Genomic DNA, 43,194 nt, shown 5'->3' with positions numbered 1-43,194 from the left:
ACCGCTGACCTCTTGCATGCCATGCAAGCGCTCTCCCAGCTGAGCTATACCCCCCTGTTGCAAGTTTCCTTGCAATCGTCGAGCCTTGAATTATAGCCCGAAAATCAGAGCCTTTTCAAGTGGACAAGACGCGCGATCACGTTTTCCCTGTCCATCAATGACAAAAAGGCATCGAGCGACGGTGTCTGCTGGCGCCCGGCGACCAATACCCGCACCGGCATGGCCAGCTGCGGCATCTTCAGGCCCTTGTCCAGCAGCACCTGCTTGATGGCGGCCGCGATCGCCGGCTTGCTCCACTCGCAGCTGGCCAGCAACTCCGCGAGCTGGTACACGGCCGGCGCCACATCGGCCGGCACATGGGACTGGATGTCTTCAGCACTGACCGGCTCATGGCTGACCAGCACACCCATCCAGTCGGCCAGTTCCACCAGCGTGCTGCAACGGTCTTTCAGCAAAGCGCAGGCGGCCACGCGCCGTCCTGCATCGAGGCCGGCCAGCGCACGCTCATTGAGGAAAGGCAACACCAGTTCGGCGAGCCTGTCGTCGGCCATGGCCTTGATGTGCTGGGCGTTGACCCAGCGCAGCTTGGCTTCGTCGAACTGCGCCGCGCTTTTGCCGAGGTGGTCGAGGTCGAACCACTGCAGGAACTGCTCGCGAGTGAAAATTTCATCGTCGCCATGGCTCCAGCCCAAACGCGCCAGGTAGTTGACCATGGCATCGGGCAGGTAACCTTCTTCGGCGTACTGCGTGACCGCCTTGGCGCCGTGGCGCTTGCTCATTTTTTCGCCCTGCTCGTTGAGCACGGTCGGCAGGTGGGCGTAGACCGGCACGTCCTTGCCGAGGGCACGGAAGATGTTGATCTGGCGCGGCGTGTTGTTGATGTGGTCGTCGCCGCGGATCACATGTGTGATCGCCATGTCGAGATCGTCAACGACCACGCAGAAGTTGTAGGTCGGCGTGCCGTCGGGCCGCGCGATCACGAGGTCGTCGAGCTCGTCGTTGCTGATCTCGATGCGGCCCTTGACCTTGTCGTCCCAGACCACCGCCCCGTCCTGCGGATTTTTGAAACGCAGCACGGGCAACACACCTGCGGGAACCGGTGGCAAGGTCTTGCCGGGCTCGGGCCGCCAGGTGCCGTCGTAACGCGGTTTCTGTTTTTCGGCCATCTGCTTTTCGCGCAGGGCATCGAGTTCGGCCATGCTCATGTAGCAGGGGTAGACATGGCCTGCGGCCTGCAGCTCGGCCAGCACCGCCTTGTAGCGGTCCATGCGCTGCATCTGGTAATAAGGGCCTTCGTCGTAGTTCAGGCCCAGCCAGCGCATGCTTTCGATGATCACGTCCACCGCGGCCTGCGAGGAGCGCTCGACATCCGTGTCTTCGATGCGCAGGATGAAGTCGCCGCCGGTGGCGCGTGCAAACGCCCAGGGGTAGAGCGCCGAGCGGATGTTGCCGAGGTGGATGAAGCCTGTCGGCGAAGGCGCAAACCGCGTTCTTGTTTTTGGTGTCATGTCAGGGTGCCCAGGCCGCGCAGCAGGTCGGCCTTGATGTCTTCAATATGCTCCAGGCCCACCGCCACGCGGATCAGACCCTGGCCGATGCCGGCAGCCTGCCGCTGTGCTTCGGTCAGGCGCCCGTGCGAGGTGGTGCCGGGATGGGTGATGATGGTCTTGGTGTCGCCCAGGTTGGTGGCGATGCTCAGCACACGTGTGCTGTTGATGACATGAAAGGCATTGGCGCGCGCGGTGTCGGGGTCGTTACCCACGACGTCGAAGGACACCACCGCACCGCCCTGCCCCGACTGCTGGCGCATGGCCAGTTCGTGCTGCGGATGGGAGGCCAGACCCGGATAGTAGACCCGCGACACGCCCGGCTGCGCTTCCAGCCAGCGCGCCACGGCCAGCGCATTGGCGCACTGTGCCTGCATGCGGATGCCCAGCGTTTCGAGTCCCTTGAGCACGACCCAGGCATTGAAGGGCGACAGCGTCATGCCGGCGGTGCGCACGACCGGGCCAAACACATCGACGATCAGCTTGGCCGGGCCGCAGATTGCCCCGGCCATCACGCGGCCCTGGCCATCGAGGTACTTGGTGCCGGAGTGGATCACCAGGTCGGCGCCCAGTTCAGCCGGCCGCTGCAGGGCCGGCGTGCAGAAACAGTTGTCCACCGCCAGCAGCGCGCCGGCACCGTGCGCGAGATCGGCCAGGGCGGCAATGTCGCAGACGTCGGTCAGCGGGTTGGTTGGCGTTTCGGCGAACAGCAGTTTGGTGTTGGGCTTGATCGCCGCTTTCCACTCTGCCACATCGGTCTGCGAGACAAAGGTGGTCTCGACGCCGAACTTTCCGAATTCCCGGCCTATGAGTGTCAGCGTCGAGCCGAACATCGAGCGCGAACAGACGACGTGGTCGCCGGCCTTGAGCAGACCCATGCACATCATGAGGATCGCGCCCATGCCGGTGGAGGCGCCTATGGCGGCTTCCGTGCCTTCCAGCGCGGCCAGCCGGCGCTCGAAGCTGCTGACGGTGGGGTTGGACGTGCGGCCGTAGGTGTAGCCGTCCTCCGTGCCGGCAAAACGCCGGGCCGCGGTTTCGGCGTCGGGCTGCACAAAACCGCTGGTCAGGTAGAGCGCTTCGGAGTGTTCACCGTATTGGCTGGACTCCAGCGCCACGCGCACGGCCAGCGTGTCGCGGTGCAGGTTGTCGGGCAGTTTTTTGTCGGCCATGTTCAGGCTTCCTGCGGGTTGGGCAGCGCCAGGCGCGAGACATCGACATCACCCTCTTCGCTGCTGTCGACCCGTTGCTCGTTCATTTTGGCAATGCTCTCAGGCGTGATGTCGCCGGTGATGTAAACGCCATCGAAACACGAGGCATCAAAGCCGTCGAGCTTGCCATTGAGCGAACCGATGGCGCGTTTCATGCCTTCGACGTCCTGGTAGATCAGCGCATCGCAGCCGATGGCAACGCGGATTTCCTCGACCGTGCGGTCATGCGCCACCAGCTCGGCCGCGGTCGGCATGTCGATGCCGTAGACGTTGGGATAACGCACCGGCGGCGCGGCGCTCGCCAGGTAGACCTTTTTGGCGCCGGCGTCACGCGCCATCTGCACGATCTCTCTGGAGGTGGTGCCGCGCACGATGGAGTCATCGACCAGCAGCACGTTGCGGCCCTTGAACTCGCTGGCGATCACATTGAGTTTTTGCCGCACGGATTTCTTGCGCACGCCCTGGCCCGGCATGATGAAGGTGCGGCCCACATAACGGTTCTTCACAAAACCTTCGCGGTAGGGAATGCCCAGCAGGTGTGCGAGCTGCGTCGCGCTTGGGCGGCTGGACTCGGGGATCGGAATGATCACGTCGATTTCGTTGGGCGGCACGGTGGACACCACGCGTTTGGCCAGCGTCTCGCCCAGGTTCAGACGCGCCTGGTAGACCGAGATGCCGTCGAGCACCGAGTCGGGCCGCGCCAGGTAAACGAATTCGAAAATGCAGGGCATGAGCTGCGGATGGGCCGCGCACTGCTCGGCGTGGACGGTGCCTTCCATGTCCACAAACACCGCCTCGCCCGGCGCAATGTCGCGCTCGAACTGGTGGGCCGTTCCTTCCAGGGCCACCGACTCGCTGGCCACCATGACGGTGTTGCCGCTGTCGTTCTGGCCGCGGCCCATGCACAGCGGGCGAATGCCGAAGGGGTCGCGAAAAGCCAGCAGGCCGTGGCCGGCAATCAGCGCCACCACGGCGTAGGAGCCCTTGATGCGTTTGTGCACGCCGCGCACGGCCGCAAACACGTCGGCGGGCGTGAGCGGCAGGCCGCGCGTGGTTTTCTCGAGCTCGTGCGCCAGCACGTTGAGCAGCACTTCGGAATCGCTGTCGGTGTTGATGTGGCGGTGGTCGGTGTTGAACAGTTCCGCCTTGAGTTCGGCGGCATTGGTCAGGTTGCCGTTATGCGACAGCACCAGCCCAAACGGCGCGTTGACGTAAAACGGCTGCGCCTCGTCCTCGCTGAAGGCGTTGCCGGCCGTCGGGTAACGCACCTGACCCAGGCCCACGTTGCCCGGCAGCGCGCGCATGTTGCGCGTGCGAAAGACGTCGCGCACCATGCCCTTGGCCTTGTGCATGAAGAACTTGCGTCCTTGCTGCGTGACAATCCCGGCCGCATCCTGACCGCGGTGCTGCAGCAGGAGCAGCCCGTCGTAAATCAGCTGGTTCACCGGGGCGTTACTGACAACGCCAACTATTCCGCACATAGATTTCCGTTCATCAATTCGCCAATCATTAGAGGTACTTTGCAAACTGTTCGGGCAGCGCCGGCTTCAGGCCCCGGACCGCCGCCGTCAACACCTCGGCGCCAACGGACTCCTGCCACCAGGCGCTGGCCTTGAAAGCGGTCATGTTGACGACCACCGTCACCGCCAGCAGCAGGATCACCCCGCGCACCAGGCCAAAAGCCGCCCCCAGGGTCCGGTCCACCGGCCGCAGGCCGATGGCCTCCACCAGCTTCTTGAACAGCACCGCCAGCAGGCCCGCCAGAAACACGGACACAATAAAAATCAGGACAAAGGCCGCGGCATAACGCACCGGATCGGACGCACTCTGCAGCGGCAGCACGGCAGCCACCGCCGGCGCAAACCATTGCGCGATGTAAAACGACAGCGCCCAGCCGAGGACGGACAGGATTTCGTACACCAGCCCCCGCCACGCGCCGATGATCAGCGACACCACCAACACCCCCAGAAACGCCCAGTCAGCAACAGCCAGCACTCGACACGAACCTACAAGGTCAGGACGGCAGCCGGCAAATCAAGGCTTTTGATCTTGCTGGCGGCCTTGTCGGCATCGGCCTTGCTGGCAAACGGCCCGACCCGTACGCGGATGCGCTTGCCGTCCTTGGTGTCGGCCACCTGGGTGTAGGTCTTGAGCCCCGCCTTTTCCAGTTTCTGGCGCACTTCCCGGGCCTTGTCGGCATCGGCGAAAGCGCCAACCTGCACCACCAGCCGGCCTTCCGCCTCGGCCGGCGCGGCCTTGGCGGCGGGCGCCGCGGCAAGCACCTTGCCGTCGAGCAGGGCCTTGGCACGGGCGCCCTCATCGCCGGCAGGCGCCGTTGCGGGCGTTTTGGCCGCGACCTTGGGCTCTGGTTTGGGTTCTGGCTTCGGTTCCGGTTTTGGCTCGAGCTTTGCTTCTTTTTTGATAGCAGGCTGCGCAGGTTCAGCGGGCGCCTCGGCCTTCTTTTCCGTGATGATTTCTTCGCGGGGCGAGAGGCTGGACGGCGTGGCGACCTTCTCGCTGCCCGCCGGCGCCGCACTGGCTGCAACGGCCGGGGCGGTGGCCGGCGCCGGCATCACCAGCGGCTTGACGCCGCTCTTGGCAGGGATCTCGATCGGAATATCGACAGCGACCGGCCGCGGCTGGGTGTCGAACAACAAGGGAAAACCGATCACCCCGGCCAGCACCAGCACCACCGCACCGATCAGGCGGTGCTTGGCGCGTTTGCGCATCACTTCCACGCTCTCGGTCTGGGCGGCAGACCCGGCAGCAGCAGAGGGTTGGCCCCGGCGAAAGTTGAAAAACGGCATGGCGGTGACGGTATCCGTTAGGTATCGGTTGATGAAGCGTGGCGCTCAGGCGCAGCGTGCGGAGCGAAAAGACGCGGCAGGCCGTCCTTCAAAACACCTCCCACCGTATAGAACGATCCGAACACCACAATTCTATCAGTGGGGTCTGCGGCGGCGACGGCGGCCTGCAGGGCCTGCACCGGGTCGGCATACACGCCGGCACGGGCATCCTGGCGGGTGTTCAGCGCCTGCCACCGGGCCAGCAAATCGTCGGCCCTGGCGGCGCGGGGCGTCGGCAGATCGGTGAAATACCAGCGGTCGACCAGCGGCCCCACCCGCGTGAGCATCTGCGCCAGGTCCTTGTCGGCCATGGCGCCAAACACGCCGTGGGTGCAGGGGTAAAAACCCATGGCGTCGAGGTTCTCGGTGAGCGCCGCCACGGCGTGCGGGTTGTGCGCCACGTCCAGCACCAGCGTCGGCTGGCCGGAAATGATCTGGAAGCGGCCCGGCAGTTCCACCATGCCCAGCCCGTTGCGCACCGCCTGCGCGGTCACCGGCAGGCGGTCGCGCAGGGCCGTCAGCGCGGCCAGCACGCCCGAGGCGTTGACCAGCTGGTTGGCACCGCGCAGCGCCGGGTAGGCCAGCCCGGCGTACCTCCGACCCCGGCCGGCCCAGGCCCACTGCTGCTTGTCGCCGGAGAAGTTGAAGTCATGGCCCAGGCGCCACAGGTCAGCGCCCACTTCGGCGGCGCGGGCTATCACGCTTTGCGGCGGCACCGGGTCGCCCACGACGGCGGGCTTGCCGGCGCGCATGATGCCGGCTTTCTCGCGGCCTATGCTTTCACGGTCCTTGCCCAGCAGTTCGGTGTGGTCGATGTCGATGCTGGTGATCAATGCGCAGTCGGCATCAATGATGTTGACCGAGTCGAGCCGCCCGCCGACCCCGACTTCGAGGATGACCACGTCCAGCCCGGCCTCGGCCATCAGGCTGAAGATGGCGAGCATGGTGAACTCGAAATACGTCAGGGAAGTGTCACCGCGCAGCGCCTCGACCCGCTCGAAGTGCGGCAGCAGCTGGTCGGCGCTGGCCATCTCGCCGCGGATGCGGCAGCGTTCTTCAAAATGCACCAGGTGCGGCGAGGTGTAGACGCCGGTGCGATAGCCGGCCTGTCCCAGGATGGCTTCGAGCATGGCGCAGCTCGAACCTTTGCCGTTGGTGCCGGCGACGGTGATGACCGGGCAGTCAAAACGCAGTGCCATGCGTTCGGCGACGCTGCGGACACGCTCCAGTCCGAGGTCAATGGCGTTGGGGTGCAGGCGCTCGCAGTGTGCGAGCCAGTCGGCTAGGGTGGTGGGCTTGTCCATGGAAGCGGTATTGTCGCCGCTGCCGCGCCACGCACCTTGTTGGTGCTGGCCCGACCGCATGCCGGATGGGGTTGTGCAGCTATCAAATCAATAGCTGCCTGCGCCCGTCCCGCAAGGGGCCAGGGCCAATTTGATGCCAAACCATGCGAAAATGTGCGCATGATCACTGTTTACGGCATTCCCAACTGCGACACCGTCAAAAAAGCCCGCGCCTGGCTGGCCGCGCACGATGTTGCCCACACTTTTCATGACTTCAAAAAACAGGGCGTGCCGGCAGACCGGCTCACCGCCTGGGAGCGCGCGGTGGGCTGGGAAAAACTCGTCAACCGCCAGGGCACGACCTGGCGCAAGCTGGACCCGCAGCTGCAAACCGCCACCGTGGACGCGGCCAGCGCCCAGGCCCTGATGCTGGCGCAGCCCAGCGTCATCAAGCGCCCGGTGGTGGACTGGGGTACGCAGATCACGGTCGGTTTTGACGAAAAAAGCTGGTCTGAACGGCTTTGAAACGGCCGGGCCCCGGCCCAGCTTTACAGGGCTTTACTGAACTTGTGTGCACCAAATCCACTCTGAATCATTAAACTGGTAGACGTCATTTTGGCCTCCCCGGCCGGGGCTCTTCCAGCAGGCTAAAAAGGGATTTGAACCATGAAAAATACACTTGTTTTATCCGCTGTTGCCGCAGCCTCCGGGCTGTTTGCCGTCAACGCATCGGCGATGGACATCCTGGCGCGCGTGATCTCCAGCACCCCGGTGGTCCAGCAGGTCAGCGTGCCGCGCCAGGTCTGCTCCGTCCAGCCCATGGTCACTGAAGCCCCGCCCTCGGGTGCCGGCGCCGTGATGGGCGCGCTGGCCGGCGGCGCAATGGGCAATGCCATTGGCGACGGCGGCGGGCGCGCCCTGGCGACCATGATCGGCCTGGTCGGTGGCGCCATGGTCGGCAACAACATCGAAGGCAACCGCAGCCAGGTGCAGAACGTGCAGCAGTGCGGCACCCAGATGTCCTACGAAAACCGCACTTCGCATTACAACGTGGTGTACGAATACGCCGACAAGCAGCACACCGTGCAGATGCCCAGTGACCCCGGCCTGTATGTACGGCTGCAGGTCACGCCGGTGGGCGCGATGCCCGCGCCGCAGGCCAGTCAGCAAGCTTATGTCCAGCCAGCCCAGCCGGTGTATTCGCAGCCTGTTTATTCGCAACCTGTCTACTCACAGCCCGTCTATGCCCAGCCGGTGTATTCGCAGCCGGTCTATGTGCAGCCTGCGGTGGTCGCCTACCCCGGTTATTACCCGCGGCCTTACTACCCGCCGGTGGGCGTGTCGCTCAACTTCGGTTACAGCCGCGGCGGCTACGGCGGGCACCGCCACTGGCGTTAAGCCAGCAAAACAAAAAAGGGGCTTGTTAGCCCCTTTTTTGTTGCCGGCCGCCCCACGCAATCAATGGGGTCTCCGGGCTTTCTGCTTTCATGGACGTGATGGCCCTGCATTCGTCATTCGGGATACGCCTGAACCAGGCGAACGGATTCAGGTGCCCTTGCCCCGTCAAGACCATCCCGCCACGCGCCGGAAGTCCGGGTGACCTAAAATCAGGGGCTTTGCATCGCCAGCCCGGCAGCCGGATGTTTTCCCCGCCCACTTTCACACCACCATGACTACAGAAAAAATCGACAACATCAGCGTCACCACCCAGGCCAATGTCTATTTCGACGGCAAGTGCGTGAGCCACGGCATCACCTTTCCCGATGGCACCAAAAAATCCGTCGGTGTGGTGTTGCCCTCGACACTGACCTTCAAGACCGGCGCGCCCGAAATCATGGAATGTGTGGCCGGCGCCTGCGAGTACAAACTCGCCGGCACCGACGCCTGGCTCACCTCCGCACCGGGTGAAAAATTCAGCATACCGGGCAACTCGAGCTTCGACATCCGTGTCGCCGAGGCCTATCACTACATCTGCCACTTCGGTTGATCCGCAGGCGATTTACTCTTAATTTCATAGCAGCCTGCGCTTATTCCACAAGGGCTAGAGGCCAATTTCATGTCTAACACCATCCTGCAAAACATCCCCGCCGGCCAAAAGGTCGGCATCGCCTTCTCCGGGGGCCTCGACACCAGCGCCGCGCTCTTGTGGATGAAACAGAAGGGCGCCCTGCCCTATGCCTACACCGCCAACCTGGGTCAGCCCGACGAGGCCGACTACGACGAGATTCCGCGCAAGGCCATGGAATACGGCGCCATCAAGGCCCGCCTGATTGATTGCCGCCCGCAACTGGCTGCTGAAGGCCTGGCCGCGCTGCAGGCCGGCGCCTTCCACATCACCACCGCGGGCTCCACCTACTTCAACACCACGCCGCTGGGCCGCGCCGTGACCGGCACCATGCTGGTCAGCGCCATGAAGGAAGACGACGTCAACATCTGGGGCGACGGCAGCACCTTCAAGGGCAATGACATTGAGCGCTTCTACCGCTACGGCCTGCTCACCAACCCCGCGCTGAAGATTTACAAGCCCTGGCTGGACCAGCAGTTCATCGACGAGCTGGGCGGCCGCTCTGAGATGAGCGCGTTCATGACGGCCAATGGCTTTGGCTACAAGATGAGCGCCGAGAAGGCCTACAGCACCGACAGCAACATGCTGGGTGCGACGCATGAAGCCAAGGACCTGGAGAACCTCAACAGCGGCATCAAGATCGTCAACCCCATCATGGGCGTGCCGTTCTGGAAAGACGACTGCGTCGTCAAGGCCGAAGAAGTGAGCGTGACCTTTGAAGAAGGCCGCCCCGTGGCCCTGAACGGCATCCACTACCCCGACCTGGTGAGCCTGATCCTCAAGGCCAACGAAATCGGCGGCCGCCACGGCCTGGGCATGAGCGACCAGATCGAAAACCGCATCATCGAAGCCAAGAGCCGCGGCATCTACGAAGCCCCGGGCCTGGCGCTGCTGTTCATCGCCTACGAGCGCCTGGTCACCGGCATCCACAACGAAGACACCATCGAGCAATACCGCGACAACGGCCGCAAACTGGGCCGCTTGCTCTACCAAGGCCGCTGGTTCGACAGCCAGGCCATCATGCTGCGCGAAACCGCCCAACGCTGGATCGCCAGCGCCATCACCGGCACCGTGACGCTGGAACTGCGCCGCGGCAACGACTACTCGCTGCTGAACACCGAATCGCCCAACCTGACCTATGCGCCTGAGCGTTTGAGCATGGAAAAGGTGGAAGACGCGCCGTTCAGCCCGCTGGACCGCATTGGGCAATTGACGATGCGCAACCTGGACATCACGGATACACGCGCCAAGCTGGGGATTTATTCCAACGCCGGCATGCTGGAGTTGGGCAAGGGGGATGACTTTTTGAAGCTGGGCAAGTAAGCCTGCGCAACTCCAAACAAAAAGCCCGCCAAGTGAAAACTTGGCGGGCTTTTTGTTTGTATTCAATGTCTAGCGGGCTTAAGGCAGCAGCTTCAAACCCAGTTCTTTCAAAAAGCCGTTGTGCTTATCTTTGGCTACCGCAATAGCCTTCTCAATGTCCACGAGTTCGCGGTGCGTGGCGTCCAGGTCAATCTCTGCCTCGCCCACCGCTGTGCTGATATAGCGTGAGATGTTCAGGTTGAACTCATTCTTCTCAATCTCGGCCATCCCCACCCGGCGGGAGTAGCGCGCCTCCTCCTCACGGTATTGGTAGGTCTTGATGATTTTGGCAATGTTCTCGTCCGTCAGCTGGTTCTGGCGTTTGCCTTTGACAAAGTGCTCGGCGGCGTTGATGAACAGCACGTCATCCGGCTTCTTGCACTTCTTCAGCACCAAGATGCACACCGGAATGCCCGTGGAATAAAACAGGTTGGACGGCAGGCCAATCACCGTGTCAATGTGCCCATCTTTCAGCAGCTTGGTGCGGATGCGCTCTTCCGCCCCACCCCGGAACAGCACACCATGAGGCAGGATGATAGCCATCACCCCCTCATCTTTCAGGAAGTGGAAGCCGTGGAGCAGAAAGGCAAAGTCCGCAGCGGACTTTGGCGCCAGGCCGTGGTTTTTGAAGCGCACGTCATCAGCCAAAGCATCGGTAGGCTCCCAGCGGTAACTGAACGGCGGGTTAGCCACGATGGCGTCAAAGGCAGGCTTCTTGGCCGGATTCAGCTCGCGCAGGATGTCCCAGTCGTTGGTGAGTGTGTCGCCGTGGAAAATTTCAAACTCGGTGTCCTTCACCCCATGCAGCAGCATGTTCATGCGCGCCAGGTTGTAGGTGGTGATGTTCTTTTCTTGGCCGTAAATCCTGCCGATAGTGCCGCCAGCTTCCTTGGTCTTTTTGCGGACGTTCAGCAGCAGGGAACCTGAGCCACACGCAAAGTCCATCACGCTTTCCAGCCGCTGCTTTGCTCCCGTCTTGGGCTCCTGGCTATCCAGCGTCACGATGGTGGAAAGAATGTCCGAGATTTGCTGCGGCGTATAAAACTCGCCCGCCTTTTTACCCGAGCCAGCTGCAAACTGACCAATCAGGTACTCGTAAGCGTCACCCAGGGTGTCCAACTTGTCAGAGAACTCGGCCAGCCCATCAGCGATTTTTTTGATGATGACGCACAGCTTGGCGTTGCGCTCTGGGTAGCCTTTGCCCAGCTTGGACGAACCCAGGTCAATTTCAGAAAACAAGCCCTGAAACGTGCTCTCAAAAGATTCGGTCTCGATGTACTTGAAGCCCGCTTGCAGCGTGTTGAGTAGCTCATCACTTTGTGTGCGGGCCATATTGGCAATGCTGCTCCACAAGTGTTGTGGCTGGACGACGTAGTCCCCAGCTCCTTCTTCGCCGCCGTCTCGTAGTTGTCAGACAGGTAGCGCAAGAACAGGAAGGACGACATGTAGTCACGGAAATCGTCCGCATCCATGGCCCCGCGCAGTTGGTCGGCAATCGCCCAGAGGGTGTTGCCCAGTTGTTTTTGGTTTTGTTCGGTCATGTTGATGTTGGTATGTGAAGCGGGTCAGTGCAGCTGCGACGGCGCGCCACAGCACTTCTTGAACTTCTTGCCACTGCCGCAGGGGCAAGGCTCGTTGCGGCCCACTTTGTTGCTCATGCGCTGCGCCCGTTGGCGCTCATTGACAGCCTCGCGCATCGGCAACCAAAAAGCATGGATGTAGGGCAAATTGTTGCCAATCGCTGCCGCCAGCACATGGCGCTGCGCAGGAGTCGTGGTCAGCTCCATTTGATCTGCTGAATAGTCATCCCCGCCCAACAAGCCAATGGGGCGATACCAGCGCTCACCTTCGGAGTCATCCAGCAATGCCTGCCATGCAGGTTGGCTGAGCTTGACACCTTCGCAGAAGCCATAAGCCCAGCCCTCTGCGTCATCAAACTCTTGCTCCTCAAAAGTGTGGGTGGCCCACAACGGCAAAAACTCTGGCGGCTGCATGGAAAAGCCCGACACGATGCCGTTGTAGTGGCGCATGATCAATTGCAAGACCCGATTGAACACCTCCACACTCGGCATGGGCGGCGTCTCATCGTCCTCTGTGCCCCACACCTTGGGCAGCCATTCGTGCGGGTGTATGAACACCGGCCCGATGACGATGGCATGCAAAAAGCCATCCAAGATGTCCAGCGTCATACCCTCTTCGGTGTCCAGCTCATACAGCAAAAAATGCTCCAGCTCGTCCAGCTCTTCTTCCGTCAGTGGCTCGAACAGCTCATTGCCGTTGGCCGGCACCTCTTGCCTTGGCTTGCCTGCATCGGTCAAAAAACTGTGGGCACCCTCGGTCTCGATGGCCAAAAACGCTGCTTCCAGCGCCGCCCTGTCTGTTTTAAACGGGTCGTCCCACACGGTTGACGTGCCCCCTTCGTCCACTACCTCCAAAATCCATAGGCTGTCTGCACTGCGGTAAATCTCGATGCGCAGCGTGTGCCCCCCAGCGCTGTAGGTCTGCGCCAGTGGGGAATGGATGATTTCAATATCGTCAGTCATGTCTTGGGCCGATTCTTTATCGTGCTCTCCAGCGCCTTCAAATCAGCCTCCTCCTGCGCATCAGCGGCACGGGCTTCTTCGGTCTTGCGGCGTTGGTCAAAGTCCAGATACAGCGGCTCCAGCTTTTGCTCCATGCGGGCGTGGCTAACCGAACCGGCACCGCTGAGCAGTGGAAAGCCGTTGGAAACAACGATCTGCCCCACGTTCTCTTGCCAGAAACTCATGCTGGTGATGGTTTGCCGCTTGGCGCGCAGCTCTGCCGTCTCCAGGAAGATGACCACCAGCCGGTTCAGGGTGTCGACCTCGTCCTCGGTCAAGTAGTTTTTGGCCACCACAATGTCCTGCTTGCGCACCTGGGTGCCCTTCCAGCTAAGCAGACCGAAGTGTGGGTCCGCAGGATTGGCGCGGCTGACGATGAGTTCTGCTGCCGTCTTTTGCGTCACCGCGTAGAGCAACAGGTTTTGCACCGTGGCAAAAAAGGTCTGTGTAGTCTCATCCGACTTGTCGTAGTCCGCTGCCAGCGCAAACAGGTCGCGCACCTTTTGGTAAAAGCGCTTTTCCGAGGCCCGTATGTCCCGGATGCGCGCCAGCATCTCGTCAAAGTAGTCCGGGCGGCCGTCCGGGTTCTTCAGCCGCTCGTCGTCCATCACAAAGCCCTTGACCAGGTACTCTTTGAGCACCGTGGACGCCCAGCGGCGGAACTGCACGCCCCGCGGTGAGCGCACGCGGTAGCCCACGGCCAGGATGGCGTCCAGGTTGTAGAGCGTGATGGGCCGTTGTACCTTGCGCGTGCCCTCGGTTTGAACTGTCAAGGATTCCTTGACAGTTGCCGTTGCATCCAATTCACCGTCCTCAAAGAGGTTCTTGAGGTGCAGCGAGATGTTCTGTTTGGTGGCGTCAAACAACTCCGCCATCTCCAACTGGGTCAGCCACACCGTTCCCAGGTCAGTCCGCAGCTGAATTTGACTCTTGCCGTCTTCGGTGGAGTACAGAATCAGGTTGCTCATGCCTCCGCCGCCTCGGCTGATGGGAAAAGCTGCTGCATCAGCCCTTTCTTGTGGGTCTTGAGGGTGTCGAGTTCTTGGGTGGCGGTGGTGATGAGATCGTCGAGAGAATCAACACAGTCGGCAATACGCCTTTGCTCTTTAACTTCGGGCAAAGTGATGAGGAATTTAGCAACATCAGAGCCAGTGATATTCGGATCTTTGCGGCTACTGCTAGCGATTCTTTTCCAATCTTCGACCTTGGCGTTTAGCCACGCTAAAACATAAACGGGTAAGGCGATTTTTTGGTCTAACAGCAAAACCGAAATTGCTTGATTTGTAGCGGCAGGAACACTCAAACAGCCAGTTCTACCGATCTGATTAAAGCCGCCATACATTGCGACTAAAACCGAACCTACGGGATTGATCCGGGCCTTCGCTTTTGCAGTTATCTTTTCTTCAGTCGTGGCGATGAACGAATTGTTTAAGTCTGTTGTTTTAACCCAAGGAATAGAACCGCCAACAAAAAATTCGTCGTTTGCTCTCAATGGAGTGGAGCCTGACTTGATGGTTGCAATTTCTTCTAGTGTCTTCTGTTTCCATTCCCCCGCAACTCGAAACTCAGGAAACCGTAGACGCGGTTGGGTTTCGCCTTCGCGGGGGAAGAGCTGCTGCATCAGTCCTTTTTTATGGGTCTTGAGCGCGTCCACTTTGCGGGCTTGCGCGGTGATCAGCTCGTCCAAGGAACTCAGGCAGTCGGCGATTTTTTGTTGCTCGGAAGAAGGCGGATGACAAACCGGCAAAGCCTTGATGATGTCGGCATTTAGATTCTGAACGCCACTGCCAGCAGCATTATTCAAAAAGTATCTTTGGCTGTGCGGTTCAGAAATCAGATAGTAGAGAAAGTCCCGTGTGACCTCATCACCTATATGCGTTACAGCGATCCAGCCGTCATGAATACAGGTTTTTATCTGGAGAATGTATGGACGACCGAAACTCATCGAGTTTGAAAGAATCAGGTCTCCAGGATTCACTACTCGGGTCTTACTGAGCGCTTCTGGTCTGACTTTCTCTGCGGTATGAGTAACGTATTTCGCTTCCTTATCAACGTCGCCAATCTTCAGCCAGTGAAGACCATCGACAGCAGTGGTCAGAAAACCCTCAATCGGGCGCGGCGATCCACCACGGACGACTTCAGACAGTTCGCCCAAAACTGTCGTATCCCACTCCCTAGCCGTTCGAAACTCCGGAAACCGCAGTTTAGGCACCAATTTTTTCCGCTCATTCATTTCAACAAGGCCTTTCCTTGTTCCGTCAGGCGGTATTGCTGCAGGCGACTGTTGGGTTTGTCGGGCAGGGTGTACTCGATCAGGCCACTGCTCTGCAAGCGGCGAATTTGCTTATTTAGCTCGCCAGACACGCCTTGGTGCCCCAGCCCTTGCGCCAGTGCAAGCTTGCCCAGCGCAGTTGCATCAAGCATCAGCATGACCTTGGCCGCCAACTTGGACTCTAGCCGTGACTCTAGCCGTGACTCTAGCCGTGACTCTGGCCGTGACTCTGGCTCTTGGATGACTTGCCCTGTGACTGGGTCGACGACTGGGTCGGTCGTATGTTCGCCAGATCCCTCCTGCTCGGTCTTGGGCCGCTGCACCCTGGCTGTGAACTGGTTGCCGCTGACCTCACTGATCAGTTCAATTTGGGGCCACTCGCCCAGCGCCCGGGGTATGCCGCTGCCCATGCCACGGTAGGGCAGCAGCCGGAAGGCGTGCTCGCTCAGCGTGGGATTGCGGCGGTTGGTTTTGCCGTGGCGTATGTCGTCAATGCTCAGACTGTCCGGCAGGTGGCCGGGGCTGATGATTTCAATGCGGTCGCGAAACACCAGTATGCGGATGGAGGCGCTGGTGAAGTAGTCGCGATGGACGAGCGCATTGACCAGCAGCTCTTGCAGGGCCACTTCTGGAACTTCCAAGATGCCCGGTGAGTTGAAGCCCTGGTCGCCCTGCACGCGACGCAGGTTACGTTTGATAAAGGCCAACGCCTCGGCGTATTGGGTAGGCAGGGTGCCGCTGAAGTCCTGGCTGTCTTGGTAGTGGCTGTCGGCAATGCTGGTGCCGAAGAAGGCCACGGCTTTGATGGAGAACGCAGGCCGCCAGCGTTGCTGGTTGCGGCCAAAAAGCATGAGGCCAGACAGGGTAAGTTCGCGGCCATCACCCAGGCCCAGGTTTTGCAACACGGCATCCAGCGGCAGCCCGGCTTGGGCGGTATCTGCGCTGTAGTGCTGGGCCAGGTAACGGCGAAAGCTGGGTTCATCCAGATCTGCACTGGTGGTGCCCGCTACGGGCACCACATCCGCATAGACCAGGCCGCCACTCTGAAACATGCGCTGCATTTCTTCGCGCGCGGTCACATGGCGTTTGTCGGCCCCCTGTTTGACCCAGATGCGGCCCTGGTGGTCAAGGTAGGGTTTGGCTAGGCCGTTGGGTACGGTCACCACCATCACCAACCCGGCCTGGGTTTTCACGTTTTCGGTGAGGGGATGAACGGGCGGGCGCACATGCTGGCTGCTGGCATTGCTCAGCATCTGGTTGAGGTGGCGTATGTCAGCCGCGCTGAGCCCGGTAATGGTGCCGTCGTCATCCACACCAATGAGCAGGGTGCCACCGCCGCTGTTGGCAAACGCCGCCAGTTCGGTGGCCAAGGCGTCGGGGTTGTTGAACGTGCGCTTGAATTGCTGGCGGGTGTGTTCACCCAGGGCAATGCGCTCCAGTAGTGTGGTTTCGGTTAACGGTTGCTCATTCATACGCACTCAGCCCTGAAATTCCCCGCCCCTGTGCGCGCTTTTGCAACAGCGGCACCAGCTCTTTCATCAGCGCCAGTTCGGCTTGGGCACGGGCCTTCCAGCCCAAGTCCAGCGGAGCCATCAGATCACTCAAGGCTTCGCCATCAAAAATCATGCGCTGCAAAATGCCATCGACAAAGGTTTGCAGCGCGACTGGTGCCAGTTGGTGGCGGGTGGCGATGGCCGCCAACTCCGTGCTGTCTTTTTCTTTCTTAAACCGGGTATAGCCCTCGCGGATGGCGGCTTCGCTCAGGCCCTCGCCCGCTTTCAGGGTGTTGATGTAGGCGGCAATGTCATCGCGCTCGTTCATGAACTTGGCATCGGCCAGGATCAAGCCGATCAGCTCGTCCTTGGTCATCTTCTGTTTACCGGTGCCCTGCATTCCTTGTTGAGAAAAGCGCGCCATGAGGCCCATGATGTAGTCGTAGTCGATCACTGCGCTGGCGAAGAGCACAAACTCAAAGTCGAGCTGGTCCACATCGGCCGCGTCATCGCCTTTCGCATCGCCGCCTTTGTCCTGCTGGACTTGCTGCTGCTTGAGGCGCTGGGCGGTTTCCAGGTACGCGCCGCGAAAGCCTTGCAGGTCTTCCGCGGGCAGGATGTGCTCTATGGCAACGGCGTTGTCCTCGGTCAAGTCTGTGTACTGATCGAGCTGGGTTTTGAGGCGCTGCACTTCTTTGAAGTTTTTGATGAAGGCAGCGCGTGCATCGTCCCCCTTGAGACTGTGCACGGCGTCGGGCGTGCAGGCCAAGCCTTGGCTTTGCATGAAGTCGGCCAGCACGGTGACGGCCACGTCTAGCTTTTGGATGACGACAGGGGCCTTGTCCACCAGCCAGATGGTGCGGGCCTCTTCGCCCGACTTCTCGCCCGAGAACAGGGCAATGGCGGCATCCACATTGGCCTGCTGCTGGCGAAAGTCCAGAATGTTGCCGTAGGGCTTGGTGCCGTTGAGCACGCGGTTGGTGCGCGAGAAGGCCTGTATCAAGCCGTGGTACTTGAGGTTCTTGTCTACGTACAGGGTATTGAGGTACTTGCTGTCAAAGCCAGTGAGCAGCATGTCCACCACGATGGTGATGTCGATTTTCTTGGCGGCGGGGTAGTCGGCATTGGGCCACTGCTGGTCTTTGATGCGCTTTTGCACGTCCTGGTAGTACAGGTCGAACTCATTGATGCTGTGGTTGGTGCCGTAGCGCTGGTTGTAGCTGGCCAGGATGGCTTTGAGCGCGTTCTTCTTTTCCTCGGGGTCTTTTTCGTTATCCAGTTTTTCCTGCGGCAGGTCTTCCTGGATTTGCTTCACATCTGGGTTGCCATCGGCAGGGGGCGAGAACACGCAGGCGATGTTCAGCGGCACAAACTCAGGAGTCGCCTCGCGCTTGCGGTTTTGCATGTCCTCAAAAAGGCTGTGGTATTCGATGGCGTCATTGATGCTGGCGGTAGCCAGCACCGCGTTGAAGCGGCGGCTGGCAGTGGCTGTGTCGTGCTTGGCGAGGATGGCTTCTACAACCGCCCGTTTGGCCAGCGCCTCGCCCGCCTTAGGTGGGTTTTTTCCCTCTGGCTTGAAGTAGTCCACATGGAAGCGCAGCACATTGGTGTCTTCAATGGCGTGGGTGATGGTGTAGGCGTGCAGCTGCTTCTGGAAGATGTCCTCCGTGGTGCGCAACTGGCCTTCTTCGCCCTCGAACTGTTTGACCGTGGCGTTCTTCTCAAAAATCGGCGTACCGGTGAAGCCGAAGAGCTGGGCCTTGGGGAAAAAGTTCTTGATGGCGTCGTGGTTATCGCCAAATTGGGAGCGGTGGCATTCGTCAAAAATGAAGACGATGCGCTTGTCGCTCAGCGGCGTCAGCTGCTCTTTGTAGGTGGCCTTGCCGTCCTTCTTTTGTTGTTTGTTGCGCTTGCTGTTTTCGTCCAGCGCCAAGCCCAGCTTCTGGATGGTGGTGACAATCACCTTGTCAGCGTAGTCGTCAGACAGCAGGCGGCGTACCAGCGTGGCGGTGTTGGTGTTTTCCTCTACACAGCCTTCCTGAAAGCGGTTGAATTCTTCACGGGTCTGGCGGTCAAGGTCTTTGCGGTCCACCACAAAGAGGCATTTTTCAATGTCAGGGTTGTCCTTCAGCAGGGTGGATGCTTTGAAGGATGTGAGCGTCTTGCCGCTGCCGGTGGTGTGCCAGATGTAGCCGTTGCCGCAGTTTTGGTGAATGCAGTCCACGATTTGCTTGACCGCATAAACCTGGTAAGGCCGCATCATGAGCAGCTTTTGTTCGCTGGCCACCAGCACCATGTAACGGCTGATGGTTTGCCCCAGGGTGCACTTCACCAGGAACTTGTCAGCAAACTCGTCGAGCTGGGTGATCTTGTTGTTGGCCTCGTCCGCAAACTGGTAGATGGGCAAGAAGCGCTCATCTGCATTGAATGCAAAGTGGCGTGCGTTGTTGTTGGCGAAATAGTAGGTGTTGGTGCGGTTGCTGACGATGAAGAGCTGCAAAAAGCTCAGCAGCGTCTTGGTGTAGCCGTTGCCGGGATCGTTTTTGTAGTCAACGATCTGCTCCATGGCACGGCGCGGGTTGATGCCCAGCGTCTTCAGCTCGATCTGCACACAAGGCACGCCGTTGATGAGGATGAGCACGTCATACCGGTGGTGGCTGTAGTCCGTGTTGACGCGCAGCTGGTTGACGACCTCAAAGGTGTTTTTGCACCAATCCTTGATGTTGACCAAGGTGTAGTTGAGCGGCGTGCCGTCTTCGCGCGTGAACGAGTTGATGGTGCGCAGGGTTTTTGCGGCGGTGAACACGTCGGGGGTGATGATTTCATCGAGTAGGCGGGCGAATTCGCCATCGGACAGCTTGACGCGGTTTAACGCCTCGAACTTTTCACGGAAGTTGCGCTCCAGAGCGGCGCGGTCGCGAATGTCGGCACGGTACTCGTATTTAAGGCCCTGCAGCTTGCCGATGAAGCCGTATTCGATCTCACCCTCTTTGACGCTGTGGCGGACCGAGTTGGCGGATTGGTCGTAGATGGACGTGGATGAGGGCATGGCTACAGGATCGCGCTTTTCGACTGAACGGGGTGAAACCGGTTGGGTTCGGGAGTAACGGGACAGTGATCTTTAACCTTAAGAGCATATCCCCTCTCGCGTTGGAAAAGGGTTGCACTTTCTGGTACGAGTGACTGCTGTAAATCCTGCAGCAATGCCAGGCGCCTGGACTTGTCGTCCGCCGATTTGATCAGCATGCTCCCCTCCCCTCGAATTTCTTAATCAGCCAGCAGTGCAATGTAAGCCGTATAGCTGTAGCTGCGGTTTTTCTTTTGCCCGGTCAGCTCGGTGACGATGCCCAGATCTTCCAGCACCTTGACCGCCGCGGTGGCGGTGGGGAAGCTGGTGGCCAGCTTCTGGCGCACCTGGTCGATGGTGAAGCGCGGCATCATGGGCAGCATTTCAAACAAACGGTAGCTGCTGGGCCCGGCTTTGGGCGCAGCCAGCAAGCTGCGGCGGTCGGTAGCCAGCAATGTGGCGATGGCCACGATGTTGCGCTCGGCATCCTGCGCGGCCACGGCCACGCCTTCCAAAAAGAACGCAACCCAGCCTTCCCAGTCGCCTTCGGTGCGCACATTGGAAAGTCGCCGGTAATACTCGGCCCGGTGTTGCTTCAGGTAGCCGCTGAGGTACATCAGCGGCTCGGGCAGCAAGCCCCAATGCTCCAGCAGCGCGGCAATCAACAGGCGCCCAATACGGCCATTGCCATCCAGGAACGGGTGGATCGTCTCAAACTGCAGATGGACCAGTGCCGTTTTCACCAGCGGGGGCAAGGGCTGCAAACCATGGTCTGTGTTGTGTATGAAACGCTCCAGGTCTGCCAGCAACTCTGGCACCCGCTCAGGCGGTGGCGGCACAAACACCGCATTGCCCGGCCGCGTGCCACCAATCCAGTTTTGCGAGCGGCGCAACTCGCCAGGCTGCTTGCCGTTGCCCCGCGCGCCATCCAGCAACAGCCGGTGCGCATCACACAGCAAACGCACGCTCAAGGGCAAGCCAGCCGGGTCACGCAGTTGCGACTGCACCAGGCGGAAGGCTCGTAGATAGTTGGTGACCTCTTCCACGTCGTCGGTGTTGCTGACCTTAAAACCCGCTTCTTCGTCAAACAAATCTGCCAGCGTGGCCTGGGTGCCTTCAATCTGCGAGGTCAGCAGCGCCTCTTTGCGGATGGCGCTGTAGAGCAGCCAGTCCACCGACGGCACCAGCCCGGCAACGCCCGACAACCGGGCCAGCGCCAGCTCGGCCGCACGGTTGGCCTCCACAAAGGACTCGGGCGCCAGCGCTGGCTTGGCGGGCGGCAGGGCGTGCGGTACAAACTCCTGCACGGACTCGCCCAGGGTGGTGGAGGTGGCGTAGATACCGGTGCTGCGCATGGTGCAAAAGAGTTCTTTAATTTGATGAAATCACATTAAACCAATCTTTAATACTAAGCGCAAGTATGAAAGTAGGCTTGAACAGAGCGCAGATGCCCGGAAAAAAATTCAGCTTCCCCACCCCACGTGCAACGCCGGCCCAGCCGCTTTGGCTTGACCGGGCATAAAACGGCCAAAAAGCCGTTCTGGAGGCGCCGAAACCCTTATTTCAGGTCAAAAGTGCTCGAAGCCCCCGTCCAACGGGCGCAAGCAGCTATGAATATAGTAGCAAGTGCAGGCCAGCAAACCCGCTACACCACCACCGGCTCCGGCTCCAGCAAAATGCCGAAGCGCTCATAAACGCTGGTCTGGATGGCCTTGGCCAGGGTCATGACCTCGCCGCCGGTCACCGGGTCGGTGCTGCCGCCGCGGTTGACCAGCACCAGCGCCTGGCGGTCGTACACGCCGGCGTTGCCTATGCTCTTGCCTTTCCAGCCGCAAGCGTCGATCAGCCAGCCGGCGGCGAGTTTGACCGAGCCGTCGTCCAGGTGGTAGTGGACGATCTTGGGCTCGCGCTGGATGATGTCGGCGCACTGCTCGGGCGTCACAGTCGGGTTCTTGAAGAAGCTGCCGGCGTTGCCAATCACCTTGGGGTCGGGCAGCTTCGCCTTGCGGATCTCGCAGATCCACTCATAAATCTGTAGCGCATCGGGCTGGGTGATGGCGGACTGCGCCATCTTTTTCTCGATGTCGGTATACCCCAACACGGGCTTCCAGGCCTTGGGCAGGGCAAAACGCACCCGCGTGATCAGGGCCTTGCCGGCCAGGCCCAGGCCGGGGCGCCCGTTCGGGCCGGTGCTGCTGTGTTTGAAGACCGAATCGCGGTAGCCAAAAGCGCATTGCGCCGCGTCCAGCGTGAAACTTTTTCCGGTGGTCAGATCAATCGCGTCGAGTGAATCGAAGCGGTCCTGCAACTCCACGCCGTAGGCACCGATGTTCTGCACCGGCGAGCCGCCCACGGTGCCGGGGATCATGGCGAGGTTTTCCAGGCCCGGGTAACCGCTGTGCAGGGTCCAGCCCACCACCTCGTGCCAGTTTTCGCCGGCGCCGGCCTCGACGATCCAGGCTCTGGCGGTTTCGTCCACCAGCTTCCTGCCCTTGATCTCCACCTTGAGCACGAGGGATTTGACGTCGCCGGTGATGACGATGTTGCTGCCACCGCCCAGCACGAACTTGGGTGCGGCCTGCAGCGCCGCATCGGCCAGCACGGCGGTCACGTCCTCTTCACTGGCAATACGCACCAGCGTGAGGGCCTTGGCCATGATGCCAAAGGTATTGGAAAACTGGAGGGGAACGTTTTTCTCGACTAACATCACGGGATTGTCGCACCCTGACAACCCCGCAACGCAACCCCGGAAGCCGGAAAACCATGCCCTCTTTTGACACCGTTCTCGAAGCCGATCTGGTCAAGGTCAAAAACTCGGTTGAAAACACCGCCAAGGAAATCGGCACACGTTTTGACTTCAAGGGCACGGCGGCAGCCATCGAGCTCAAGGACAAGGAAATCACGCTGATCGGCGACAGCGACTTCCAGATCGACCAGATCACCGACATCCTGCGCAACAAGGCCACCAAAAGCGGCGTCGATGTGCGTTTTTTCGACGCCGGCAAGGTCGAGAAAATCGGCGGCGACAAGGTCAAGCAGGTCATCAAGGTGCGCAACGGCATCGAGACCGAACAGGCCAAGAAAATCTCGCAGTTGATCAAGGGCAGCAAGGTCAAGGTGCAGGCCTCCATCCAGGGCGACGCCGTGCGGGTGACCGGAAAAAACCGCGATGACCTGCAGGAGGCGATGGCCATGATCAAGGCGGACCTGCCCGACATGCCGCTGAGCTTCAACAACTTCCGCGACTGAACATATGGCCCCCACGCTCCCCACTGCGTGTGGTTCGCTGCCCCCCAGGGGGGCGCTGCGCCTGCGGCCCGGCAAAGCCGGTTCCGCGGCCCCGGCTGGCATGGGATGGAGACCTCACGCTCGCTACTCCGCGTGCTTGGCGCGGCCCCGCGCGGCGGCTGTTCGTGTACAGCTCGCCCTCTGGTTCATCGTTCTGGCGGGCCTTCTGGCTCCGGCGGCACACGCGCAAAGCGTTGCGCTGGCCGGCATGCTGGGCAGCAAGGCGCTGTTGGTCGTCAATGGTGGCGCCCCGAAATCGGTGGCACCCGGGGAGTCCCACCAGGGGGTGAAGGTGGTCTCCACCGCCGGCGACCAGGCCGTGCTGGAACTCTCGGGCAAGCGCCACACCGTGCGTGTCGGAGATGCACCGGTCAGCGTGGGTGCGGGCGGGGGCACGGGCGGGGGCGCCGGCAAGGGCAACCGCATCGTACTCACTGCCGGCACCGGCGGTCATTTCTTCACCCCGGGACAGATCAACGGCCGGGCAGTGCAGTTCGTGGTGGACACGGGTGCGACCAGTATCGCCATGAGCGCCGCCGATGCCGAGCGCGCTGGCGTCAATTACAAGGGCGGGCAACCGGTGCAAATGAGCACCGCCAACGGCGTGACCCAGGGCTTTCGCGTCAAGCTCGGTTCCGTGCGGGTCGGCGATGTCGAGGTGTACGACGTGGACGCCGTCGTCATGCCGCAGGGCATGGCCCACATGCTGCTGGGCAACAGCTTCCTGACACGTTTCCAGATGATCCGCGAAAACGACCAGATGACGCTGGTCAAACGATTTTAGACAAAAAACAGGCTGCAGCCCGCTCCACACAAGCGCAAGCAGCTATCTGATTGATAGCAAATGCCGCTTCGGATCAGCCTTTCTTCTTCGCGCCCAGCTTCGATTCTGTGCCCTTGAGCAGCTTGTTGATGTTGTCCCGGTGCCGGAAAATCAGGAAGGCGCTCATGGCGACAATGGCCAGCGCGATCATCTTGTCGACATACCAGAACGAGCGGTCGCCGACCAGGTAATACCAGGGCGCAAAAATGGCGCAGGCAATGGCCGCCAGCGACGAATAACGCGAAAAGAAAGCCACGATGACCCAGGTGGCCAGTGTCGCCAGGCCCAGTACCCAGTGCACGCCAAACAACACGCCGGCAGCCGTCGCCACCCCCTTGCCGCCCTGGAAACCGAAAAACACCGGGTAGAGATGGCCGACGAAGGCCGCGAGGCCGACCGCGGCCAGCGTGCCGTCCCGCATCCCGTAGTCCTTGCCGAACCACATGACCAGCGCCATCGGCAACCAGCCCTTGAGGCCGTCGAGCAGCAGCGTGAGCGCGGCCGCCGCCTTGTTGCCCGAGCGCAGCACATTGGTGGCGCCGGGGTTTTTGCTGCCGTAGCTGCGCGGGTCGTTCAGGCCCATCAGCCGGCTGACGATGACCGCGAACGACAGTGAACCGATCAGGTAGGCCGCCAGCACGGCCAGGGCGGAATAAGCGTAGTCCATGGTGTTCTCTCCAGTGTTGTTGTTGTTGTTTTGTCTTCAGTCAGCCAGCGCGCAGTGAACCGATTTTGCACCCAGCAGGTCCACACACACCTGCGGCGCGATGCCGACGAGGTATCCGCGCCGGCCGCCGTTGATGGCGATTTTAGGCAAGGCCAGGATGCTTTCCTCGATATACACCGGCATCACCTTGCGCGTGCCGAACGGCGAGGTGCCGCCCACCAGGTAGCCGCTGTGGCGACTCGCCTCCTCGGGCTTGCAGGGTTCGACCGACTTGGCGCCAATCTGGCGCGCCAGGTTTTTGGTCGACACCTTGCGGTTGCCATGCATCAGCACCAGCAGTGGTTTGGCGTCCTGGTCCTGCATGACCAGGGTTTTGACCACCGTGAACGGATCGAACCCGAGCACCTCGGCGCTGTGCTGCGCGCCGCCGTGCTCGAGGTACTCGTAAGGGTGCTCGGTGAAAGCCACCTTGTTCGCCTTGAGCATTTGCGTCGCAGGCGTCTCCGAAACATGGTCCTTTTTGCTCACTGCGGTGCTTCCGTTCAAGTGCCAGCGCGGAACCGGCTTTGCCGGGCCGCAGGTGGCGCCCCCTGGGGGGAGGCGCCGAAGGCGCTTCGGGGGGAAACCATATCTAAAGCGCCGGGTCGCGCAGCTCCCAGCGGATCGCGTCGATGACGGCCAGCAATTCGGGCGAAAGTTGCGTGCCCCAGGCGTCCAGGTCTTCGTCGAGCTGCGCCACCGAGGTCACCCCGATGATGGTGCTGGCCACCTGCCACTTGGTGTAGCAAAACGCCAGTGCAAGCTGCGTCGGCGTGAGGCCGTGTTCGCGGGCCAGCGCGTTGTAGCGGCGCGCGGCGGCCAGCGCTTCGGGCCGGCCCCAGCGCTGCTTGCGCACCGACTCGTAGCGGGCAATGCGGGCGTCTCCGGGCGCGCCGGCGCCGGAGGTACCGCCGGCATCGTACTTGCCGGTCAACAGGCCAAAACCCAGCGGCGAATAGGCCAGCAGCGACACACCGAGCCGGTGCATGGTTTCGTCGAGCCCGTTTTCCACCGTGCGGTTGATCAGGCAGAACGGGTTCTGCACGGTCGCCACCTTGGGCAGGCCGTGCTGCTCCGCCAGCCGCACAAACTCATGCACGCCATACGGGGTCTCGTTGGACAGGCCGATGGCACGCACCTTGCCGGCCTTGACCAGACCGGCCAGCGCTTCGAGTTGCTGATGAATGGAAGAAACCCCCTTGTCCTTGGCCGGGTCGAAATACACCATGCCGAAGGCCGGTACATTGCGCGCCGGCCAGTGGATCTGATAGAGATCGATGACATCGGTTTGCAGGCGCCTCAAGCTGTCTTCGCAGGCCTGCACGATGTCCTGCGGCGTCAGGTCGGGGCTGCCCTTGCGTATCCAGGGCATGCCGCGCGCCGGGCCGGCCACCTTGGTGGCCACCACCAGTTTGTCCCTGGCCCCCGGGCGCCGGGCCAGCCAGTTGCCGATGATGGTTTCGGTGGCGCCGAAGGTTTCGGCCCGGGCCGGCACCGAATACATTTCCGCCGCGTCGAGAAAATTGACGCCGCGCTCCAGGGAACGGTCAAGAATCGAATGGGCCGTGGCTTCGTCGACCTGCTCGCCGAAAGTCATGGTGCCCAGGCAAACCGGGGTGACTTGCAGGTCGCTGCTGCCTAGCTGTACTTTTTGCATTGAAATGGAAGGTGAGGTGGGTTGGAAGGAGGCCGCACTAGTTTAAGGGGAAGGGGTCACCAGCATCGCCGCCGGCGGGCAGGATTTCGGGCAATTCGCTTACAAATACATACCAGAAGACCTCCTACCATTCACACACAAAAGTTTTAATCCCTTTGACAATAACTTCCCAGGAGCCTTCCATGAAACTCGTACTTACTTCCCTCACCTGCGCCGCCCTCTTTCTGAGCGGTTGCGCCAACATGAGCGAAACCCAGCAGGGCACGGCCAAAGGTGCGGGCATTGGCGCTGTTGCCGGCGCTGTGCTGGGCGCAGCCACCGGCGGCTCCAAAGGCGCTGCTACCGGCGCTGTGCTGGGCGGCGCTGTCGGCGCTGGCGGCGGTTATCTGTGGTCGCAGCGCATGCAGCAACAAAAGGCTGCCATGGAACAAGCCACGGCCGGCACCGGCGTGGCTGTGAGCCAGACCGCCGACAACCGCCTCAAGCTCGACATCCCCTCGGACATCTCGTTTGCAACCGGCCGCTCGGATGTCAGCACGACCTTCGCACCCATCCTGAACCAGTTTGCCACCAGCCTGAACCAGAACCCGGTGACAACGGTGACCATCATCGGCCACACCGACAGCACCGGCAGCGATGCCATCAACAACCCGCTGTCCATCGACCGCGCCAACGCAACGCGCAATTACCTGGTGGCCCGTGGCGTCGCCGGCAACCGCGTCGCCACCGACGGCCGCGGTTCGCGCGAACCGATCGCCGACAACAACACCAACGAAGGCCGCGCCAAAAACCGCCGCGTCGAGATTTATGTGGCCGAGCCCGTGCAGGCCGTGGCCCGCTAAGCGCCCATCCCGGCTGTAAAAAACCCTCCGGAACATCGGAGGGTTTTTTTCATTCCAGGGTGCGTCAGCACACAGACAAGCTGCCGGAAGCATCCGTGATTGCCGGAAAATCGTTCCACCACCAGAGAGGCACCATCATGCGACTTTCCACCTTTCTCCGATCGAACGCGGAAGAAATCCTCATCGAGTGGGACGAATTCGCCGCCACGGTGGTGCATGACGGAACCAGGCTGGACCAGAAAGCCTTGCGCGATCACGCGGGCGAAATCCTCGCGGCGATTGCCAATGATCTGGAGCAACCCCAAACCGCTGCCGCACAGGAAGCAAAATCCCGGGGCGAAGGCAAGCAGCCCCAGGGAGATCTCGAGACAGCGGCCGAGACCCACGCCGACACCCGCATGGTCTCGGGCTTCGCCATCGACGCCATGATCACCGAGTACCGCGCCCTGCGGGCCAGCGTCATCCGGCTTTGGACCCTCGCAGGCGGCGGACAGGATCACCGAAACGACATGCGCGACCTCATCCGGTTCAATGAAGCAATGGACCAGGCGATTGCCGAATCCGTGGCGCGCTACACCGACCAGACCAAAAAATCGACCGAACTGTTTATCGGCATCCTCGGCCATGACATCCGCAATCCGCTGGGCACGATTTCCATGTCGGCGCAATACCTGGTGCGCTCCGGCAAGCTGCCGGCCAGCGCGGCGGAAACCATCATCAACAGCGTGGTCCGCATCAACAGCGTGATCGAGCATGTGGTTGATTTCACGCGTGTGCAGTCCGAGGGCATGATGCCGATCAGGCCGGTGCCCGGCGATCTGGTCACCCAGTTCGTCAAGGTGCTGGCGGAGACCCGTGTGCGTTATCCGCGCAGCCTGCTGAGCCTGGAAAGCGTCGGTGACTTCACCGGCTCCTGGGACGAAGGCCGCATGGGACAACTGCTGTCCAACCTGCTCGCCAACGCCCTGACCCATGGCGCGCCGGACCAGCCGGTGACGGTTCGCCTGTGGGAAAGCGCAGAGGACGTGGCTTTTTCAGTGCACAACCTGGGCACACCGATTCCGCTGAAGGAACAGCAACTGATCTTCAAGCCGCTGGTGCGCGGTATGGTCTCCGGCAAGGGCGAGCGCCGCGAATCCACCGGGCTGGGCCTGGGGCTGTTTATCTGTCAGGAAATCGTTCGTGCGCACGGCGGAAGCATCGCCCTGACATCGGATGCCGCCAGCGGCACGTCGTTTACCGTCACCCTGCCCCGCACGCCTCCGGCCTAAATTGGGCTCACCCCTGTTGGCGCTCACTGCGTGTAGCGCCCTCTCCCCTTCCAGGGGACGGCGCCTGCAGGCCGGCAGAGCCGGACCTGCGGCCCCTGCTGGTCAAGATAAACGCACCTTTCCGGGTGCATTTTTGTTCGTGGTGCGCGTGGAAACTGCCAGTGGGGGCCATGGATCCGGCTTTGCCGGTCCATAGGCGCCCGCCCCCTTGAGAGGGGAGGCACTCACGACGTGAGGGCCACGGAGGTGTTTCTATATCGGTCCTCTTCCTGCAGCCTGAGCACACGCCGCTGCACCTTGCCGGTGGTGGTCATCGGCAGCGCATCGATGAACTCGATCTCCTTGGGGTATTCGTAGGGCGCCAGCAGGCCCTTGACGTGGGCCTGCAACTCGGCCGTCAGTTTGAGGTCAAATTGCCCCTCAGCCCCCGCCTGAGCTGCGCGAGCAGCTACAAAATCAGGAGCAAGCACGATGAACGCCTTGACCACGGCGCCGCGTTCGCGGTCCGGCTTGGGCACCACCGCGGCATTGGCCACCGCCGGGTGTTTGACCAGGCAGTTCTCGATCTCGCCAGGGCCGATGCGGTAACCGGCGGCCTTGAACACGTCGTCGGCCCGGCCTTCGTACCAGAGGTAGCCGTCCTCATCACGGGTAGCCAGGTCGCCGGTGCGGCACCAGTCGCCGCTGAACTTGGCCTGGGTGGCGGCTTCCTTTTTCCAGTAACCAAGGAAGAAGATCGGGTCCGGATCGCCGTGGACGTCGAAACGGTTGACCGACACGTCGCCGGGCACGCCGACAGCGCACTCCCTGCCCTCGTCGTTTATCACCGCCACGCGGTGGCCCGGGTAGCCTTTGCCCATGCTGCCCGGCTTGGCCGGCCACAGGGCCGAGCAGTTGCCGACCACGTAATTGATCTCGGTCTGCCCGAACATCTCGTTGACCAGCACACCGAGCTCGTCGCGGCAGTACGCAAACACCGCGTCGCCGACCGCTTCGCCCGCGCTCATCATGGCCTGCAGCTTGAGCTTGAAGTGGCGCCGCGGCTGCGGGTAGGCCTTCATCATGGCTTTGAGCGCGGTCGGAAACAGAAAGGTATGCGTGACGCCCTGCTGCGTCATCAGCGTGAAGGCCAGCTCCGGGCTGAAGCGGCCGTTGAAGGCGACGATGGGCCGGCCGAAATACAGCGTGGGCAGCAAGGCGTCCATCAGCCCGCCGGTCCAGGCCCAGTCCGCCGGTGACCAGAAAACAGCTCTGCTGTCCTCCCTCACCCCTGCCCTCTCCCTCGGGGAGAGGGAGGAATCAGCCCCCTCTCCCGCTTGCGGGAGAGGGTTGGGGTGAGGGTCAAACCCAAACCAGTTCTGGCTGCAGACAAAGCCCGGCAGATTGCCGATCAGCGCGCGGTGCGCCAGCAGCGCGCCCTTGGGCGGGCCCGTCGTGCCGCTGGTGTAGATCAGGATGGCCGCGTCGTCGGCTTTGGTTTTCACCGCGGTGAAGGCGCGCTGCTGTGCCGCCAGGGCGGGTTCGTAGTCCACGTCCCCCTGGCCGGCCGCCGCACCGGCCGCGATGACCGTGCGCAGGGCTGGGCAGCGGCTGCGGATGGTGTTGACGCTGGTGATGGAGTTTTCATCACAGATGGCCAGCACCGCGTCGCTGTCCTGCAGGCGGTACTCGAGTGCCTCGGGGCCGAACAGCATGGACAGCGGCATGGCCACGGCGCCCATCTGGAACACCGCCATGTAGGCCACGGCGGTCTCGAAACGCTGCGGCATCACAATCGCCACCCGGTCGCCGCGCTGCACGCCCAGTTGCACCAGCACATGGCTCAGCGCGTCGGCGGCCTGCTGCAGCTGGACATAGGTATAAAAAGTGGTCGCAGCCCCCGTCTGGTGGGCGCGGACAGCTACTCTTTCAGGAGCGTTTTTGCCAGGGCCGGCCGCCCAGCGCCGGCAGCAGACGTCGGCGATGTTGAAGTAGTCGTCCACCTGCCAGCGAAAGCCCTGGTGCAGGGCGGCGTAATGGTCGGGCTGCCGCGCGGCGGCCATGTCCCTGTCTTGACTGCGCTTCAAATCGGGTCTCCTTATGATGGGCCTCAATGTACAAAGAAAAACGCCTTTCCCGCAGCGAGTATGTCCCTATACGCGGCATCAACTACCACGTGCTTCACTGGGGCGAAGCCGAAAGCAGCCTGCCGCCCCTGGTGCTGGTGCATGGCTGGATGGACGTGGCCGCGTCCTGGCAGTTTGTCGTCGATGCCCTGTCCCCCGCTTTTGCGCAGGGCCGGACCATCCTGGCGCCCGACTGGCGCGGCTACGGCAAGACCGGCACACTGGGTGCCGACAATTTCTGGTTCCCTGACTACCTGGCCGACCTCGATTTCCTGCTCGACCATTACGCTCCAGACCAGCCGGTGGACCTGGTCGGCCACAGCATGGGCGGCAACGTGGCCATGCTCTACGCCGGTGTGCGGCCCGAACGCATCCGCAAACTGGTCAACCTCGAAGGCTTCGGCATGCCCGCGACCAAGCCCAGCCAGGCGCCCGGCCGTTTTGCCAAATGGATGGACGAGCTCAAAAGCCTGCACAAGGGCGAAATGGCGCTCAAGCCCTACAACGACGTGGACGGCGTGGCCCGCCGCCTGATGCGGACCAACCCCCGGCTGAGCCAGGACAAGGCCGACTGGCTGGCCCGCCACTGGGCCGCGCCCGACGCCCACGGCCAGTGGCGCATCCTGGGCGACGCGGCCCACAAGGTCACCAACGCCCAGCTCTACCGGGTCGACGAGGTGCTGGAGATTTACCAGCGCATCAGCGCGCCCACGCTGGCGGTCGAAGCCTCCGACGACTCGCTGGGCAAATGGTGGGAAGGCAAATACACCCTGGCCCAGTACCACGAGCGCCTGCAGTCCGTGCCGCAAGTGCGCACCGCCGTCATTGTGGACGCCGGCCACATGTTGCACCATGACCAGCCGGAGCCACTGGCCCGCCTGTTCGAGGACTTCCTGAGCTAGTGCCTGCTGCACGGGCGCCTGAAAAGGTTCGAAGTAAGGCTTAAGTTCGCTAACGCACACAAGGAAAACCCGCTTTGTAGGACAATCAAGGCTTTATTGCGCTTGGCGCGTGGAAGAGATTCATGACCGCACCCAGCGCCATCCACCAGGAAAACTTTCGCCGCATCCTGACACGCAACATCAGCCTGCCGCTGGGCGTGGGCGCTTTCAGTGCCGCCGTTTTTGTCGGCCTGATCTTTTATCTCCTGTCCGCCCTGGGCGGGGTCGAGCAGGCCGAGCGGGCCATCAGCAGCGCCAACCAGATTGCCAAGCTGGGCGCCGACATGGAAGCCAGCATGTCCGGCTATCTGGTCACCGGTGAAGAACCCCTGCTCCAGCCCTTTGAAATCGGCAAGCCGCGCATCGCGGCCGAAACAGCCACGCTAGCCGGCCTGGTGCGCGACAACCAGGACCAGGTCAGCCGGCTCAGGCGCATCGCCGCACTGCAGGCGCAGTGGAACGAGTTTGCGCAAGCGATTGTCGACCTGCGGCGCAAGGACCTCGACTACCAGGCACCGGTCCGCTCCGCCGGCGGGAAAAGCCTGACGGACGAGATCCGGCGCGAATTCGCGGAATTCATCAGCATTGAAGAGCGCCTGCTGCAGGAGCGCAATGCGCAGGCCCGCAGCAACACGGCCTGGGGCATGGCAGCCTATCTGCTCTTCAGCCTCGGGCTGAGTGGCCTGCTGGCGCTGCTCGGGCGTCGTGAACTGCAGCACCTGTCGGACACTTACGGCGACGCGGAGAACAAGCAAAAAGCCACGGCACTGCTGCTGGATCAGCAGCTCTGGCTACGCACCGGACAAAGGCAGCTGGCCGAACACACCCTGGGCCAGCACGCCATCGCGTCACTGAGCCGCAGCGTGCTGGAGTTTCTGGCGCGTTATCTCGATGTGGCGGTGGCGGCCCTGTACATCCGCCAGGAAGACGGCCGGCTGCAGCGTGTGGCCGCCTACGGACTGGCCCCTGAGAGCGGCGAGGCCGGGCAGTCGCTGGACAGCGACCAGGGCCTGGTCGGCCAGGCCGCCCTCGAAAACCGGGTGCTTCAGCTCAATGACCTGCCGGCCAGCTACCTCCGGGTCAGCTCCGGCCTGGGCCAGGGGTCGGCGCGCCATGTGCTGGTGGTTCCCGTGCACAACGACGGGGTGGTCAACGGCGTGGTCGAACTCGGTTTCCTGCGGGCCCTGGCTCCGCGCGATCTGGAATTCGTCACCCTGATTGCCAGCAACATCGGCAACTCCCTCCACGCGGCGCTCTACCGCCGGCGCCTGGAAGACGTGCTCGGCCAGGCCCAGGAGCTCAATGAAGAGCTGCAGGTCCAGCAGGAAGAGCTGCGCACCACCAACGAGGAACTCGAAGAGCAGTCCCGCGTGCTCAAGGAGTACCAGGTCACGCTGGAAAACCAGCAGGCCGAACTCGAGCAGACCAACGAACAGCTCTCGGAAGTGGCCCTGTCGCTGGACCACAAGAATGCGGCACTCAACCAGGCCCAGACCCTGCTGGAGGAGCGCGCCACCGAATTGAGCCGGGCCAGCCGCTACAAGTCGGAATTCCTCGCCAACATGTCGCACGAGCTGCGCACACCGCTCAACAGCTCGCTGATTCTTGCCAAGCTGCTGGCCGACAACCCCAAGGGCAACCTCAGCCAGGAAGAAGTCCGCTTTGCACAGTCGATTTATTCGGCAGGCAACGACCTGCTCAGCCTGATCAACGACATCCTCGACATTTCCAAGGTCGAAGCCGGCAAGCTGGAGCTTTCTCCCGAAGACATGGTGGTGGGCACGCTGGTGGATTCGCTGAAAAGCACGTTCGAGCCGCTGGCCGGGCAGAAAAACCTGGCCCTCAGCATCCGCATCGAATCGGGCACCCCGGCAACGCTGAAAACCGATCGCCAGCGTGTCGAGCAGATCCTGAAAAACCTGCTCTCCAACGCCATCAAGTTCACCGATGCCGGAGAGGTCAGCCTGCGCGTCTCGCTGCAGCCGCAAGGCAGCATTGCCTTTTCCGTGCGCGACTCGGGCATCGGCATACGCCCCGATCAGCAGCAACTGATTTTTGACGCCTTCCGCCAGGCCGACGGCACCACCAGCCGGCGTTATGGCGGCACCGGGCTGGGCCTGTCGATTTCGCGCGACCTGACCACCCTGCTGGGCGGCTCCCTCTCGGTGGAAAGCAGCGAGGGCGGGGGCAGCACCTTCACCCTGCTGCTGCCCTGCGAATGGAGCCCGGCACCGGCGCCCCAGCCAGACACAAAACCGGTCCGGCTCCGCAACCCGGCGCCGGTGATGGCACCCGCGCCCCTGCCGGTGCCCGTTCCCGTTCCCGCCGCGGCTTTTACCGACGACAGGCATTTGCCGCCCAACAACCGCCTGGTGCTGGTGATCGAGGATGACATCATTTTTGCGCAGATCCTCTACGACCTGGCGCGTGAGATGAACTACAACTGCATCGTGGCCCACCGCGCCGAAGACGGTTTTGCACTGGCCATGCAGTTTCTGCCCCATGCCATCCTGCTCGACATGGGCCTGCCGGACCGCCCGGGCCTGTCGGTGTTGCAGCGGCTCAAGGAAAATCCAAAGACACGGCACATTCCCGTGCATGTGGTGTCGGGCGACGACCTCAGCGAGGAAGCCCTGCAGATGGGCGCCATTGGTTACGCGCTCAAGCCGACCACGCGCGAGCAGCTCAAGGACGTGTTCCAGAAGCTCGGCGACAAGCTGGCCCAGAAAATCAAGCGCGTGCTGCTGGTCGAAGGCGACGCGCTGCAGCGCGCCAGTGTCGTGCAGCTGATCGGCGACGGCGACGTCGAGATCACCGCGGTGGAGACCGGCGGTGAAGCGCTAGCCCTGCTCACCAGCACCGTTTTTGACTGCATGATCATGGACCTGAAGTTTCCCGACATGCAGGGCCACGAGCTGCTCGAGCGCATGTCCACCGAGGGGATCTCATCCTTCCCCCCGGTCATCGTCTACACCGGACGCGAGATGACCCGCCAGGAAGAAGCCGAACTGCTGAAGTATTCGCGCGCCATCATCATGAAGGGCGCGCGCTCGCCCGAGCGGCTGCTCGATGAAGTCACCCTCTTCCTGCACAAGGTCGAGTCGGAGCTGTCGGCGGATCGTCAGATCATGCTCATGAACCTGCGCAGCCGGGACACCGCCTTTGAAGGCCGCAAGGTCCTGGTGGTGGACGACGACGCGCGCAACATCTTTGCCCTGACCAGCGCCCTGGAGCAAAAGGGCATGCGGGTCGAGATCGGCCGCAACGGCTTCGAGGCGATCAGCAAGCTCGACGAGATCGCAGGCATCGACCTGGTGCTGATGGACATCATGATGCCGGGCATGGACGGGCTGGAGGCCACGCGCCGCATCCGCAAGGATGCACGCTTCAAGAAGCTGCCCATCATTGCCGTCACCGCCAAGGCCATGAAAGACGACCAGGAGCAATGCCTCAAGGCCGGCACCAGCGACTACCTGGCCAAGCCGATTGACCTGGACCGCCTGTTTTCCCTGCTTCGCGTGTGGATGCCAGCCACGGATCGCAGCTGAATGCCCAAAAAACCTGACACCCACTCGCCCGCCTCCGGGGGCGCCCCCGGCAGTGATGCCGCGGATGACCACCAGGAAGCCGACCTGCACCTTCTGGTGCAGGCCATCTACAGCCAGTACAGCTACGATTTCCGCGATTACGCGGGTGCGTCGCAGAAAAGGCGGGTGCTCAAGGCGCTCACGCAGCTCGGCTACCCGACGATCCCGGCCCTGCAGGCGGCCATGGCGCAGGACCCCGCCGTCTTCATGCAGCTGCTGCAGTACCTGACCATTCCCGTCAGCGAGATGTTTCGCGACCCCTCGTTTTTCCTGGCCCTGCGCCAGCAGGTCATGCCCGTGCTGCGCACCTATCCCTCGCTGAAAATCTGGGTCGCGGGCTGCAGCACCGGCGAGGAGGTGTATTCACTGGCCATCCTGCTCAAGGAGGAAGGCCTGCTCGACCGCTCCCTGATTTATGCGACCGACATCAACCCCAAGTCGCTGGCCAAGGCGCGCCAGGGCATTTTTTCGCTGGCCAGCATCCAGGGCCACACTGCCAACTACCAGGCCGCCGGCGGCCGGCAGGCGTTTTCCGACTACTACACGGCCGCTTACGATGCGGCGGTTTTCGACAAGTCCCTGCGCGACAACATCACCTTCGCCGACCACAGCCTGGCCACGGACAGCGTGTTTTCGGAAACCCAGCTGGTGCTCTGCCGCAACGTGCTGATTTATTTCAACAAGAAGCTGCAGGACCGCGCGCTGGGCCTGTTTCACGAATCGCTGAGCCACCGCGGCTTCATGGGTCTGGGCAGCAAGGAAAGCATCGACTTCTCGACTTATGCCCAGCGTTTTGAGCCGCTGGACCGGCCCGAGCGGATTTTCCGCAAGCTGGAGGCTTGAGCCCTCTCATGGATATCCAGCAGGTCGCAGCAAGGCATGCCGTCGAGGCGGTGGTGATTGGCGCCTCGGCCGGCGGGGTGCACGCCTTGCTGACCCTGCTGTCAGGGCTGCCGCAGCGTTTTTTTCTGCCCATCATCGCGGTGCTGCATCTCCCGAAAGAGCGTGACAGCCGGCTGGCAGACGTCTTCCAGCAAAGGCTGGGCATGACCGTGCGGGAGGCCGCCGACAAGGAAACCATCGCCCCGTCCACCCTGTATTTCGCCGGGTCCGGCTACCACCTGTCCATCGAGACGGACCGGACTTTTTCGCTCAGCTGCGAAGAACCCGTCAACTATTCACGGCCGTCGATCGACGTGCTGATGGAGTCCGCCGCCGACGCCTATGGCGCCAGCCTGGCGGGCATCCTTCTCACCGGCGCCAATTTTGATGGCGCCGCGGGCCTGGCCCGCATCAAGCAGCGCGGCGGCCTCACCGCGGTGCAGGACCCGGCGGAAGCCCAGGTCGCCACCATGCCGCAAGCGGCGATCCGCAAGCTCAAACCGAACCTGATTCTCACGCTGGACGGTATCCGGCAACTGCTCATCCAACTTGACCAAAACCATGCGAACACCTGACGCTGCGAAAGTCCTGATCGTCGACGACCTGCCCGGCAACCTGCTGGCGCTCAATGCGCTGATTCGCCGGGACGGCCGGGAAATCTTCCAGGCCAGCTCCGGCGAGGAAGCGCTGGACCTGCTGCTCGAACACGAGTTTGCGCTGGCCATCCTGGACGTGCAGATGCCGGGCATGAGCGGCTTCGAGCTGGCCGAGCTGATGCGCGGCACCGGGAAAACCCGGCAGATTCCCATCATTTTTGTCACCGCCGCCGGCAAGGAACAGAACTACGCTTTCACCGGCTACGAAACCGGCGCGGTGGACTTTCTCTACAAGCCGCTGGACGTGGATGCCGTCCGCAGCAAGGTCAACGTCTTTGTGGACCTGTACAGCCAGCGCATGGAAACCCGCCGGCAGGTCGAGGCGCTGGAGAAAAGCCGCAAGGAGCAGGAGCTGCTGATGCAGCAATTGACGGCCACGCAGGGCGAGCTGCAGGCCGCCGTCCGCACGCGCGACGACTTCATCTCCATGGCCACCCACGAACTGCGCACGCCGCTCAACACGCTGTACCTGGAGTCGCAATTGCGCAAGATGCAGCTGGACCGGGGCCGAGCGGATATCTTCGACCTGCCCTACCTGCACGCCATGGTGGCGCGTGACCGGCGCCAGATCGAGGCCATGATGCGCCTGATCGACGACATGATGGACGCCTCGCGCATCAACAGCAAGCAGCTGTCCATCCGGCGCGTGCCCATGGAACTGTCGGCCCTGCTGGCCCGTGTGGTGGAAAACCTTACCAACCAGGCCGCGGCCGCCGGTAGCCCCATCACCCTCGATGCCGGCCAGCCGGTCACGGCCCTGTGGGACGAATTCAGGATCGAGCAGGTGGTGATCAACCTGCTGACCAACGCGCTGCGTTATGGCGAGGGCAAACCGGTGGAGGTCAGCCTGCGCCTGCTGCCCCAGGGGGCGTGCATTTCCGTGCGCGACCAGGGCCGGGGCATTTCCGCGCCGGACCAGCAGCGCATTTTCGAGCAGTTCTCGCGCGTCGCCAGCGACGACGGTACCGGCGGGCTGGGCCTGGGCCTGTTCATCACCCGCCAGCTCGTGGAAGCCCACGGCGGCAGCATCAGCGTGGAAAGCCGCCAGGGCGAGGGCTCCGTGTTCACCGTCACCCTGCCCCTGACGCCCCCGGCAGCCCCCATTCCCTGAGCCCGCCTGCAAGGGCCAATCCGGCCGGCAAGCCCTTCTGGCGGGCCTGCGCGCCGGAGCATGAGAAAATGCCGGATTGAACCCCAGATACCAGGACAGGACTTTCCCATGGACGCAGAACACATCAATATCATCGGCAACCAGCTCGCAGACCTGAGCAACCGGGTCAACGAGCTTCGGGGGTATCTTTGACTACCCTGCCAAAGAACGTAAATTAAGCGAAGTCAACGCCGCGCTGGAAGACCCGAAAGTCTGGGACAACCCCAAGCGCGCCCAGGAACTCGGCCGGGAAAAAAAGTCGCTCGAGGACGTGGTCCATGTGATCGACCGCCTGAGCTCCGAGCTGGCCGACAACACCGAACTCTTCGAGATGTCCAAGGCCGAAAGCGACGACGCCGGCATGCTGGCCATTGAAGAAGACGCCGTCAAGGTCGCGGTGGAAGTCGAGAAAATGGAATTTCGCCGGATGTTCAACAACCCGGCCGACCCGCTCAACGCCTTCCTGGACATCCAGGCCGGCGCTGGCGGCACCGAAGCCTGCGACTGGGCCAGCATGCTGCTGCGCCAGTACCTCAAGTACGCCGAGCGCAAGGGCTTCAAGACCCAGATCGAGGACGAGACCGCGGGCGACACCGCCGGCATCAAGGGCGCCACCATCAGGATCGAGGGCGAATACGCCTTTGGCCTGCTGCGCACCGAAACCGGCGTGCACCGCCTGGTGCGCAAGTCGCCGTTCGACTCGTCGGGCGGGCGCCACACCTCGTTTGCCTCGGTGTTTGTCTACCCCGAGATCGACGACTCAATCGAGATCGAGATCAACCCTTCCGATGTGCGCACCGACACCTACCGCGCGTCGGGCGCCGGCGGCCAGCACATCAACAAGACCGACTCGGCCGTGCGCCTGACCCACCTGCCAACGGGTATCGTGGTGCAGTGCCAGGACGGCCGTTCGCAGCACGGCAACCGCGACGTGGCCTGGAAACGCCTGCGCTCCAAGCTCTACGATTTCGAGCTGCGCAAACAGCAGGAAGCCCAGCAAAAGCTCGAGGACAACAAGACCGACGTGGGCTGGGGCCACCAGATCCGCAGCTACGTGCTGGACCAGAGCCGCATCAAGGACTTGCGCACCAACTACGAAACCTCGGCCACCCAGAAGGTGCTCGACGGCGACCTCGACCCGTTCATTGAAGCTTCGCTCAAGCAGGGCGTTTGATATGGCCCCCACGCTCGTCACTTCGTGTACTTCTCTGCCCCCCGGGGGGGCCGCAGTCGCCTTGGGGCGGCCCGGCGGCGACTCAGCCCATTACCCCCACTTTTCAGGAACCCACCATGCTGCGTGAAGGACAAGCCACGGCCATCCACCGTGCAGACTACGTTGCCCCCGCCTACTGGATCGACACCGTCGACCTGTGTTTTGACCTGGACCCGGCCAAGACGCGTGTGCTCAACAAGATGACGCTGCGGCGCAATGCCGACGTGCCGGCCCAGCCCCTGAAACTCGACGGTGAAGAACTCAACCTGGCGCGCGTGCTGGTCAACGGCCAGGGCACCTCGTTCAAGATGGACGGCGAGAAACTGGTGCTGGAAAACCTGCCGCTGGGCCCCGAGCCCTTCGAGCTGGAAATTTTCACCACCTGCGCCCCGGCCAAAAACACCAAGCTGATGGGCCTGTACGTCAGCAACGACTCCTTCTTCACCCAGTGCGAGGCCGAAGGCTTTCGCCGCGTCACCTACTTCCTGGACCGCCCCGACGTGATGGCCAGCTACACCGTGACGCTGCGCGCCGACAAGGCCAGGTACCCGGTGCTGCTGTCCAACGGCAACCTGGTCGAGCAGGGCGAACTCGAAGGCGGGCGCCACTTTGCGAAGTGGGTGGACCCGCACAAAAAACCCGCCTACCTGTTTGCGCTGGTGGCCGGCCAGCTGGTGGCGCGCGAGCAGCGCATCACCTCGCGTGCCGGGGTGGACCACCTGCTGCAGGTCTATGTGCGCCCCGGCGACCTGGACAAGACCGAACACGCGATGAACTCGCTGATGCATTCGGTGGCGTGGGACGAAGCGCGCTTCGGCCTCAGCCTGGACCTGGAGCGTTTCATGATTGTCGCGACCAGCGACTTCAACATGGGCGCCATGGAAAACAAGGGCCTGAACATCTTCAACACCAAGTACGTGCTGGCGAACCAGGCCACCGCGACCGACACCGATTATTCGAACATCGAAAGTGTGGTCGGCCACGAGTACTTCCACAACTGGACCGGCAACCGCATCACCTGCCGCGACTGGTTCCAGCTGAGCCTCAAGGAAGGCCTGACGGTGTTCCGCGATCAGGAATTCAGCCAAGACCTCTGTGGTGAACCCTCGGCCCGCGCCGTCAAACGCATCGAGGACGTGCGGGTGCTGCGCACCGCGCAGTTCCCCGAAGACGCCGGCCCGATGTCGCACCCGGTGCGGCCCGACAGCTACATCGAGATCAGCAACTTCTACACCGTCACCATTTACGAAAAAGGCGCCGAAGTCGTGCGCATGATGCAGACCCTTGTTGGCAGGGACGGTTTTGCCCGGGGCATGAAACTCTACTTCGAGCGCCACGACGGCCAGGCCGTGACCTGCGACGACTTTGCGCAGGCGATTGCCGACGCCAACCCGGCCTCCGATCTGGCGCGCCTGCTGCCGCAGTTCAAGCGCTGGTACAGCCAGGCCGGCACGCCGCGCGTGCATGCCGAAGGCGTGTACGACGCCGCCGCGCGCAGCTACACCTTGAGCCTGGCGCAAAGCTGCGCCCCCACGCCCGGCCAGTCGGCCAAGGAGCCCTTTGTGATTCCCGTGGGCCTGGGCCTGCTCGGCGCCGACAGTGCCGACCTGCCGCTGCAACTCGAAGGCGAGCTTGAGGCCGTGGCCGGCCCGCGCACCTTTGTGCTGACCGGGGCCAGCGAGACCCTGCGTTTTGTCAACGTGGACGTCGAGCCCGTACCGTCCATCCTGCGCGGTTTCAGCGCGCCGGTGGTGCTGGAGTTCGACTACAGCGACGCGCAGCTGCTGCACCTGCTGGCCCACGACAGCGACCCCTTCAACCGCTGGGAGGCCGGGCAACGCCTGGCGGTTCGAAGCGCTATTAAATCAATAGCGGCCTCCGCTTATCCGGTGGGCGCCCAGCCCCTGAATGACGCTTATATCGACGCCATGCGCAGCGTGCTGCGCGACCCGGCGCTGGACGCCGCCTTCAAGGACCTGGTGCTGACCCTGCCGTCGGAAACCTACATGGCCGAGCAGCTCGACGTGGTGGACCCGCAGCGCATCCATGCGGTGCGCGAAGCCATGCGCCTGCAGCTCGCAACAGCACTGCAGGCCAACTGGGAAGCCACGTACGAGGCCAACCACGACACCGGCGCCTACACGCCCGACCCGCTGTCCTCGGGCCGCCGCGCCCTGGCCGGCATGGCGCTGACGCAGCTGTGCCTGGCCGCCGTCGCCAGCGGTGATGCGGTCTGGCCCGGCAAGACCTACCAGCGTTTCAAGGACGCCGGCAACATGACCGACCGTTTCAATGCGCTGGCCGCCCTGGTGTCCAGCGGCCACCCGCTGGCCGCCGAGGCGCTGCAGCGCTTCCATGCCATGTTCAAGGACGAGGCGCTGGTCATCGACAAATGGTTCAGCCTGCAGACCAGCGCGCCGGACCGTGGTGGCAACATCCTGCCGGCCGTGAAACAGCTGATGAAACATGCCGACTTCAGCCTGCGCAACCCGAACCGCGCGCGCAGCGTCGTCAGCACCTACTGCCAGGGCAACCCGGCCGCGTTCCACCGCACGGACGCGGCGGGCTATGTGTTCTGGAGCGAACGCGTGATCGAGCTCGACGCCATCAACCCGCAGGTGGCGGCACGCCTGGCGCGCGCGCTGGACCGCTGGAGCAAGCTGGCCGAGCCCTACCGCAGCGCCGCCCGCGAAGCCATTGCCCGCGTCGCCGCCCGCACCGATCTGAGCAAGGACACGCACGAGGTCGTCACACGCGCACTGGCCGACTGAATGGCCCCCACGCTTGTCACTTCGTGTACTACTCTGCCCCCCGAGGGGGCCGCTGCGCCTGCGGCCCGGCAGAGCCGGTTCCGCGGCCCTTACTGGTATAGCCCACTGGTGGCTGCCCTGACCTTTTAATTTCGCCGACTGGAGTCCTCATGAGTTCCAAAGTTTCACTGACGCGTTACCTGATCGAGCAGCAGCGCATCGACGGCCACATTCCCGCGCAGCTGCGCCTGCTGCTGGAAGTGGTGGCCCGCGCCTGCAAAAGCATCAGCCGGGCCGTCAACAAGGGCGCGCTTGGCAGTGTGATGGGCAGCGCCGACAGCGAAAACGTGCAGGGCGAGATGCAGAAAAAACTCGACATCATCGCCAACGAGGTGCTGATCGAAGCCAACGAATGGGGCGGCCACCTGGCCGGCATGGCCAGCGAGGAAATGGAAGGCATTTACGTGGTGCCGAATCGCTACCCGCAAGGCGAATACCTGCTGCTGTTCGACCCGCTCGATGGTTCCAGCAACATCGACATCAACGTCAGCATAGGCACCATCTTCAGCGTGCTGAAAATGCCCGAGGACGACCGCGGTGTCGATGAAGGCGACTTCCTGCAGGCCGGCAACAAGCAGGTGGCCGCGGGCTACTGCATCTACGGCCCGCAGACCACGCTGGTGCTGACGGTGGGCGACGGCGTGGCCATGTTCACGCTGGACCGCGAACAGGGCTCGTTCGTGCTGATCGAGGAAAACGTGCGTATCCCCGAAGACACGAAAGAGTTCGCCATCAACATGAGCAACATGCGGCACTGGGACGCGCCGGTGAAACGCTACGTGGACGAACTGCTGGCCGGCAAGGACGGCCCGCGCGGCAAGGACTTCAACATGCGCTGGGTGGCCGCCATGGTGGCCGACGTGCACCGCATTTTGTGTCGCGGCGGCATCTTCATGTACCCCTGGGACAAACGCGAGCCCGAAAAGGCCGGCAAGCTGCGCCTGCTGTACGAGGCCAACCCGATGAGCTGGCTGATCGAGCAGGCCGGCGGCGCCGCCACCAACGGCCACCAGCGCATCCTGGACATCCAGCCCGGCAAGCTGCACGAACGTGTCAGCGTGCTCCTGGGCTCGAAGAACGAAGTCGAGCGCGTCACCGCCTACCACGCCAAGCTATAATCGCAGGCTGAATTCAGGAAAACGCCGGTGTAGCTCAGTCGGTAGAGCAGCTCATTCGTAATGAGAAGGTCGGGTGTTCGATTCATCTCTCCGGCACCATCTAAATCCCCCGGAAGCCTTATAAACAGGGACTTCCGGGGTGATTCAAGGGTCTTCAGTGTGGTAGAACCAGTGGTATCTATCCATGCACATGACCTTCGGGTTACTTTCCGTGACCCTGAAAAATACTTATCGCCGTGGCAACACAATCATGTACCAGCGGGCAGTTCCGTCCAAGCTGGCAGGCCGATATAGCGGCAAGACCGTCAAGCACGACCTCAAGACATCAGACCTAACCGTCGCAGAGAAGGCGGTGGCGCTGCTAAGGCTACGCTGAATAAGCCCTGGCCAAAGAGCACCTTGCTGCGTTGACGGTCG

General features: G+C 62.3%; 34 protein-coding genes, 1 tRNA gene and 1 pseudogene. 18 read left to right on the top strand and 18 right to left on the bottom strand.

The window, feature by feature from the left end; genetic code table 11:
* Positions 1 to 104: 104 nt before the first annotated feature.
* Genes gltX through folC form a run of 6 tightly spaced genes read right to left on the bottom strand, consistent with a single transcriptional unit; the run spans position 105 to position 6,908 of the window.
* Entirely contained in the window at positions 105 to 1,508 is a 1,404-nt protein-coding gene (gene gltX / locus PSV40_RS07090; RefSeq protein WP_300536044.1) for a glutamate--tRNA ligase, read from the bottom strand.
* Positions 1,505 to 2,719 carry an O-succinylhomoserine sulfhydrylase gene (locus PSV40_RS07085; protein ID WP_300536042.1) on the bottom strand — a complete coding sequence of 405 codons (1,215 nt, stop codon included), beginning with the start codon at positions 2,717 to 2,719 and terminating at the stop codon, positions 1,505 to 1,507. The genes gltX and PSV40_RS07085 overlap by 4 nt, the downstream gene beginning before the upstream one ends.
* Positions 2,720 to 2,721: 2 nt before the next feature.
* A complete protein-coding gene (gene purF / locus PSV40_RS07080; protein ID WP_300536040.1) occupies positions 2,722 to 4,239 on the bottom strand; it encodes an amidophosphoribosyltransferase in 1,518 nt (505 codons plus the stop codon).
* A gap of 28 nt (positions 4,240 to 4,267) precedes the next feature.
* The gene (locus tag PSV40_RS07075; protein ID WP_300536048.1) at positions 4,268 to 4,750 is read right to left on the bottom strand and encodes a CvpA family protein; all 483 of its coding nucleotides are present in this window, start codon (positions 4,748 to 4,750) and stop codon (positions 4,268 to 4,270) included.
* A gap of 14 nt (positions 4,751 to 4,764) precedes the next feature.
* Complete coding sequence (locus PSV40_RS07070; RefSeq protein WP_300536038.1) at positions 4,765 to 5,565, bottom strand: SPOR domain-containing protein; 801 nt, start codon at positions 5,563 to 5,565, stop codon at positions 4,765 to 4,767.
* 17 nt (positions 5,566 to 5,582) lie between these two features.
* Positions 5,583 to 6,908 (bottom strand): bifunctional tetrahydrofolate synthase/dihydrofolate synthase, encoded by a 1,326-nt coding sequence (gene folC, locus PSV40_RS07065; RefSeq protein WP_300536036.1) that lies wholly within the window; start codon positions 6,906 to 6,908, stop codon positions 5,583 to 5,585.
* A 159-nt stretch (positions 6,909 to 7,067) separates the two neighbouring features.
* Here folC and PSV40_RS07060 point away from each other — a divergent pair, with 159 nt between their 5' ends.
* The 4 genes from PSV40_RS07060 (at position 7,068) to argG (ending at position 10,275) form a co-directional block, all read left to right on the top strand.
* On the top strand, positions 7,068 to 7,412 hold the full coding sequence (locus tag PSV40_RS07060) for an ArsC family reductase (protein ID WP_300536034.1): 345 nt from the start codon (positions 7,068 to 7,070) through the stop codon (positions 7,410 to 7,412).
* 141 nt (positions 7,413 to 7,553) lie between these two features.
* The gene (locus PSV40_RS07055) at positions 7,554 to 8,285 is read left to right on the top strand and encodes a glycine zipper 2TM domain-containing protein (protein WP_300536031.1); all 732 of its coding nucleotides are present in this window, start codon (positions 7,554 to 7,556) and stop codon (positions 8,283 to 8,285) included.
* 271 nt (positions 8,286 to 8,556) lie between these two features.
* Positions 8,557 to 8,874 (top strand): pyrimidine/purine nucleoside phosphorylase, encoded by a 318-nt coding sequence (locus PSV40_RS07050; RefSeq protein ID WP_300536028.1) that lies wholly within the window; start codon positions 8,557 to 8,559, stop codon positions 8,872 to 8,874.
* A 69-nt stretch (positions 8,875 to 8,943) separates the two neighbouring features.
* Complete coding sequence (gene argG, locus PSV40_RS07045) at positions 8,944 to 10,275, top strand: argininosuccinate synthase (protein WP_300536026.1); 1,332 nt, start codon at positions 8,944 to 8,946, stop codon at positions 10,273 to 10,275.
* A gap of 78 nt (positions 10,276 to 10,353) precedes the next feature.
* On the opposite strand, the pseudogene PSV40_RS07040 reads toward argG, so the two are convergent.
* The 8 genes and pseudogenes from PSV40_RS07040 to murB all read right to left on the bottom strand — a co-directional run bounded on the left by PSV40_RS07040 (position 10,354) and on the right by murB (position 22,435).
* Positions 10,354 to 11,855, bottom strand: a pseudogene (locus PSV40_RS07040) (type I restriction-modification system subunit M).
* A gap of 24 nt (positions 11,856 to 11,879) precedes the next feature.
* Positions 11,880 to 12,857 carry a UPF0149 family protein gene (locus PSV40_RS07035; RefSeq protein ID WP_300536023.1) on the bottom strand — a complete coding sequence of 326 codons (978 nt, stop codon included), beginning with the start codon at positions 12,855 to 12,857 and terminating at the stop codon, positions 11,880 to 11,882.
* Positions 12,854 to 13,864 (bottom strand): virulence RhuM family protein, encoded by a 1,011-nt coding sequence (locus PSV40_RS07030; RefSeq protein ID WP_300536020.1) that lies wholly within the window; start codon positions 13,862 to 13,864, stop codon positions 12,854 to 12,856. The genes PSV40_RS07035 and PSV40_RS07030 overlap by 4 nt, the downstream gene beginning before the upstream one ends.
* Positions 13,861 to 15,129: a restriction endonuclease subunit S gene (locus PSV40_RS07025; RefSeq protein ID WP_300536017.1), complete on the bottom strand. Its 1,269-nt coding sequence runs from the start codon at positions 15,127 to 15,129 to the stop codon at positions 13,861 to 13,863. The genes PSV40_RS07030 and PSV40_RS07025 overlap by 4 nt, the downstream gene beginning before the upstream one ends.
* A complete protein-coding gene (locus tag PSV40_RS07020) occupies positions 15,126 to 16,640 on the bottom strand; it encodes an RNA-binding domain-containing protein (protein WP_300536014.1) in 1,515 nt (504 codons plus the stop codon). Before PSV40_RS07020 ends, PSV40_RS07025 begins: the two co-directional genes overlap by 4 nt.
* Positions 16,633 to 19,710: a type I restriction endonuclease subunit R gene (locus tag PSV40_RS07015; protein ID WP_300536012.1), complete on the bottom strand. Its 3,078-nt coding sequence runs from the start codon at positions 19,708 to 19,710 to the stop codon at positions 16,633 to 16,635. The genes PSV40_RS07020 and PSV40_RS07015 overlap by 8 nt, the downstream gene beginning before the upstream one ends.
* 218 nt (positions 19,711 to 19,928) lie before the next feature.
* Entirely contained in the window at positions 19,929 to 21,083 is a 1,155-nt protein-coding gene (locus PSV40_RS07010) for a Fic family protein (RefSeq protein WP_300536009.1), read from the bottom strand.
* Positions 21,084 to 21,373: 290 nt separating this feature from the next.
* Entirely contained in the window at positions 21,374 to 22,435 is a 1,062-nt protein-coding gene (murB, locus tag PSV40_RS07005; RefSeq protein ID WP_300536004.1) for a UDP-N-acetylmuramate dehydrogenase, read from the bottom strand.
* A 56-nt stretch (positions 22,436 to 22,491) separates the two neighbouring features.
* On the opposite strand from murB, the gene PSV40_RS07000 reads away from it, so the two are divergent.
* Both PSV40_RS07000 and PSV40_RS06995 read left to right on the top strand, forming a co-directional pair.
* On the top strand, positions 22,492 to 22,977 hold the full coding sequence (locus PSV40_RS07000) for a YajQ family cyclic di-GMP-binding protein (RefSeq protein ID WP_293592675.1): 486 nt from the start codon (positions 22,492 to 22,494) through the stop codon (positions 22,975 to 22,977).
* A 136-nt stretch (positions 22,978 to 23,113) separates the two neighbouring features.
* Positions 23,114 to 23,800, top strand: a complete 687-nt coding sequence (locus PSV40_RS06995; RefSeq protein WP_300536000.1) for a TIGR02281 family clan AA aspartic protease — start codon at positions 23,114 to 23,116, stop codon at positions 23,798 to 23,800.
* Between the two features lie 73 nt (positions 23,801 to 23,873).
* Here PSV40_RS06995 and plsY read toward each other — a convergent pair whose 3' ends face one another.
* The 3 genes from plsY to PSV40_RS06980 form a co-directional block, all read right to left on the bottom strand.
* Complete coding sequence (gene plsY / locus PSV40_RS06990; RefSeq protein ID WP_300535997.1) at positions 23,874 to 24,506, bottom strand: glycerol-3-phosphate 1-O-acyltransferase PlsY; 633 nt, start codon at positions 24,504 to 24,506, stop codon at positions 23,874 to 23,876.
* Between the two features lie 36 nt (positions 24,507 to 24,542).
* The gene (ybaK, locus tag PSV40_RS06985; RefSeq protein ID WP_300535994.1) at positions 24,543 to 25,034 is read right to left on the bottom strand and encodes a Cys-tRNA(Pro) deacylase; all 492 of its coding nucleotides are present in this window, start codon (positions 25,032 to 25,034) and stop codon (positions 24,543 to 24,545) included.
* 103 nt (positions 25,035 to 25,137) lie between these two features.
* Positions 25,138 to 26,202 carry an aldo/keto reductase gene (locus PSV40_RS06980; protein WP_300535991.1) on the bottom strand — a complete coding sequence of 355 codons (1,065 nt, stop codon included), beginning with the start codon at positions 26,200 to 26,202 and terminating at the stop codon, positions 25,138 to 25,140.
* A gap of 182 nt (positions 26,203 to 26,384) precedes the next feature.
* Between PSV40_RS06980 and PSV40_RS06975 the strand changes: the two genes are divergently transcribed.
* Entirely contained in the window at positions 26,385 to 27,044 is a 660-nt protein-coding gene (locus tag PSV40_RS06975; RefSeq protein ID WP_300535988.1) for an OmpA family protein, read from the top strand.
* A gap of 137 nt (positions 27,045 to 27,181) precedes the next feature.
* Positions 27,182 to 28,315, top strand: a complete 1,134-nt coding sequence (locus tag PSV40_RS06970) for a sensor histidine kinase (protein ID WP_300535985.1) — start codon at positions 27,182 to 27,184, stop codon at positions 28,313 to 28,315.
* A gap of 224 nt (positions 28,316 to 28,539) precedes the next feature.
* On the opposite strand, the gene PSV40_RS06965 is transcribed toward PSV40_RS06970, so the two are convergent.
* Entirely contained in the window at positions 28,540 to 30,357 is a 1,818-nt protein-coding gene (locus tag PSV40_RS06965; RefSeq protein ID WP_300536046.1) for an AMP-binding protein, read from the bottom strand.
* 50 nt (positions 30,358 to 30,407) lie between these two features.
* Between PSV40_RS06965 and PSV40_RS06960 the strand changes: the two genes are divergently transcribed.
* From PSV40_RS06960 to PSV40_RS06915, 10 genes are all read left to right on the top strand, one after another.
* Positions 30,408 to 31,322 (top strand): alpha/beta hydrolase, encoded by a 915-nt coding sequence (locus PSV40_RS06960; protein ID WP_300535982.1) that lies wholly within the window; start codon positions 30,408 to 30,410, stop codon positions 31,320 to 31,322.
* Positions 31,323 to 31,444: 122 nt separating this feature from the next.
* The gene (locus tag PSV40_RS06955; protein WP_300535979.1) at positions 31,445 to 34,909 is read left to right on the top strand and encodes a response regulator; all 3,465 of its coding nucleotides are present in this window, start codon (positions 31,445 to 31,447) and stop codon (positions 34,907 to 34,909) included.
* The gene (locus tag PSV40_RS06950; RefSeq protein ID WP_300535975.1) at positions 34,910 to 35,791 is read left to right on the top strand and encodes a protein-glutamate O-methyltransferase CheR; all 882 of its coding nucleotides are present in this window, start codon (positions 34,910 to 34,912) and stop codon (positions 35,789 to 35,791) included.
* A gap of 8 nt (positions 35,792 to 35,799) precedes the next feature.
* Positions 35,800 to 36,405 carry a chemotaxis protein CheB gene (locus PSV40_RS06945; RefSeq protein ID WP_300535972.1) on the top strand — a complete coding sequence of 202 codons (606 nt, stop codon included), beginning with the start codon at positions 35,800 to 35,802 and terminating at the stop codon, positions 36,403 to 36,405.
* Complete coding sequence (locus tag PSV40_RS06940) at positions 36,392 to 37,597, top strand: hybrid sensor histidine kinase/response regulator (protein WP_300535970.1); 1,206 nt, start codon at positions 36,392 to 36,394, stop codon at positions 37,595 to 37,597. Before PSV40_RS06945 ends, PSV40_RS06940 begins: the two co-directional genes overlap by 14 nt.
* Positions 37,598 to 37,705: 108 nt before the next feature.
* A protein-coding gene (gene prfB, locus PSV40_RS06935) for a peptide chain release factor 2 (RefSeq protein ID WP_300535967.1) occupies positions 37,706 to 38,810 on the top strand; the annotation gives its coding sequence in 2 pieces (ribosomal slippage) (positions 37,706 to 37,786 and positions 37,788 to 38,810; 1,104 coding nt in all).
* A gap of 116 nt (positions 38,811 to 38,926) precedes the next feature.
* A complete protein-coding gene (gene pepN, locus PSV40_RS06930; RefSeq protein ID WP_300535964.1) occupies positions 38,927 to 41,620 on the top strand; it encodes an aminopeptidase N in 2,694 nt (897 codons plus the stop codon).
* A 149-nt stretch (positions 41,621 to 41,769) separates the two neighbouring features.
* Positions 41,770 to 42,777 carry a class 1 fructose-bisphosphatase gene (locus PSV40_RS06925; protein ID WP_300535961.1) on the top strand — a complete coding sequence of 336 codons (1,008 nt, stop codon included), beginning with the start codon at positions 41,770 to 41,772 and terminating at the stop codon, positions 42,775 to 42,777.
* 23 nt (positions 42,778 to 42,800) lie between these two features.
* Positions 42,801 to 42,876, top strand: a tRNA-Thr gene (locus PSV40_RS06920).
* An 85-nt stretch (positions 42,877 to 42,961) separates the two neighbouring features.
* The gene (locus tag PSV40_RS06915) at positions 42,962 to 43,153 is read left to right on the top strand and encodes a DUF6538 domain-containing protein (protein WP_300535958.1); all 192 of its coding nucleotides are present in this window, start codon (positions 42,962 to 42,964) and stop codon (positions 43,151 to 43,153) included.
* Positions 43,154 to 43,194: the final 41 nt, after the last annotated feature.

Origin of the sequence: Polaromonas sp. (genome assembly GCF_029945925.1) — a bacterium.
In the GTDB taxonomy this organism is placed as follows: Bacteria; Pseudomonadota; Gammaproteobacteria; order Burkholderiales; family Burkholderiaceae_C; genus Polaromonas.
This window is presented reverse-complemented; position numbering and strand designations above follow the sequence as displayed.

Excerpts from the sequence above, each read along its gene's own strand:
- PSV40_RS07050 (WP_300536028.1), top strand. The coding sequence starts at position 8,557 with ATGACTACAGAAAAAATCGACAACATCAGCGTCACCACCCAGGCCAAT.
- PSV40_RS06980 (WP_300535991.1), bottom strand. The coding sequence starts at position 26,202 with ATGCAAAAAGTACAGCTAGGCAGCAGCGACCTGCAAGTCACCCCGGTT.
- PSV40_RS06960 (WP_300535982.1), top strand. The coding sequence starts at position 30,408 with ATGTACAAAGAAAAACGCCTTTCCCGCAGCGAGTATGTCCCTATACGC.
- PSV40_RS07000 (WP_293592675.1), top strand. The coding sequence starts at position 22,492 with ATGCCCTCTTTTGACACCGTTCTCGAAGCCGATCTGGTCAAGGTCAAA.
- PSV40_RS07015 (WP_300536012.1), bottom strand. The coding sequence starts at position 19,710 with ATGCCCTCATCCACGTCCATCTACGACCAATCCGCCAACTCGGTCCGC.
- PSV40_RS06950 (WP_300535975.1), top strand. The coding sequence starts at position 34,910 with ATGCCCAAAAAACCTGACACCCACTCGCCCGCCTCCGGGGGCGCCCCC.
- pepN (WP_300535964.1), top strand. The coding sequence starts at position 38,927 with ATGCTGCGTGAAGGACAAGCCACGGCCATCCACCGTGCAGACTACGTT.
- PSV40_RS06975 (WP_300535988.1), top strand. The coding sequence starts at position 26,385 with ATGAAACTCGTACTTACTTCCCTCACCTGCGCCGCCCTCTTTCTGAGC.
- PSV40_RS06940 (WP_300535970.1), top strand. The coding sequence starts at position 36,392 with ATGCGAACACCTGACGCTGCGAAAGTCCTGATCGTCGACGACCTGCCC.
- PSV40_RS07010 (WP_300536009.1), bottom strand. The coding sequence starts at position 21,083 with ATGCGCAGCACCGGTATCTACGCCACCTCCACCACCCTGGGCGAGTCC.
- PSV40_RS07020 (WP_300536014.1), bottom strand. The coding sequence starts at position 16,640 with ATGAATGAGCAACCGTTAACCGAAACCACACTACTGGAGCGCATTGCC.
- PSV40_RS06955 (WP_300535979.1), top strand. The coding sequence starts at position 31,445 with ATGACCGCACCCAGCGCCATCCACCAGGAAAACTTTCGCCGCATCCTG.
- PSV40_RS06945 (WP_300535972.1), top strand. The coding sequence starts at position 35,800 with ATGGATATCCAGCAGGTCGCAGCAAGGCATGCCGTCGAGGCGGTGGTG.
- folC (WP_300536036.1), bottom strand. The coding sequence starts at position 6,908 with ATGGACAAGCCCACCACCCTAGCCGACTGGCTCGCACACTGCGAGCGC.
- PSV40_RS07055 (WP_300536031.1), top strand. The coding sequence starts at position 7,554 with ATGAAAAATACACTTGTTTTATCCGCTGTTGCCGCAGCCTCCGGGCTG.
- PSV40_RS07030 (WP_300536020.1), bottom strand. The coding sequence starts at position 13,864 with ATGAGCAACCTGATTCTGTACTCCACCGAAGACGGCAAGAGTCAAATT.
- purF (WP_300536040.1), bottom strand. The coding sequence starts at position 4,239 with ATGTGCGGAATAGTTGGCGTTGTCAGTAACGCCCCGGTGAACCAGCTG.
- PSV40_RS06965 (WP_300536046.1), bottom strand. The coding sequence starts at position 30,357 with ATGGCCGCCGCGCGGCAGCCCGACCATTACGCCGCCCTGCACCAGGGC.
- PSV40_RS07070 (WP_300536038.1), bottom strand. The coding sequence starts at position 5,565 with ATGCCGTTTTTCAACTTTCGCCGGGGCCAACCCTCTGCTGCTGCCGGG.
- PSV40_RS07025 (WP_300536017.1), bottom strand. The coding sequence starts at position 15,129 with ATGAATGAGCGGAAAAAATTGGTGCCTAAACTGCGGTTTCCGGAGTTT.
- plsY (WP_300535997.1), bottom strand. The coding sequence starts at position 24,506 with ATGGACTACGCTTATTCCGCCCTGGCCGTGCTGGCGGCCTACCTGATC.
- PSV40_RS07060 (WP_300536034.1), top strand. The coding sequence starts at position 7,068 with ATGATCACTGTTTACGGCATTCCCAACTGCGACACCGTCAAAAAAGCC.
- PSV40_RS06970 (WP_300535985.1), top strand. The coding sequence starts at position 27,182 with ATGCGACTTTCCACCTTTCTCCGATCGAACGCGGAAGAAATCCTCATC.
- argG (WP_300536026.1), top strand. The coding sequence starts at position 8,944 with ATGTCTAACACCATCCTGCAAAACATCCCCGCCGGCCAAAAGGTCGGC.
- PSV40_RS07085 (WP_300536042.1), bottom strand. The coding sequence starts at position 2,719 with ATGGCCGACAAAAAACTGCCCGACAACCTGCACCGCGACACGCTGGCC.
- PSV40_RS06915 (WP_300535958.1), top strand. The coding sequence starts at position 42,962 with ATGCACATGACCTTCGGGTTACTTTCCGTGACCCTGAAAAATACTTAT.
- murB (WP_300536004.1), bottom strand. The coding sequence starts at position 22,435 with ATGTTAGTCGAGAAAAACGTTCCCCTCCAGTTTTCCAATACCTTTGGC.
- PSV40_RS07035 (WP_300536023.1), bottom strand. The coding sequence starts at position 12,857 with ATGACTGACGATATTGAAATCATCCATTCCCCACTGGCGCAGACCTAC.
- PSV40_RS06925 (WP_300535961.1), top strand. The coding sequence starts at position 41,770 with ATGAGTTCCAAAGTTTCACTGACGCGTTACCTGATCGAGCAGCAGCGC.
- gltX (WP_300536044.1), bottom strand. The coding sequence starts at position 1,508 with ATGACACCAAAAACAAGAACGCGGTTTGCGCCTTCGCCGACAGGCTTC.